46 protein-coding genes and 1 other RNA gene (1 of these 47 running past the window's edge) are annotated in these 57,671 nt (G+C 71.7%); 35 read left to right on the top strand and 12 right to left on the bottom strand.

The features are described from left to right. Together E1289_RS06660 and E1289_RS06655 are read right to left on the bottom strand one after the other, a co-directional pair. A protein-coding gene (locus E1289_RS06660) for a DUF4129 domain-containing protein (protein WP_243712656.1) crosses the window boundary here: on the bottom strand, positions 1-83 show its 5' end (the start). Its footprint begins 646 nt before the window's first position; the window shows 83 of its 729 coding nt (coding positions 1-83); the start codon lies at positions 81-83; its stop codon lies off the left edge, out of view. Further along, entirely contained in the window at positions 80-1,165 is a 1,086-nt protein-coding gene (locus tag E1289_RS06655; RefSeq protein ID WP_131976369.1) for a glycerophosphoryl diester phosphodiesterase membrane domain-containing protein, read from the bottom strand. Before E1289_RS06655 ends, E1289_RS06660 begins: the two co-directional genes overlap by 4 nt. Positions 1,166-1,645: 480 nt before the next feature. Here E1289_RS06655 and mtrA point away from each other — a divergent pair, with 480 nt between their 5' ends. From mtrA to E1289_RS06620, 7 genes are all read left to right on the top strand, one after another. After that, the gene (gene mtrA / locus E1289_RS06650) at positions 1,646-2,323 is read left to right on the top strand and encodes an MtrAB system response regulator MtrA (protein WP_131954228.1); all 678 of its coding nucleotides are present in this window, start codon (positions 1,646-1,648) and stop codon (positions 2,321-2,323) included. A gap of 227 nt (positions 2,324-2,550) precedes the next feature. Further along, on the top strand, positions 2,551-4,188 hold the full coding sequence (mtrB, locus tag E1289_RS06645; RefSeq protein WP_243712655.1) for an MtrAB system histidine kinase MtrB: 1,638 nt from the start codon (positions 2,551-2,553) through the stop codon (positions 4,186-4,188). Further along, positions 4,185-5,966 (top strand): LpqB family beta-propeller domain-containing protein, encoded by a 1,782-nt coding sequence (locus E1289_RS06640; RefSeq protein WP_131976367.1) that lies wholly within the window; start codon positions 4,185-4,187, stop codon positions 5,964-5,966. The genes mtrB and E1289_RS06640 overlap by 4 nt, the downstream gene beginning before the upstream one ends. 152 nt (positions 5,967-6,118) lie before the next feature. Further along, positions 6,119-6,865: a phosphoribosyltransferase family protein gene (locus E1289_RS06635; protein WP_131976365.1), complete on the top strand. Its 747-nt coding sequence runs from the start codon at positions 6,119-6,121 to the stop codon at positions 6,863-6,865. Positions 6,866-7,674: 809 nt separating this feature from the next. Further along, the gene (gene raiA, locus E1289_RS06630) at positions 7,675-8,319 is read left to right on the top strand and encodes a ribosome-associated translation inhibitor RaiA (protein WP_131976363.1); all 645 of its coding nucleotides are present in this window, start codon (positions 7,675-7,677) and stop codon (positions 8,317-8,319) included. 447 nt (positions 8,320-8,766) lie between these two features. Next, a complete protein-coding gene (locus E1289_RS06625; RefSeq protein WP_207928827.1) occupies positions 8,767-9,471 on the top strand; it encodes a response regulator transcription factor in 705 nt (234 codons plus the stop codon). A 58-nt stretch (positions 9,472-9,529) separates the two neighbouring features. Further along, entirely contained in the window at positions 9,530-10,741 is a 1,212-nt protein-coding gene (locus E1289_RS06620; protein ID WP_243712654.1) for a crosslink repair DNA glycosylase YcaQ family protein, read from the top strand. A 339-nt stretch (positions 10,742-11,080) separates the two neighbouring features. Here E1289_RS06620 and E1289_RS06615 read toward each other — a convergent pair whose 3' ends face one another. Continuing rightward, complete coding sequence (locus E1289_RS06615; RefSeq protein ID WP_131976359.1) at positions 11,081-11,419, bottom strand: HGxxPAAW family protein; 339 nt, start codon at positions 11,417-11,419, stop codon at positions 11,081-11,083. 181 nt (positions 11,420-11,600) lie between these two features. Here E1289_RS06615 and secA point away from each other — a divergent pair, with 181 nt between their 5' ends. Continuing rightward, entirely contained in the window at positions 11,601-14,474 is a 2,874-nt protein-coding gene (secA, locus tag E1289_RS06610; RefSeq protein WP_131976357.1) for a preprotein translocase subunit SecA, read from the top strand. Between the two features lie 84 nt (positions 14,475-14,558). Here secA and E1289_RS38025 read toward each other — a convergent pair whose 3' ends face one another. The 3 genes from E1289_RS38025 to E1289_RS06595 all read right to left on the bottom strand — a co-directional run bounded on the left by E1289_RS38025 (position 14,559) and on the right by E1289_RS06595 (position 17,471). Continuing rightward, positions 14,559-15,065: an Rv3235 family protein gene (locus E1289_RS38025; RefSeq protein WP_165970373.1), complete on the bottom strand. Its 507-nt coding sequence runs from the start codon at positions 15,063-15,065 to the stop codon at positions 14,559-14,561. A 263-nt stretch (positions 15,066-15,328) separates the two neighbouring features. After that, positions 15,329-16,705, bottom strand: coding sequence for a PTS transporter subunit EIIC (locus tag E1289_RS06600; RefSeq protein ID WP_131976355.1), 1,377 nt, complete (start codon positions 16,703-16,705; stop codon positions 15,329-15,331). Between the two features lie 25 nt (positions 16,706-16,730). Beyond that, a complete protein-coding gene (locus tag E1289_RS06595) occupies positions 16,731-17,471 on the bottom strand; it encodes a GntR family transcriptional regulator (RefSeq protein ID WP_131976353.1) in 741 nt (246 codons plus the stop codon). Positions 17,472-17,945: 474 nt separating this feature from the next. Between E1289_RS06595 and nagA the strand changes: the two genes are divergently transcribed. From nagA to ptsP, 7 genes are all read left to right on the top strand, one after another. Further along, entirely contained in the window at positions 17,946-19,106 is a 1,161-nt protein-coding gene (gene nagA, locus E1289_RS06590; RefSeq protein ID WP_131976351.1) for an N-acetylglucosamine-6-phosphate deacetylase, read from the top strand. Next, a complete protein-coding gene (locus E1289_RS06585; RefSeq protein ID WP_131976349.1) occupies positions 19,103-20,143 on the top strand; it encodes an SIS domain-containing protein in 1,041 nt (346 codons plus the stop codon). The genes nagA and E1289_RS06585 overlap by 4 nt, the downstream gene beginning before the upstream one ends. A gap of 50 nt (positions 20,144-20,193) precedes the next feature. After that, positions 20,194-20,427: a PTS glucose/sucrose transporter subunit IIB gene (locus tag E1289_RS06580; RefSeq protein ID WP_131976347.1), complete on the top strand. Its 234-nt coding sequence runs from the start codon at positions 20,194-20,196 to the stop codon at positions 20,425-20,427. 17 nt (positions 20,428-20,444) lie between these two features. Next, positions 20,445-20,894, top strand: coding sequence for a PTS glucose transporter subunit IIA (locus E1289_RS06575; protein WP_131976345.1), 450 nt, complete (start codon positions 20,445-20,447; stop codon positions 20,892-20,894). A gap of 39 nt (positions 20,895-20,933) precedes the next feature. After that, a complete protein-coding gene (locus tag E1289_RS06570; RefSeq protein ID WP_131976343.1) occupies positions 20,934-21,641 on the top strand; it encodes an HAD family phosphatase in 708 nt (235 codons plus the stop codon). A 79-nt stretch (positions 21,642-21,720) separates the two neighbouring features. Further along, positions 21,721-21,993 (top strand): HPr family phosphocarrier protein, encoded by a 273-nt coding sequence (locus tag E1289_RS06565; protein WP_131976341.1) that lies wholly within the window; start codon positions 21,721-21,723, stop codon positions 21,991-21,993. Position 21,994: 1 nt separating this feature from the next. Further along, positions 21,995-23,698 (top strand): phosphoenolpyruvate--protein phosphotransferase, encoded by a 1,704-nt coding sequence (gene ptsP / locus E1289_RS06560; protein WP_207928824.1) that lies wholly within the window; start codon positions 21,995-21,997, stop codon positions 23,696-23,698. A gap of 11 nt (positions 23,699-23,709) precedes the next feature. Here the strand turns inward: ptsP and E1289_RS06555 are convergent, their stop codons facing one another. Both E1289_RS06555 and E1289_RS06550 read right to left on the bottom strand, forming a co-directional pair. Further along, on the bottom strand, positions 23,710-25,356 hold the full coding sequence (locus tag E1289_RS06555; RefSeq protein ID WP_243712653.1) for a glycoside hydrolase family 3 protein: 1,647 nt from the start codon (positions 25,354-25,356) through the stop codon (positions 23,710-23,712). 329 nt (positions 25,357-25,685) lie between these two features. Beyond that, a complete protein-coding gene (locus E1289_RS06550; protein ID WP_243712652.1) occupies positions 25,686-27,044 on the bottom strand; it encodes a BadF/BadG/BcrA/BcrD ATPase family protein in 1,359 nt (452 codons plus the stop codon). Positions 27,045-27,162: 118 nt separating this feature from the next. Between E1289_RS06550 and E1289_RS06545 the strand changes: the two genes are divergently transcribed. The 7 genes from E1289_RS06545 (at position 27,163) to E1289_RS06515 (ending at position 35,203) form a co-directional block, all read left to right on the top strand. Next, entirely contained in the window at positions 27,163-28,104 is a 942-nt protein-coding gene (locus tag E1289_RS06545; protein ID WP_207928826.1) for a MurR/RpiR family transcriptional regulator, read from the top strand. Next, positions 28,101-28,997, top strand: coding sequence for an N-acetylmuramic acid 6-phosphate etherase (locus tag E1289_RS06540; RefSeq protein WP_131976339.1), 897 nt, complete (start codon positions 28,101-28,103; stop codon positions 28,995-28,997). The genes E1289_RS06545 and E1289_RS06540 overlap by 4 nt, the downstream gene beginning before the upstream one ends. A 236-nt stretch (positions 28,998-29,233) precedes the next feature. Further along, positions 29,234-29,887 (top strand): HAD family phosphatase, encoded by a 654-nt coding sequence (locus tag E1289_RS06535; RefSeq protein WP_243712651.1) that lies wholly within the window; start codon positions 29,234-29,236, stop codon positions 29,885-29,887. Between the two features lie 25 nt (positions 29,888-29,912). Next, positions 29,913-30,422 (top strand): hypothetical protein, encoded by a 510-nt coding sequence (locus E1289_RS06530; RefSeq protein WP_131976337.1) that lies wholly within the window; start codon positions 29,913-29,915, stop codon positions 30,420-30,422. Positions 30,423-30,527: 105 nt separating this feature from the next. Then, positions 30,528-32,159: an L-glutamate gamma-semialdehyde dehydrogenase gene (gene pruA, locus E1289_RS06525; RefSeq protein WP_131976335.1), complete on the top strand. Its 1,632-nt coding sequence runs from the start codon at positions 30,528-30,530 to the stop codon at positions 32,157-32,159. Between the two features lie 144 nt (positions 32,160-32,303). Beyond that, positions 32,304-33,014 (top strand): haloacid dehalogenase-like hydrolase, encoded by a 711-nt coding sequence (locus E1289_RS06520; protein ID WP_131976333.1) that lies wholly within the window; start codon positions 32,304-32,306, stop codon positions 33,012-33,014. Between the two features lie 233 nt (positions 33,015-33,247). After that, positions 33,248-35,203 carry an acetoacetate--CoA ligase gene (locus E1289_RS06515; protein WP_131976331.1) on the top strand — a complete coding sequence of 652 codons (1,956 nt, stop codon included), beginning with the start codon at positions 33,248-33,250 and terminating at the stop codon, positions 35,201-35,203. 41 nt (positions 35,204-35,244) lie between these two features. Here the strand turns inward: E1289_RS06515 and E1289_RS06510 are convergent, their stop codons facing one another. Next, a complete protein-coding gene (locus E1289_RS06510) occupies positions 35,245-35,841 on the bottom strand; it encodes a hypothetical protein (RefSeq protein ID WP_131976329.1) in 597 nt (198 codons plus the stop codon). Between the two features lie 230 nt (positions 35,842-36,071). On the opposite strand from E1289_RS06510, the gene E1289_RS06505 reads away from it, so the two are divergent. The 3 genes from E1289_RS06505 to E1289_RS06495 all read left to right on the top strand — a co-directional run bounded on the left by E1289_RS06505 (position 36,072) and on the right by E1289_RS06495 (position 43,928). Continuing rightward, entirely contained in the window at positions 36,072-37,718 is a 1,647-nt protein-coding gene (locus E1289_RS06505; RefSeq protein ID WP_131976327.1) for a serine/threonine-protein kinase, read from the top strand. A gap of 189 nt (positions 37,719-37,907) precedes the next feature. Then, positions 37,908-42,734 (top strand): NAD-glutamate dehydrogenase, encoded by a 4,827-nt coding sequence (locus tag E1289_RS06500; protein WP_131976325.1) that lies wholly within the window; start codon positions 37,908-37,910, stop codon positions 42,732-42,734. A 639-nt stretch (positions 42,735-43,373) separates the two neighbouring features. Then, on the top strand, positions 43,374-43,928 hold the full coding sequence (locus E1289_RS06495) for a hypothetical protein (RefSeq protein WP_131976323.1): 555 nt from the start codon (positions 43,374-43,376) through the stop codon (positions 43,926-43,928). A gap of 113 nt (positions 43,929-44,041) precedes the next feature. Here the strand turns inward: E1289_RS06495 and E1289_RS06490 are convergent, their stop codons facing one another. After that, positions 44,042-45,022 (bottom strand): hypothetical protein, encoded by a 981-nt coding sequence (locus tag E1289_RS06490; protein WP_131976321.1) that lies wholly within the window; start codon positions 45,020-45,022, stop codon positions 44,042-44,044. 103 nt (positions 45,023-45,125) lie between these two features. Beyond that, positions 45,126-46,241 (bottom strand): peptide chain release factor 2, encoded by a 1,116-nt coding sequence (prfB, locus tag E1289_RS06485; RefSeq protein ID WP_131976319.1) that lies wholly within the window; start codon positions 46,239-46,241, stop codon positions 45,126-45,128. 184 nt (positions 46,242-46,425) lie between these two features. On the opposite strand from prfB, the gene E1289_RS06480 reads away from it, so the two are divergent. Continuing rightward, positions 46,426-47,562 carry a hypothetical protein gene (locus E1289_RS06480; protein WP_131976317.1) on the top strand — a complete coding sequence of 379 codons (1,137 nt, stop codon included), beginning with the start codon at positions 46,426-46,428 and terminating at the stop codon, positions 47,560-47,562. Positions 47,563-47,590: 28 nt separating this feature from the next. On the opposite strand, the gene E1289_RS06475 is transcribed toward E1289_RS06480, so the two are convergent. Beyond that, positions 47,591-47,776 carry an RING finger family 4 domain-containing protein gene (locus E1289_RS06475; protein ID WP_131976315.1) on the bottom strand — a complete coding sequence of 62 codons (186 nt, stop codon included), beginning with the start codon at positions 47,774-47,776 and terminating at the stop codon, positions 47,591-47,593. Between the two features lie 414 nt (positions 47,777-48,190). Here E1289_RS06475 and ftsE point away from each other — a divergent pair, with 414 nt between their 5' ends. The 9 genes from ftsE to E1289_RS06425 all read left to right on the top strand — a co-directional run bounded on the left by ftsE (position 48,191) and on the right by E1289_RS06425 (position 57,530). After that, positions 48,191-48,880 (top strand): cell division ATP-binding protein FtsE, encoded by a 690-nt coding sequence (gene ftsE / locus E1289_RS06470; protein WP_131954587.1) that lies wholly within the window; start codon positions 48,191-48,193, stop codon positions 48,878-48,880. A gap of 201 nt (positions 48,881-49,081) precedes the next feature. Further along, complete coding sequence (gene ftsX, locus E1289_RS06465; protein WP_131976313.1) at positions 49,082-49,987, top strand: permease-like cell division protein FtsX; 906 nt, start codon at positions 49,082-49,084, stop codon at positions 49,985-49,987. A 63-nt stretch (positions 49,988-50,050) separates the two neighbouring features. Beyond that, a complete protein-coding gene (locus E1289_RS06460) occupies positions 50,051-51,277 on the top strand; it encodes a S41 family peptidase (RefSeq protein ID WP_131976311.1) in 1,227 nt (408 codons plus the stop codon). Between the two features lie 72 nt (positions 51,278-51,349). Further along, on the top strand, positions 51,350-51,841 hold the full coding sequence (gene smpB, locus E1289_RS06455) for an SsrA-binding protein SmpB (RefSeq protein ID WP_131976309.1): 492 nt from the start codon (positions 51,350-51,352) through the stop codon (positions 51,839-51,841). Between the two features lie 9 nt (positions 51,842-51,850). Next, on the top strand, positions 51,851-53,773 hold the full coding sequence (locus tag E1289_RS06450) for a penicillin-binding transpeptidase domain-containing protein (protein WP_131976307.1): 1,923 nt from the start codon (positions 51,851-51,853) through the stop codon (positions 53,771-53,773). 320 nt (positions 53,774-54,093) lie between these two features. Beyond that, positions 54,094-54,466: a transfer-messenger RNA gene (ssrA, locus tag E1289_RS06445) on the top strand. 166 nt (positions 54,467-54,632) lie between these two features. Beyond that, positions 54,633-55,232 carry a hypothetical protein gene (locus E1289_RS06440; RefSeq protein WP_131976305.1) on the top strand — a complete coding sequence of 200 codons (600 nt, stop codon included), beginning with the start codon at positions 54,633-54,635 and terminating at the stop codon, positions 55,230-55,232. Between the two features lie 392 nt (positions 55,233-55,624). Next, positions 55,625-56,071 carry a MarR family winged helix-turn-helix transcriptional regulator gene (locus E1289_RS06430; RefSeq protein ID WP_131976303.1) on the top strand — a complete coding sequence of 149 codons (447 nt, stop codon included), beginning with the start codon at positions 55,625-55,627 and terminating at the stop codon, positions 56,069-56,071. A 112-nt stretch (positions 56,072-56,183) separates the two neighbouring features. Then, complete coding sequence (locus E1289_RS06425; protein ID WP_165970372.1) at positions 56,184-57,530, top strand: Dyp-type peroxidase; 1,347 nt, start codon at positions 56,184-56,186, stop codon at positions 57,528-57,530. The last annotated feature ends 141 nt before the right edge of the window (positions 57,531-57,671 follow it).

Raw genomic sequence — 57,671 nt, 5'->3', positions numbered from 1 at the left:
CGGGCCTCTTCACGGCCGACCGGGTCGAGCGCCGCGAGCCCGGACGGCGACGTGAGAGCGGACGCCGTGGACGTGGTGGTCACGGATGCGCCCCCGTTTCCGGACGGCGTGCCGGCCCGGGGCCCGTCCGCCACAGTTCGATGAACCCCTCCTCCGGGTCGGCGCCGTTGCCGGCGGCCGCGGAGTGCGCGCGGGGTGTCGCCGACCTCGCGGCCGCGTACCCCTTGCTGCGCAGTTCCAGGTCGAAGCCCTCGCGGCGCATCCGCCGGTCCATGTAGAGCAACGCGATCACGCCGGCGTCGAAGGGCAGCACCACCGACCAGCTCACGATCCGCCCGAGCGTGTCGACGGCGAGCGCGGCCATCGTCGAGTCGGCGCCGGAGGAGTCACCGAAGAAGACCACCTGCACGAACAGGAACGGGATTCGCAGCGCGAAGAAGCCCATGAACACGGTGATGAGCAGTGCCGCCAGGAGAGTCCCGCACGTTCGCCACCATCGGCCCTTGGACAACGTCACCGCCCGGCGAAGCGCGCCGCCGACGGTCTGCCTCTCCAGAACGACCGCTGGGACGGCCAAGACGAACAGGAGGTAGAGCCACACCATGAGGCCGATGCCGACGGGGAAACCCACAACGGCGGCGGCCGCGCTGAGCCCCGGGTTCGCGTCAACGGCGAGAAGCAGGAGGAAGGGCATGATCGGCAGGATCAGTGCGCCCAGGGAGATTCCCATGACGGCCGCCGCGGTGACGACCAGCCTGCCGAGTCTCGGACGGGCGTCCCGCCACGCCTGCCTGGGCGCGATGGACATGCCCACAAGCTCGCGGCCCAGGATCGGTGCCAGCAGCCCCGACAGCAGGAGGATTCCGTAGGCCGACAGGATGAGGCCCAGAACCGTGAGGGTGAGCTGCGCTCCCAGCGACTCAAGCAGGACTTCGGGGGTGATCTCGTCCCGGGCCTCGTCGCCGATGAAGAAGTACGCGGCGACGGAGCTCGTGACCTGGATGACCGTGCTGATCACGACCGCGAGCCCGAGTGACGTGCGCGGCCGCCGCCGGATCCCGGCGACCGCCCCGTCCAGCATCTCCGAGATGGACAGCGGGCGGAACGGGACGGCCTGCGCGTCCAGCGCGTCGGCGTCGTCGTCCCGGCCGTCCGGTCCCGGCATCTCGGCTCCTGCGATCTCTGGCGAGTCCCGTGATCTCCCCCGAGGCCGCGCCTCGGCGGGGGTCTGCCCGGCGCGTCCGCCCCGCGACCCCGTTCCGGGCCCCGCCACGACCGCCGGTCAGGTCATCCTGTCACGGGCGAGGTGCCGTGATTGCCGTTCCCAGCCCGAAGCGTGTCGGTCTGCGGTATTACCGGGATGACCGGGCGCCGTATTCCGCCTGGACCTCGGCCCCTTGCGCGCGTTTCGGCGGTCGCCCCTACAATCCCCTGCCGCCCCCTCGAAACCCGGGAGAGCCATGGACGACACAAACGCGGGTAACCTGGCACGCCAAGGCATAACTCTCCCTGGCGAGGTGGGGCGGGAGCACAGCGCCTGCGAGTACCTTCCATCCGGTGTCCGGCGAGGTCCGGCACCCGCCGTACCCGGCGACGATGCGGAGCACTCACTCCACCGAACCCCGACTTTGCGACGATGAGGGCCATGAGAGGACGTGTACTGGTCGTCGACGACGACCTCGCGCTCGCCGAGATGCTCGGCATCGTGCTGAGAGGCGAGGGCTTCGAGCCCTCGTTCGTGCACGACGGCGACAAGGCGCTCGAAGCGTTCCGGGAGACCCGGCCGGACCTCGTGCTGCTCGACCTGATGCTTCCGGGCGCGGACGGCATCGACGTCTGCCGCCAGATCCGCGCCGAGTCCGGCGTGCCGATCGTCATGCTGACCGCCAAGAGCGACACCGTGGACGTCGTCCTCGGCCTGGAGTCGGGCGCCGACGACTACATCGTCAAGCCCTTCAAGCCCAAGGAGCTGGTGGCGCGCGTACGCGCCCGCCTGCGGCGCACCGACGAGCCCGCCCCCGAGACCCTGCAGATCGGCGACATCACCATCGACGTGGCCGGCCACTCGGTCAAGCGCGGCGACCGGCACATCCCGCTGACGCCGCTGGAGTTCGACCTCCTGGTGGCGCTGGCCCGCAAGCCCCGGCAGGTGTTCACCCGCGAGGTGCTGCTGGAGCAGGTGTGGGGCTACCGGCACGCCGCCGACACCCGCCTGGTGAACGTCCACGTGCAGCGGCTCCGTGCCAAGATCGAGCGTGACCCGGAGCGGCCCGAGATCGTCGTCACCGTGCGCGGCGTCGGTTACAAGGCCGGTCCCGCCTGAGGGGGCCGGGTGCCGCATGACCTCCTCTTTTCCTTGACATCGCGTACGATGTCCGCACGTATCGTGACAGCGCGTGGCGCGGGAGATCACTTCCCATGACGCCGTGACACAGCACCCGTCTCACCCGTCTCCACCGACCCGCCGTATCCCCGTGGCACGCCGATGACCGTCAAGCAATCCCGCGGAAACCCGCGCTTCCCAGGGCCGCGCCGCTTCCCGGACCTCCCATGAGAGCCGACATGAAGCGGGCCAAGCGGTTCGTCCGGCGCGGGCTGATCGCGGCCCAGCGCGTCCTGCGGGGAGCCGTCCGCAGCGGCTACACGCGCTGGCGCCGGTCGATCCAGGTACGTGTCGTCACGTCCACCCTGTTCATTTCGGCGATCGTGGTCGCCATCCTGGGCGCGTTCCTGATGCAGCAGATCTCGTCGGCGCTCATGGACGCGAAGGTCAAGGCGGCCCGCCTCCAGTTGGACGACGGCTTGGCGCAGGTCCAGCGCGACCTGGGCAACTCGCCCGGGGACGACAGCAGGCTCAACACGACCATCGACCGGCTGAAGTCCCGCAGTGGCCCGTCCGGGCTGTACGAGGTCTACATCCGCGACACCACGGAGCAGTACTTCGACGGGTACACGACCAACGAGCTGCGCCAGGAGAGCGTTCCGCCGCGACTTCGTGAGAAGCTGCAGAGCGCTCCCCAGGGAACTCCTGCCTACACCTACGGCGAGCTGTCCTACGTGGGTGACCGTCCGTCCGAAAGTGGCCTCATCGTGGGAGGCAGGACGGGCCAGTTCGAGCTGTACTACCTGTTCTCCCTTGAGGAGGAACAGCGCACCCTGACCAACGTGGGGCGGTCCCTGGCCGGTGTGGGCATCGTGCTTCTGCTGCTCTTGGCCGCGATCGCCTCCCTGGTGACGCGCCAGGTCGTCATACCGGTGCGGCTGGCCGCGCAGGGGGCGCAGCGGCTCGCCGCCGGACGGCTGGAAGAGCGCATGAGGGTTCGCGGTGAGGACGACCTGGCGCGCCTCGGCCGCTCCTTCAACGAGATGGCCGCGAACCTGCAGGAGAAGATCGGCGAGCTGGAAGACCTGTCCCAGGTGCAGCGCCAGTTCGTCTCCGACGTGTCCCACGAGCTGCGCACGCCCCTGACCACCATCAGGATCGCCGCCGACATGCTCTACGAGAACCGCGACACCTTCGGTGACCCTTCTGTGGGGAGGTCCGCGGAACTGCTGCAGAGCCAGCTGGAGCGGTTCGAGGCACTCCTGGCCGACCTGCTGGAGATCAGCCGCCACGACGCGGGCGCGGCGACACTGGACGCGGAGTCCCTCGACATGCGCGACCTCGTCCTGCGCGTCGTGGGGGACATCCAGGGACTGGCCGAACGCAAGGGCAGCAAGCTCGTGCTGCAGCTGCCCGGAGAGCCGTGCATGGCCGAGGTCGACCGCCGCCGTGTCGAGCGCATCCTGCGCAACCTCCTCGTCAACGCCGTCGAGCACGGGGACGGCGAGGACATCATCGTGTCCGTGGCCGCCGACCGCGACGCCGTGGCCGTCGCCGTGCGCGACCACGGGGTCGGGCTCAAACCGGGGGAGGGCCAGATGGTCTTCGACCGCTTCTGGCGCGCCGACCCCGCCCGCGCCCGCACCACCGGAGGCACCGGCCTCGGCCTGTCGATCTCCCGCGAGGACGCGCAACTCCACGGCGGATGGCTGCAGGCGTGGGGAGAGCCCGGCGTGGGCTCCCAGTTCCGCCTCTCGCTGCCTCGCGTGGCCGGGGCCGAGCTGAGGGGCTCGCCGCTCCCGCTCGTCCCTCCTGGGGCCGGTGACGCCCGTCCGCTGTTCGCGGAACTGGAGGTGCAGGAGTGACGATCCGGATCACGCGCCTCCTCGCCGCCGCCGTCCTCCTCGTGGGCGGCGCCGGATGCGCGAACGTCCCGAGCGGCGGGCAGGTCGTGACGGGCGAGTCCGCCGAACGCGCCGAACGGGTCGACGACCCCTACGTCCGGCTCATTCCGGTCAGACCGCGCCCCGAGTGGGGGCCGGCCCAGATCGTCTCCGGGTTCCTCGCCGCGTCGGCGAGCTTCGACGACAACCACAAGGTCGCCAGGCTCTACCTCGGCAGGCAGAACTCCTGGGACCCGGGACTGCGGCCCTCCGTGACCGTCCTGGCGAGCCGTGTCACCGACCCCCAGATCGTCAAGGCGACCGACGACCAGGCCACGGTCAGGATCACCGGGGAGGAAGTCGGGACCATCAGTTCCGACGGCCAGTACACCGCGTCCCCGAAGACGCTCGACGCCACGTTCCAGCTCGCCAAGACCCAGGAGGGCGTCTGGCGCATCACCGGCCTCCCCGGCGGGGAGAAGGCGGGACTCCTGCTCACCCAGGACGACGTCGAACGCGCCATGCGCACCGTCAACCTGTTCTTCTACGCGCCGGACCGGCACACGCTCGTCCCCAACGGCATCTTCCTGCCGGTCGTGAACCGCCAGACCTTGCCGACCCAGCTCGTCCACGCGCTGCTGACCGGCCCGACCTCCTGGCTCAAGGGCGCCGTCCAGACCGCCTTCCCGGAAGGGACCCGGCTGAGGCGCCCCATCCGGGTCGAGAACGAGGTCGCCACGGTCGACCTCACCAAGGAGGCCCGCGCGGGCAACCTCGACCGGATGTCGGCACAGCTCAGCTGGACGATGCGACAGCTCTCGGAGATCAAGCGCTGGCAGTTGCGGATCGACGGCGAACCCGTCACCCCCAGCGACATGGACTCCACCCAGCCCGTGCACGCCTGGGAGGTCAACTCACCCGACGGGCGCGTCCCGCGCGACGAAGCCCATCAGAACGCCTATGTCGTCGGCCCGTCCGGCTTCCTCGGCACCATGGAGGAGGACCAGGCCCAGCCCGTCGTGACCGGTCCCGCCGGAAGCCTCTCCCGGCCCGCAGTCGCCCCCGACTACCAGGAGCTCGCCGGACTGAGCGCCGCGGCCGACCAGGTCCTCGTCGCCGCCCCCGTCACCGGTACGCCCGCCACCCGCGTACTGCTGAACGCCAAGGAGGGAGCCCGCTTCACCGCACCGTCCTGGAGCCGTGACGGCACCCTGTGGGTCGTGGAGAGCAAGAAGGACGAATCCTGGCTTTGGGTGCGCCGACGCGGGGAGGCGCCCGTACACGCCGCCCACTGGGGCTTGGGTGGACGTCAGGTTCTGGAGTTCCGCGTCGCCCGCGATGGCGTCCGCGCAGCGGTCATCGCCCGCGTCGACGGCCGCCCCCAGGTGCAGATCGGCCGCATCGCCCACGCCCCTGACGGCTCGCTGGACGTCGGCTCGTTCCTGCCCGTGAGTTCGGAGCTGCAGGACGCCGTCGACATCGCCTGGCGCGACTACAACACGCTCGCCGTCCTCGGACGTGCCCAGCGTGACTCGCAGACCCTCCCGTTCCTGATGCCGATCAGCGGCAGCGCGATCACGTCCCTCGGTGTCGGTTCCCTGGGCGAGCCCCGGACGATCGCGGCGGCCCCCGGCGCCCCGATCCTCATCGGCACCCGCTCGTCCGGCAAGGACCAGGTGTGCCGCCAGCGTTCGCCCAGCAACTCCTACAGCCCGTGGATCTGTCCTACACCGGCCAAGGACCCCAGCTACCCCCGCTGACGCGACACGCTCGACCGCCCGGGAAACCGTGCTGATACGTCCCGGCCCTGTGGCGCCCGCCCGGTTCGGGGGCGGGCCTGGTCCATGCGCCGGGTTATCCACAGGTCGCGGATTTCGGGACGGGTGCCGACCCGCGGCCGCATCGTCGAGGCATGAACCTCATCGCGGACCTGCTCGACCTGATCCTCCCGGAGCACTGCGCCGGATGCGGTGCGGCTCCCGTCCTCCTCTGCGACGCGTGCGCACTGCCCCTCCAGGGCCCCGCGAGACCCGCCAGGACGGCCTTTGAGGGCCTGCCGCCCCCGTGGACCGTGACCGCCTACGAGGGCCCGCTACGGGCGATCCTGGCCGCCTACAAGGAACATGGGCGCACGGCTCTGGCCGTCCCGCTCGGCGCGGCCCTGGCCACAGCCGTCCAAGCCGCCCTGACTCCCCACCACCTCTCCTCACCGAACACACCGGGAGCGCATCTGGGGCATGACCCGCCGTCCCTGGTGTGGGTGCCGTCGAGGCGCGGGGCCACCCGCCGACGCGGCCACGACACCCTGCGGGGATTGGCGGACGTCGCGGCGCAGCGATTGCGGACGGCGGGCGTACCCGTGACCCCGGTGGACGCCCTGAGGCAACGCGTCCGGGTGGCCGACCAGGCCGCGCTCACCGCGGCGGAACGCACCGCCAACCTGGAAGGCGCACTCGACGTCACCCCACACGCCGAGCTCGCCGGCCGCACGGTGGTCCTGGTCGACGACGTAGTCACCACCGGCGCCTCCCTCACCGAAGCGGCCCGAGCCCTCCGCGAGGCAGGAGCCGACCTGCTGGGCACCGCCACCATCGCGGCAACGCCCCGCCGACGCGGGAGCTCGAAACGTGGCGGTGCGCGGGCCGGGTGGTTCTGGTGATGATCGGGCCTGATGGGGGCCGGAGTGGCATGTTGACCGATTCTTAACGGGGTGGGTGACTTTCTTCACGTTCGGGAGGAAGGGGGGCAGGTAGTTACGGTTGGTAGTTGGTCGGGGCAGGGTTTTGTGGGGAGGTATCGGGTTATTTGCGGCACATCACCCCAGAGGGAGGGGTGATTCGGCAAACTCACCGCGGGGTCAGTCCGACCTGACCTGCGGGGGTCCCGGGGGCGTATCTGCCGCGCACACGGGGGTTCACGGCATGTGACGGGGCCTCGGGTAAGCGCGCGGGTACTCGCCGGGGCAGGTTCCGATGACGGTCAGTGAGTTTTTCCTCGGGCCACCCCCCTGACATTCGTGGCGTAAGGGGTTAGCGTTCCTGACATGGCACCCGCCCGGGTCCGTGGTTGCGTCGGACCGCAGTGCTCGTCAGGAGCACGACCGGTGGTCCGGCTAGCCGATGCCAGGCGCAGGCGAAACGGCCCACGTAAGGCGACTTCTCGTCGACCGATCACGGTGCGCCTTAGAGGTAAGTCCTGCCCCGTCGGGGGATCCGACATCCCCCGAGCAGGGAGAAGGGCAGTAGTGGCGAGAGCGCCGCGAGCCCCTCAGCAGGCGGATGTGGGGACGAAGACCAGGTCGGCCGGGCGGGTGCGACCCACCGTCTTGTGGGGCCGGCCCGGGGCGAAGGGCACTTTCCCTCCCGCATGTGCCGAAGGCCGGCACATGGTGCGTATCACGAGGGTGGGACGTGTTCCGCCAGGGATCCCGGGCAGGTCGACTCGTATCCGGGAGAAGGGGGGGCCCGCGTGAACATCACCGTTAGGGGCCGGCACACCGAGGTCAATGACAGGTTCCGCCGGCATGTCGACAACAAACTGGCCAAGATCGAGCGGCTCAACCAGAAGGTGATCCGCGCGGACGTGGAGGTGTCCGAGGAACATAACCCGCGGCTCGCCGACCAGCGCGAGAGAGTCGAGCTCACGATCCGCTCCCGCGGCCCGGTGATCCGGGCCGAGGCCGCCGCGGACGACCGGTACGGAGCCCTGGACCTGGCTCTGGGCAAGCTGGAGTCCAAGCTGCGCCGCGACGCCGAGCGACGCAAGGGCCACGGCGGCAAGGGCCGCGCCAAGCTCGCGACCATGGAGACGCTCCCCGAAACGCTCCCCGAACCGCAGCCGACCGCGCCCGAACCCGCCGACGAAGAGGCGGAACCGGTGCGGGTCTCGCAGGACGAGAACCTCGTCCCCATCCCCATGGACGGCGACGGCCCCCTCGTCGTCCGAGAGAAGTTCCACAAGGCCGAGCAGATGGGCATCGAGCAGGCCCTCTTCGAGATGGAACTCGTCGGCCACGACTTTTTCCTGTATCGCGACAAGGCCAATGGGCTCCCCTCGGTCGTATACCGGAGGAGAGGCTGGGACTACGGAGTCATCAGGCTCGTCGAAGAGTGATGCGGCACTCGCGTCACGTCACCGTCCGAACCATGTAATGATCTGCGAAGGCGTACCAGCCGATCCGCGGGCGCGGTGGCCGCGGGGGGTTCCGGTACGGCGCGAGCGCCGCTCGCCCGGTCCGGGACTCTCGGGTCACCGCCCCGCGGCGGCACGCCCCGCGGGGGCCCGGACCCGCGGCGGCCGCCCGGGAACCTCCCGGGGCGCACAGCAGTTCCACCCGGGAACACCCGGCCCGAAATCCCGTGGGTCCGCACCCGGAGCCCCTGGGTTCCCGGGGACGTCCCCGTCGGAGAGCAACCCTCCGGTACATCCAGACTGCTGAACAGTGAAGGGGGGAAGCGGCGTCTCCTCCACGCCGCGACTCTGGTGAGCGAGAATCCCGAGGCTCGCGACGCCGCGGCGGTACCCCGGCAGGCCGGGGGCCGGCAACGCGGCGCCGGCTCCATCCCCGCCGCCCGGGAGGCGGCACCGCCGCCCGGAACGGCCGACCCGATCCGCGTGCTCATCGTCGACGACCATGCGCTGTTCCGCAGAGGTCTGGAGATGGTCCTCCAGGGCGAGGACGACATCGAGGTCATCGGCGAGGGCGGCGACGGGCACGAGGCCGTCGAGATGGCCGGCGACCTGCTGCCGGACGTCGTCCTGATGGACATCAGGATGCCGCGCCGCAGCGGCATCGAGGCGTGCACCGCCATCAAGGACGCCGCGCCCAGCGCGAAGATCGTCATGCTGACCATCAGCGACGAGGAGGAGGACCTCTTCGAGGCGATCAAGGCCGGGGCCAGCGGCTACCTGCTGAAGGAGATCTCCATCGACGAGGTCCCGCAGGCGGTCCGCGCCGTGCACGGCGGGCAGTCGCTGATCAGCCCGTCGATGGCGTCCAAGCTCATCACCGAGTTCGCCGCGCTGGCCAAGCGCAGCGAGGAGCGCACCCAGCAGGTCCCCGCGCCCCGCCTCACCGAGCGCGAGATGGAGGTGCTGCGGCTCGTCGCCCGCGGCCTCGGCAACCGGGAGATCGCCCGGGAGCTGTTCATCTCCGAGAACACGGTCAAGAACCACGTCCGCAACATCCTGGAGAAGCTCCAGCTCCACTCCCGGATGGAGGCCGTCGTCTACGCCGTCCGGGAGAAACTTCTGGAGATCACCTGAGCGGTCCGATGCGACCGGCAATCGGCTTTTGTCGGTGTCGTGCCGTAATATCACCGGCGTGGTCGAGGTAGAGCTCAGCGCGGACGAGGCACGGCGGCTCCAACTGCGCGCCCAGGGGTTCCTGGGCGCGCGGCGGAAGGGCGGCGTACCGGCGATGCTGGAACGGCTGGGCGCCGTCCAGCTCGACACGATCTCGGTCCTGGCCAGGTCCCACGAACTGGTCTCCTACGCGCGCCTCGGCCCGGTGCGCCGCAGTGCGATCGAGGCCGCCTACTGGGGCCGCCGGAACGGCACCTCAGGGGCGTTCGAGTACTGGGCCCACGCCGCGTCCGTGCTTCCCATGGACGACTGGCCCCTGTTCGGGTTCCGGCGCCGCGCCTATCTGCGCCGCGGCTGGCGCTGGCACAAGGTCCCCGAGGGCGTCTGCGACGAGATCCGGGCGCGCCTGAAGGCGGACGGTCCGCTCACGACCAGGGAACTGGGGGGCGCCAAGGCCAGTGCCGACTGGTGGGACTGGAGCGACCACAAGATCGGCATCGAGTGGCTGCTGGACATCGGCGAGGTGGTCTGCGTCCAGCGCGTCGGCTGGCGCCGCGTCTACGACCTCGCGGAGCGGGCCGTCCCGTCCCGGCTCCTCGCGCAGGACCCCGACGACGACACCTGCCTGACGGCGCTCGTCGCGCGCGCCGGCCGGGCCCTCGGCGTGGCGACCCGCGCGGACCTCGCCGACTACTACCGCGTCAAGCAGGACCAGGTCGACCGCGTGATCGACGAGACCGGCCTGGTCCCCGTGTCGGTCGCCGGATGGTCCCAGCGGGCCTGGGCCGACCCGGGGGCGCTGGCCGACCCGCCGCGCGGCAGGCACGTCACCACCCTGCTCTCGCCGTTCGACTCCCTCGTGTGGGACAGGGCCCGCACCTCCCGCGTGTTCGGCTTCGACCATCGCCTGGAGGCGTACGTCCCCAAGGCCAAGCGGGTCCACGGCTACTTCGCGATGCCGCTCCTGTCCGGCGGCCGCCTCCTCGGACGCGTCGACCCCGCTAGAGAAGGCCGCACCCTCATCGCCCGCCAGGTCTCTCTAGAACCCTGGGCCACGCGGACCCGATCCCGCACAGAAGCCTCGGCGACCGCCCTGGCCAAAGCCCTTTGGCAAGCCGCCACCTGGGTCGATTGCGACAACATCCACATAGACCGCACCGACCTCCCCCAGCCCCTACTCAAGGCCGCCCTGAAAGACACCACCCCGACCGAGCACGGGGCACCCACCTGAGTACGCCCCCGCGCCACCGACGAGCACACCACCGTCCCGCTATAGCGCGCCCATCAAGAAACAAGCACCCCGCTTAGACGGCGGCGTGGCGGGTGGCGATCCGGTCGGACGCGGCGGTGAGGTGCCACGACGCGGGCGGCGACGGCGTGAACGAAGCCTGCAAGCGTCTTAGGTGGCCGAGACGCTCAGCCCCGCACGCGAGCGCGTGACCTGACCGGCGGGGCGCAGCCGGAGGCGAGCCCCGCCGGGAAGATCGCGAAGCGATGGCGCGCTCGCCCAGGCCGGGTCACGGAGCGAGCGCCAGCGAGCGCAGTGGGCCTGAGCTGCAATGAACACGCGTCAGCCGTGGGGGGATGTCTGGGGGTCGGTCGCCACGGGGCTTTCCAGGGACTCGCCTTCGGGGCCGCCGCGGCGCTTCGCGGTGCGGGTACCGAAGACGGAGTAGTCGACGATCTCGGGAAGCACCCGGGGGGCGTCCACGACCACGTCGGAGAACAGGTGGACCATCCAGCTGACGACGAAACCGGCGACGATGATGCCGGCGCCGACCCAGAACATGATCCACGTCGGGCCCAGGCAGAGCGCGACGCCGCCGACGACGAATCCGATGAAAATGATGGTGACCGCCACCCAGGAAGCGGGGCGGCCGGCGTGTGACCCGTGGGACTCTCCGGACATTGCGTCTCCCTCCATGCTGTGAGTCATCCTCTCCGCGGCCCGGAACGTCAAACGAGACGCGCAGTGGATTGCGCTGCGGAGTGACCTAGACCATTCTGGGTCTCGCCTACGATGGGCATCGTACGTGTGGTGTGCGTGCCGCCTGGAGCGGTGAACCACGATCTGCAAGGAGCCTTCGAGAGTGCCGCCAGTCATCGACAAGATCCTTCGTGCGGGCGAGGGAAAAACCCTGCGCAAGCTCAAGAAGCTCGCGGATCAGGTCAACTCGATCGAGGAGGACTTCCTCGAGATGAGCGACGCCGAGTTGCGCGAGCTGACCGACAAGTACCGGGAGCGCCTCGCCGACGGCGAGACCCTGGACGAGTTGCTGCCCGAGGCGTTCGCGACCGCACGCGAAGCCGCCAAGCGTGTGCTCGGGCAGCGGCACTTCGACGTCCAGGTGATGGGTGGAGCCGCCCTGCATCTGGGCAACATCGCCGAGATGAAGACCGGTGAGGGCAAGACCCTGACCGCTGTGCTCCCGGCCTACCTGAACGCCCTTTCCGGTGACGGCGTCCACATCGTCACCGTGAACGACTACCTGGCCAAGCGCGACGCAGAGTGGATGGGCCGCGTCCACCAGTTCCTGGGTCTCGAGGTCGGTGTCGTCCTCGCGCAGATGACGCCCGAGGAGCGCCGCGCGGCGTACAACGCCGACATCACCTACGGGACGAACAACGAGTTCGGCTTCGACTACCTGCGCGACAACATGGCGTGGAGCCTGGAGGAGTGCGTCCAGCGCGGCCACAACTTCGCCATCGTGGACGAGGTCGACTCGATCCTGATCGACGAGGCCCGCACCCCCCTGATCATCTCCGGCCCGGCCGAGCAGAACTCCAAGTGGTACGCGGAGTTCGCCAAGATCGCGCCCCGGCTGAAGCGCGCCGAACTGGTCAGCAGTGCCGGGCAGGTCGACGAGTACGGCCCCGGCGACTACGAGGTCAACGAGAAGAAGCGCACGGTCGGCATCACCGAGTCCGGTGTCGAGAAGGTCGAGGACTGGCTCGGCATCGACAACCTCTACGACTCGGTGAACACGCCGCTGGTCAGCTTCCTGAACAACGCGCTGAAGGCCAAGGAGCTGTACAAGCGCGACAAGGACTACGTCGTCATGAACGGCGAGGTCCTGATCGTGGACGAGTTCACCGGGCGCATCCTGCATGGCCGCCGCTACAACGAGGGCATGCACCAGGCCATCGAGGCCAAGGAAGGCGTGGCGATCAAGGACGAGAACCAGACCCTCGCCACGATCACCCTGCAGAACTACTTCCGCCTCTACAACAAGCTGTCCGGCATGACCGGAACCGCCGAGACCGAGGCGGCGGAGTTCAACAAGACCTACAAGATCGGCGTCGTGCCGATCCCGACGAACAAGCCGATGATCCGCGATGACGTGGCGGACGTCGTCTACAAGACCGAGCAGGCCAAGTTCGAGGCCGTCGTCGACGACATCGCCGAGCGGCACGAGAAGGGCCAGCCGGTCCTGGTCGGCACCACGTCGGTGGAGAAGTCCGAGAAGCTGAGCAAGATGCTCAAGCGGCGCGGCATCCCGCACCAGGTGCTGAACGCCAAGCACCACGAGCAGGAGTCGACGATCGTCGCGGAGGCGGGCCGCAAGGGCAGCGTCACCGTCGCGACGAACATGGCGGGCCGCGGCACCGACATCATGCTCGGCGGCAACCCTGACTTCCGCGCCGACCTGGAGCTGCACCAGCGCGGGCTGTCCCCGCTGGAGTCGCCCGACGAGTACGAGTCGGCGTGGCCCGAGGCGCTGGAGAAGGCGCAGGAGGCCGTGAAGGGCGAGCACGAGGAGGTCGTCGACGCGGGCGGCCTGTACGTCCTCGCCACCGAGCGGCACGAGTCGCGGCGCATCGACAACCAGCTGCGCGGACGGTCCGGCCGGCAGGGCGACCCGGGCGAGTCCCGGTTCTACCTCTCGCTGGAGGACGACCTGATGCGGCTGTTCAACTCGGCCCGCGTCGAGTCGATCATGACCCGGCTGAACATCCCGGACGACGTGCCGATCGAGTCCAAGATCGTCAGCAATGCGATCAAGTCGGCGCAGAGCCAGGTCGAGCAGCAGAACTTCGAGATGCGCAAGAACGTCTTGAAGTACGACGAGGTGCTGAACCGGCAGCGCAAGGTCATCTACGCCGAGCGCCGCAAGGTGCTGGAGGGCGAGGACCTGCACGAGCAGGTCCGCCGGATGATCGACGAGGTCGTGGCGGGCTACGTCGCGGGCGCCACCGCGGAGGGCTTCGCCGAGGAGTGGGACCTCGACAAGCTGTGGAAGGCGTTCAAGGCGCTCTACCCGATCTCCATCACGGTCGAGGACCTGGAGAAGGAGGCGGGCGGCGACATCTCCGCGCTGGACGCCGAGACGCTCGCGGCGAAGATCCGCGACGACGCGCAGGCGGCCTACGACAAGCGCGAGGAGCAGCTCGGCGCGGAGGTCGTGCGCGAGCTCGAACGCCGCGTCGTCCTCTCGGTCCTGGACCGCAAGTGGCGCGAGCACCTCTACGAGATGGACTACCTCCAGGAGGGCATCGGCCTGCGGGCCATGGCGCAGCGCGACCCGCTGGTGGAGTACCAGCGCGAGGGCTACGACATGTTCAACGCGATGCTCGACGGCATCAAGGAGGAGTCGGTCGGCTACCTCTTCAACCTTGAGGTCGAGGTCGAGGACCAGCCGGAGACCCCCGCCGTCGGCGCGAAGCCCGTGTCGGTCGCCAAGTCCGCTCCCGCCACCGGCGCGGAGGAGGACACCGCCCCCTCCGACGACGTGGAGGAGGCCGACGAGGCCCCCGCCATCAAGGCGAAGGGGCTGGAGAAGCCGTCGCGTCCGAAGAAGCTGGACTACTCGGCCCCGACCATCGACGGTGACGGCGGCGTCGAGCACCACACCGAGGAGACCAAGGACGAGTACGCGGGCGTGAACCGCAACGACCCGTGCCCCTGCGGCTCGGGCAAGAAGTACAAGCGGTGCCACGGCGACCCCCGCAACAAGAACAAGTAGGAACACACCGCGGAAGCGGCCTCCCGGGATCGGGAGGCCGCTTCCGCATGTCCGGGCCCGTCCACCGGCTCGACAAGCCGCAGGTCAACGGACCGGGGGGCCTTGGGGGCCGGGGGCCGTTGTTTCGAGGGCCGTGCAGCGCCAGCGGCCGCGGGCGTGGTCGAGGCGGAGGGCCAGGGCGTGCACGCGGCCGGCGATGACCACGACGGCGGTCGTCTCGGCGACCGCGGGGGCGGGGCGCTGCAGCCTGGTCGACAGCACCTTCGGCGGGACGATCCGTGCCCCGCGCCGGGTCGCGGAGCGGAGCCGGGCCATCTCCCGGCACACCGGCTGGACGGCCACCAGGGACAGCTGGGCGGCCGGGCGCGTCCCCGCGAGGATCTCCACCACGAGCCGCACGGCCGCGTCCGCGACGGCGCGGACCTCGGCGTCGACCCCGTCCGCCGGGCGCACGAGCCGCAGTCCCGGGGGCCGGGCCGGGGGCGGTGCGGAGGGGCGGAGCGCCAGCGCGCCGCGGGTCGCCGCGCCGGACGGGGCGCCGCGGTACCGGATGAACCGGACGGCGGAGGGCGTGGCTGGACGTGGACGCATGCGATACCTCCTGGCTCGGTGTGCAGACAGGAGTCGCGCGGCCCGCGATAAATACGTCCTGGCCACATGCGGCCCGCCGGGTAACGCGCGGGACGGCCGCCGCGTCCGGACATGGGAAGCGGCGGGACGCCCGGGGCGTCCCGCCGCCTGGGAGCGGGTCCCGGACCGTGCGGGGAGTCCGGGACCCGTGGGAGCCGGGCCGGTGGGCTGACCGGCCCGGGTGGGGGCGCCGCGGGGATGAGGGGACCGCGGCGCCCCGGGGATCAGCCGTCGGCGGCGGATTCCTTCGGTTCGCCGCCCGGCTCCTTGCGCTCCTTCTTGGCGGATCCGGCACCGGCCATCTCCGGGTCGGCGGCGGGGTCGACGGCCGACGACTCCTCGCCCTCGGGTTCCCGGCCGGGCGTCGCGAAGTTGAACTTCTCGATCATGAACTTGAAGACGAAGTAGTACAGGAAGAAGTACACGACGCCCAGGCCGAGGATCAGCCACAGCCCCTCGGTGTTGTCCTTGCGGGCGTTCAGCAGCAGGTCGATGAGGCCCGCGGAGAAGCCGAAGCCGAGCTGGGCGCCGGCGGCCTCCAGGATCGCCATCGAGATGCCGGTGAGCACGACGTGCACCCCGTACAGGATGGGCGCGACGAACATGAACGCGAACTCGATCGGCTCGGTGACGCCGGTGACGAACGCGGTGAGCCCGGCGGAGACCATGAGGCCGCCGACCGCGGGACGCCGGTGCGGGGGAGCGGCGCGCCAGATCGCGAGGGCCGCGCCGGGCAGGCCGAACATCAGCACGGGGAAGAACCCGGCGAGGAAGCCGCCCGCGTCGGGGTCGCCGGCCAGGTAGCGGTTGATCTCGCCGGTGACGGTGCCGTCCGGGCCCTCGTAGGTGCCGAACACGAACCAGATGAGCGAGTTCGGGATGTGGTGCAGGCCGAACGGCAGCAGCAGCCGGTTGATGACGCCGTAGATGCCGGCGCCGGCGGCGCCCGCCCCGGTGATCCACTCACCGAAGTCGGTGAGCCAGCTGCCGAGGATGGGCCAGATGAAGCCGATCAGGATGCCGATCACGAGGCCGGCGAGGGCGGTGACGATGGGCACGAAGCGGCGGCCGCCGAAGAACGCCAGCCAGGTCGGCAGCTTGATCCGGTAGTAGCGCTGGTACAGCAGGGCGGCGGTGACGCCCATGAGGATGCCGCCGAGCACCTGCGTGGGGTTCGTCGCCCCCCAGTTGATGACCTGCGCCTCGGCCCCGTCCGTCACGGTGGTGATCGTGACGTTGCCCTTGAGCTCCTCGGTGTGCGAGAACATGATCTTGGACACGCGGTCGAAGACCAGGTACCCGACGACCGCGGCGAGGGCGGTGGAGCCGTCGGACTTCTTGGCGAAACCGATCGCCACGCCGACCGCGAAGAGCAGCGGCAGGGCGGCGAACAGCGCGTTGCCGGCCTCGCCGACGATCTCGGCGACGCGAGTCCAGCCGAGGCCGTCGTCGCCGAGCATGTCGGCCTGGCCGAAGCGCAGCAGGAGTGCGGCGGCGGGCAGCACGGCGATCGGCAGCATGAGACTGCGGCCGATCCGCTGCAGCACCGCGAGGGCGCTGGACCCTCGGCGTGGTGCGGAATCCACTGTCGTCGATGTCATCGCGACATTCCTCCTCAGGGGTTTTTCAGGAGTGCGGCGGGGGGTTTCCGAGGGCCGTGTGGATCTGGTAGCGGTCCGCCCTGTAGGTCGACACGCCCAGCTCGGCGCACACACCTCCGGTGTACGAGCGGCGTTGCAGGAGCAGCACGGCACTGCCCTTGGGGATCTGCAGGTGCCTGGCGTCGGCGGCGTCGGCCAGGCTGGCGTCGATGGTCTGGTCCCCGGCGTCGAAGACCAGCCCGTACACCGCCTCCAGCACGCCGTAGAGCGAGCGGTCGGCGAGGCGGCGGTCGAGGAGGTCGGGGGCGAGCGAGGCCAGGATGTGGGAGCGCTCCACGGCCATGGGCTCGCCGTCGGCGGTGCGCAGGCGTTCGATGACGTGGATCCCGGTGCCGGGTTCGACCTCGAAGATCCGGGCGAGGCGCGCGTCCGCCGGGACCGTCCGCCGGTCCAGGTCGATCGCGCCGGGATGCAGGCCGCGGGCGAGCATGTCCTCGGTGAACGAGACGAGCCGGAGCGGCATCTCGATCTTGGGGCGGGCCACGAAGGTGCCCTTGCCCGGGACGCGGTAGAGGCGGCCTTCGGAGACGAGCTGGTCGACCCCCTGCCGGACGGTCATGCGGGACAGCTCGTACCTGGCGCACAGCTCGCGCTCCGACGGGATCGGGGCGTCGACGGGCAGTTCCGCGGTCTCGATCAGGTCGAGCAGGATCGCGCGGAGCTGGAAGTACTTCGGCACGGGACTGTGCGGATCGATGGTCGTCACGAGGGTCCTCGACGGCCGCGGGCCGGATCGATGGGATTCGCAGGATTTTGACGGGTATGGGGTTGTTTGAAGCTTCGGAGGGTGTTCGGGGGTTTGTACTGGTCTAGGCCGGACTAGACCACAGGATCGAAACTCATGTCAATGCACGAATTCGTAACGACCGGATCACGCCATGTCGACCGTCCGATCGCAGGAACTCCCAGGTCAGAACCGCATCCCGGACGTCCCGTCCGTTTTCCGGCAGGGTGGCGGGGCCCGGTGGCCCGCCGTCACATCGGAGGCGGCCCCCCGGAAGCGCGCGGCACCTGGCGGCGTGGAACGCTCCCCGGCCCGCTGCCGGAATCGTGGCCTCCGACATCTTGCGGCTCCCGCTGATCCGTGGAGTATGGTGCGTACTGGTCTAGTCCGGACTAGACCAGTGGAACCGGACGGAATGACCAGCGATTCGTCGTGTCGCGGAGAGTGCGCGGAGCCATGGCATCACTACTGATCACGGCCACCAACATGATCATTACCCCCGAGGGGGCCCCTACCCGCGTGCTCTCCCCGGGATTCGTCCGCGTGGCGGACGGCGTGATCGCCGAAGCCGGAGCGGGCCCCCCGCCCGGCACCCCCGACGTCGAGCTGACCGAGGGCCTGCTGGCGCCCGGCCTGGTCGACCTTCAGGTGAACGGCTACTTCGGGTACGACATGGTGGACGCCGACGAGGCCGGCTGGCACACCGTCGTCTCCCGCCTTCCCGAGACCGGCGTGACCGCGTTCCTGCCGACCTTCATCACCGCCCCCGTCGAGACGCAGGCCGCGGCGCTCCGCCGCACCCGTGACCTCCTGCCCGGCCTGCCCGCCGGGACGCGCGTCCTCGGCGTCCACATCGAGGGCCCGTTCCTGTCGGAGAAGCGCAAGGGCGCGCACAACCCGCTCCACCTGACCGACCCGGCGCCCGAGGCGATCGCGGCGCTGCTGGAGACGGGGCTGGTCAAGCTGCTCACGCTCGCGCCCGAGCGGAACGGCGCGATGGCGGCGATCCGCACCCTGACCGAGGCGGGGGTCCTGGTCAGCGTCGGGCACAGCGACGCGACCGCCGCGCAGGTCCGCGCCGCGGCCGACGCGGGCGCCCGCAAGGTCACCCACATCTTCAACGCGCAGACCGGCGTCCACCACCGCGACCCCGGTGTGGCCGTGCAGGCGCTCATCGACGACCGGCTGAGCCCCGGCCTGATCCTCGACCTGCACCATGTCGCGCCGGAGGCCGCCGCGCTGGTGTTCCGCGCCGCGCCGGGACGGGTCGTGCTCGTCACCGACGCGGCCGCGTCCGCCGGGATGCCGCCCGGCACCTACGATCTCGGCGGCGAGCCCATCACGATGCCCGAGCAGGGCCCGCCGCTGCGCGCCGACGGCACGATCGCCGGCTCCGGCCTCCGGCTGGACGAGGCGGTCGGCAACGCGGTCGGCGTCGGCGTCGGCATCGCCGCGGCGGTCGACGCCGCGACCCGCGTCCCGGCCGACCTGATCGGCCGGCCCGACCTCGGCCGGATCGCGCCGGGCGCCGCGGCCGACCTCGTCTGGCTGGGCCCGGACCACCGGGCGCTCGCCACCTGGGTCGGCGGGGAGAAAGTCTTCGGAGGGGGATCATGACCAGTCAGATGCGCGCCGAGATCGGCGAGCAGCCGGACGCGCTGGCCCGGACGATCGACGCGCTGCTGCCCCGCCTCCCCGAGCTCGCGGCGCTGGCCGGCGAGACGCGGCAGGTGCTGTTCATCGCCCGCGGCTCGTCCGACAACGCGGCGGTGTACGGGCGCTACCTGGTCGAGTCGCACACCGGGCGGCTGGCCACGCTCGCCGCGCCGTCGATCGCGACCACCTACCGGCGCCGGCTGGACCTGGCCGGTGTGCTGGCCGTGGCGATCAGCCAGTCCGGGAAGACCGCGGAGATCGTCGAGACGCTCGACTGGGCCGCGACCTGCGGCGCCCGGACCGTCGCCGTCACCAACGGCGCCGGCTCCCCGCTCGCCGAGGCCGCCGAGGTCGCGCTGATCACGCGGGCGGGGGACGAGATCGCCGTCCCCGCGACCAAGACCTACACCACCCAGCTCGCCGCGCTGTCGGTGCTCGGGCTGGGGCTCGGCGCGGCCGTGCCCGCGGACGACCTGCGCCGCGTCCCGGACGAGGTCGCCCGGCTGATCGAGCGCACCGAGAAGTCCCCCGCGCTGCCGGAGATCGTCGAGGCGCTGGCGGCGGTCCCCGGGGCCGTGGTGTCCGGGCGCGGCATCGCGTTCGGCACCGCGCTGGAACTCGCGCTGAAGATGAAGGAGGCGTGCTACCTGCACGCCATGGGCCTGTCGTACGCCGACCTGCTGCACGGCCCGATCGCCGTCGTGGACGGGCGGACCCCCGCGCTGCTGGTGGCCGCCGACTCCGGCCCCACGCTCGCCGGCACGGTCGCGCTGGCCGAACGGGTCGAGGGCGCGGGCGGCCGCGCGTACGGCGTCGGCGGCGGCCCCCGGCTGGCGGAGGCGTGCTCGGCCGCGCTGCCCGGCCCGGCGCTGCCCGAATGGACCGCGCCGCTCGGCCTCATCGTCCCCGGCCAGATCATGGTGGAGCACCTGGCGCGCCGGCTCGGCCTCGATCCCGACGTTCCCCGTGGCCTGCACAAGGTCACCCAGACAGACTGAGCCTCGACATCCCTCGCGGCCCCCGGGCCCACCCCGACTAGGAGAAGAACATGGACAAGGCCGAGGCCATCGTCGCCGCCCTGGGCGGCGCCGGCAACATCGTCGAGATCGAGCCGTGCGCCACCCGGCTGCGCACCGAGGTCACCGACGCGGGCAAGGTCGACGAGGCGGCGCTGAAGAGGGCGGGCGCGCACGGCGTCATGCGCAGCGGCACCGTCGTGCAGGTCGTCGTCGGCCCCGAGGCCGACACCATCGCCACCGACATCGAGGACATCCTCGACTGACCCAGGGAGTCCCTCCCATGACCCGAGTCATGTCACCGGTCACCGGCCGGGTCGTCGGCCTGTCCGGCGTCCCGGACCCGGTGTTCGCCCAGGCCATGGTCGGCCCGGGCACCGCCGTCGACCCCGAGCGGGGGCCCGGCCACGCCATCGCCCCCGTCACCGGGAAGATCGTCAAGCTGCACCCGCACGCCTACGTGGTCGTGGACGACGAAGGCCACGGCGTCCTCGTCCACCTCGGCATCGACACCGTCAAGCTGAAGGGCGAGGGCTTCGAGCTCCTCGTCGCCGAGGGGGACGAGGTCACCGCCGGGCAGCCCGTCGTCGGCTGGAACCCGGCCGCGATCGAGGCGGGCGGCCGCTCGCCGATCTGCGCGGTCGTGGCGCTGGACGCCGGCGCCGACGCCCTGTCGGACGTCGTGGAGTCGGGCGAGGTGTCCAAAGGCGGCGAACTGTTCACATGGAGCTGATGCGATGAGATCGACGGCTGGAACCGGGGAGCCGGCCGCATGGCGGTGATCGGACTGGGCGCGGCGGTGTTCGATCTCGACGGCACCCTCATCCACACCGAGCCGCGCAACCGCGCGATGTGGTCGCGGCTGTTCGACGCGCACGGCGTCCCGTACGACGACGCGCTCATCGCGTCGTTCGCGGGGCGCCGTGGGCTGGAGGTGCTCGGCGACCTGGCGCACCTGTTCCCGGGCCGGCCGGTCGAGGAGCTGTTCGAGCAGGTCGTGGCCTATGGCGCACTGCCGGGGATGCCGGCGATCGCGCCGGTCGGCGGCGCGGTCGACCTCGTCCGTTCGCTGGCGGACGCGGGCGTGCCGCTGGCGGTGGTGACGTCCGCGGAGCGCCGGTACGCCGAGGGCCTGCTGGACGGCCTGGGCATCCGCGACCTGCTGGACATCGTGGTGACCGCCGGGGACGTCGGCACCGGCAAGCCGCACCCGGAGGGCTACCTCGCCGCGGCGCGCGATCTGGACGTCCCGCCGGAGGAGGCGGTCGGGTTCGAGGACGCCCCGGCCGGGGTCGCGGCCGTCAAGTCCGCCGGCATGACGTGCGTGGGCGTCAGCACCACGCAGCCGGCGGGGGCGCTGGCCGGGGCCGACCACGTGGTCGCGGACCTCCAGGAAGTGGACGTCGTGCCGGGCCCCGCGCTGCGGCTACGCCGCCTGGCCCGCCGCGCGGACCGGACGCGCGAGAACCGAGACGCGTGAGACGCGTGAGAACTGAACACCGGCAAGAGCTGGAACACGTCAAGAGCCGGAACCCGGCCAGAGCGATGAGGAGTGTGCGGTGAGCGTGCGCAACGTCAAGATCGAGTCGCGGGTGGGGCTGCATGCGCGGCCCGCCGCGCTGTTCGTGCAGACCGCGGCCCAGGCCGCGATGGACGTGACCGTGGCCAGGCGCGGCGGTGACCCGGTGAACGCCAAGAGCATCCTCGCCGTGCTGGGGCTGGACGCCCGGCACGGGGAGGAGGTCACGCTGACCGCGGAGGGCGAGGGCGCGGAGGAGTTGCTCGACAGCCTGGAGAAACTGCTGTCCACCCCGGAGCCCGAGGGAGCCTGAGGTGCCGGACAGCGAGCCCGGGAGGCCGGAGGTGCTGCAGGGCGCGGGCGTCAGCCCCGGCGTCGGAGCCGGGCCGGTCCGCGCCATCGCGGGGGCCGTGCCGGAGCCGCCGGCCGGGTCCCGGCACGGCGGGGACGCCGCCGCCGAGCGCGACACCGCCCTCGCGGCGCTGGAGGCCGTCGCCGCCGACCTGGAGGAGCGCGGCGGCCGTGCCGCGGAGGCCGGCAACACCGCCGGGCGGGACGTGCTGAACGCGCAGGCCATGATGGCCCGCGACCCCGGCCTCGCCGACGGCGTGCGCGCCGGGATCGACGCGGGGGCCGCGGCGGCCCGCGCCGTGTTCGAGGCGTTCGGCGTCTACCGGGAGATGCTGGCCGGCGCCGGGGAGTACCTGGCGGCCCGGGTCAGCGACCTGGACGACATCCGCGACCGCGCGGTCGCGCGGCTGCTCGGCCTGCCGGTGCCGGGCGTTCCGGAGTCGGCCGAGCCGTTCGTCCTGGTCGCCCGGGACCTCGCGCCGGCCGACACCGCCGTCCTCGATCCGGCGCAGGTCGTCGCGTTCGTGACGGAGGAGGGCGGCCCCACCAGCCACACCGCGATCCTGGCCCGGACGATGGGCGTGCCCGCCGTCGTGGCGCTGCCCGGCGCGACGTCCCTCGCCGACGGGACCCGCGTCCTGGTCGACGGCTCGGCGGGGACGGTCCGTCCCGAACCGACCGACGCCGAGGTCGCCGCGGCACGTGCCGCCGCCGCGGCCCGCGCTTCCGCGCTGGAGGAGTCCACCGGACCGGGCGTCACCAAAGACGGGCACAAGGTGCCGCTGCTGGCGAACATCGGCGGCCCGAAGGACGTCGAGGCGGCGCTGGCGCACGGTGCGGAGGGCGTCGGCCTGTACCGCACCGAGTTCCTCTTCCTCGACCGCTCGGCGCCCCCGTCGGACGAGGAGCAGGAGGAGGCGTACCGGAAGGTCCTGGAGTCGTTCCCCGGCGGCCGCGTGGTCGTCCGGACACTCGACGCGGGCGCCGACAAGCCCCTCGGGTTCCTCCCGGCCCCCGGGGAGGAGCCGAACCCCGCGCTGGGCGAGCGCGGCCTGCGGATGATGCGCCGGCACCCCGACGTCCTGGCGGCGCAGCTCGCCGCCCTGGCGCGCGCCGCCGCCGGGCTGACCGCCCGGCTCCAGGTCATGGCCCCGATGGTGACCGACGCCGCCGAGGCCGCCTGGTTCGCCGCGGCGTGCCGCGAGGCCGGCATCCGGCATCCCGGCGTCATGATCGAGGTGCCCGCCGCCGCGCTGCGCGCCCGCGACCTCGCGCCGGAGGTGGAGTTCTTCAGCATCGGCACCAACGACCTCGCGCAGTACGCCTGCGCGGCGGACCGGCAGGTCGGCGGCCTCGCGCGGCTCCAGGACCCGTGGCAGCCCGCGGTGCTCGACCTCGTCGCCCCCGCGGCGGCCGCGGGCGTCCCGTGCGGGGTGTGCGGCGAGGCGGCGGCCGATCCGGCGCTCGCGTGCGTCCTGGTCGGCCTCGGCGTGACGTCGCTGTCGATGAGCGCGCCGACCCTCCCGCTCGTGCGCGCCGCGCTCGCCCGCCACACGCTGGACGAGTGCCGCCAGGCCGCCGCGGCCGCCCGCACCGCCCGGACCCCCGGGCAGGCCCGCGAAGCGGCCGGGAGACACCTGCCCGGCCTGGCCGAGCTGGGGATCTAGCCGGTCACCGGCTAGTCGTAGCCGAGGCCGTGCCCGACCGGCTTCCCGGCCGCGGGCGCCGGGAGCCGGCCCGCCGGGCTCGCCGCGCCGCTCAGCACCTTGGCGAGCGCGCTGACCGAGACGGCCTTGGCCGAGTACGTGGCGAGCGCCGCCGCGGCACCGCCGGCGGAGTCGAGGTCGTAGGGGCGGCCGAGGGCGGCGGCGACGACCGGCTTCGGCCCCAGCGCGCGGATGCGGGCGGCCGTGGCCTGCCCGGCGTTCTCGGTGGTCAGGACGGTGACGTCCGCCGCACCGGGCGCCGCCGTCGCGACGCCGTGGCGGCGCAGCGCGGCGCGGAGCGCCGCGCTCTTCGGGCCGGTGACCGCGACCTTCCTGCCCTTGAGGGGCAGCACGCCGTTCCCGTTGCGGACGAGGGTCACCGAGCGCTCCGCGACCTGGCGGGCGGTGGCCCGGTGCGCGGCCGTGCCGATCGCGCCGGCGGCCTTGGCCGGGTCGGCGGCCGTCCCCTGGAACAGGCCGCGCCGCTGCTTGAGCCGGAGGATGCGGGTGACCGACTCGTCCAGCCGCCGTTCGCTGATCTTCCCGGCGCGGACGGCCGCGAGGACCGCCCGGTAGGCGCGCGGCAGGCTCGGCGGCATCAGCAGCTGGTCGGCGCCCGCGTTGATCGCCCGGACCGGGACCTGCGCGTCGCCGTACTTCTGCCGCACCCCCGCCATCTCCAGCGAGTCCGTGGTGATCACGCCCTGGTAGCCGAGCCTGTCGCGCAGCAGCCCGGTGAGGACCGTCTTGGAGAGCGTGGCCGGGTCGCCCGACCGGTCGAGCTTGGGCATCACGATGTGCGCCGTCATGATCATGTCGACGCCCGTGTCGACCGCCGCCCGGAACGGCGGCGCGTCCAGCCGCTCCCACTGCTCGCGGGTGTGCGTGATCACGGGCAGGCCGGTGTGGCTGTCGGTGGCGGTGTCGCCGTGCCCCGGGAAGTGCTTGGCGGTGGCCGCGATCCCGGCGGACTGGTAGCCGCCGACCGCGCCGGCGACCATCTTCGCCACCAGGGCCGGGTCGGCGCCGAACGACCGCGGCCCGATCACCGGGTTGCGCGGGTTCACGTTGACGTCGGCGTCCGGGGCGTAGTCGAGGTTGATCCCCACGGCGCGCAGCTCCCGGCCGGTGACCTGGGCGGCGGCGTGCGCCTGCGCGGGGTCGCCGGTCGCGCCGAGCGCCATGTTGCCGGGGAACCGGGTGACGAACGGGGTGCGCGAGACGATGCCCTGCTCCTCGTCCACGCCGAGCAGCAGCGGGATCTTCGACGCCTTCTGCAGCGCGTTCGACTGCGCGGCCGTCCGCGCCGGGGTGGAGATGTTGCCGGGGAAGTAGATCAGCCCGCCGACGCGGTACTTCCGGATCTTCTCGACGGCGTCGGCGCGGCTGGAGAACGTGGGGACGAACAGCTGGCCGACCTTGTCGGCCACGCTCATCTTCGCGACGTGGCCGGGGATCCAGGCGTCCGGCGCCGGCGTCGGCTTCGCGGGTGCGGAGGACGCGCCGGACGGGGCGGACGACGCCCGTCCGCCCTTGCCGCTCTCGCCTCCGCCGCAGCCCGCGACCATCATCATGGCCAGCGCCGCCGCCGCGAACGCGCGTGGAGGTGATGCACGCACCCGACCAGGCCCCCCGGCATGGCTCGCTTCCTCGGTCGCATCGGTCGTCGCGACGTTATGCGCTCCCCGCGCCGCTGTCGAACCGATCAGCGGACGGCTCCCGCCGCAGCGGTGGTCCCACCGGTCACGCGGCCATCGCGGACGCTCCCGGTGCCCCGCCGCCACCCTGGTAACACCCCCGATCACGATGGACCCCGGATCGCAGCGGATCGCGGATCTGGCGGGGTCCATCGCGATGGCCCCGGACGGCTTCGGTGCCGTCTGCCTTGCGGGGCCGGCCGGGCCGGATCGAGTGGCCTGGCCGGGACCGGCGGGCCGGGGAGGGCGGCTCAGCCGGGCAGTGCGTGGCCGAGGCGGCGCAGTGCCATCCCGGCCGCGCCGACGGCTCCGTCGCCGGCGCAGCGCGGTGCCGCCCGGAAGCGGTCGCGCAGCCCGGTGCGGACGGCGTCGGCGACGGGTCCCTCGCGCAGCACCGAGCCGTGCATCACGACCGGTGCGGCGGGGTCGGACAGGGCCGGGCGCACCGCGTCCACGTCGCGGAGCAGCCACTGCGCGGCCTCTTCGGTGATGCGCCGGGCCACCGGATCACCGGCGGCCGCGGCGGCGGCGACGACCGGGCCGAGCCGGCCCAGGGCCGCGGGAGGACGGCCGTACACCTCCTTGATGATCGCCTGCGCGAGCCGTGGATTGAGCGGGGTGCGGGTCATCTCGGAGTGCGCCGCCGGGGCGGGGACCATCGCGTGTCCCGGCGGCCCCAGATGGGCGGGCGACCCGCGTCCCGGCGGGCCGTGCGCGCCGGGCGGACCGTGCGGGCCGGAGGAGCGGTCGGCGGACTGGGAGCAGGGCCCGTTCCCGGGCGGTGGACCAGGGGCGTCGGGGTCCAGCACGGCGGTGCCCGTGCCGCTGGAGTGGAGGCGACCGCCCATGGTGCCCGGACCGCAGTCGGGTCCGAGCGCACCGCCCCCGCCGGGGGAGCCGCCCCCCGAGGAGAGCGTGGCGGCCTGGGAGAGGACGGAGGCGCCCGGGGAGGACGAACCGGCCCCGGCCAGGGTCAGCGCCCTGGGATGGCGGGGTCGTCGCCTGTCCGAGTCGATCTCCGCGACCACGGTGGCGCCGAGCAGGGCCCGGGGAACCGAATCGGTGAGCAGCGTCGGGGAGCCGCGGCCGTCGTAGGCGGCGAGCGCGGCCCGGACGGCCTCCTTCCCCAGCCATACCGCCGAACCCTCGTCCCCGACGAGCCAGCCGTAGCCGTCGGCGCGCTGCACGATCGTCCCGTCGCTGATGACCGCCGCGCCGGCGCCCGTGCCGGAGAACACAACGATGCCCTTGGGTTCGTTGGTCCCCGCGGCGAACGCCACCGCGATATCGGTCACCACCGCGGGTGAGCCGCGCAGGCCGACCGCCTGCCATGCCTGCCGCGCCGCCGTCACGGCGGCGGGCCGGCCGGCCGAGCCCGCACCGGCGATCCCGAAGACGCCGGTGAGGATGTGGGTTCGGTCCAGGTCCCCGATGGCCTCCCGCAGGGCGGTGGTCAACGCGCCTGCGGTGTCGCCTCCGGAGTTGGGGTTGGCCCCGGGGCCGGTGCCGGAACCGGCCAGGGCGCCCCCCAGCGTCAGTACGACGCAGCGGGTCTTCGTGCCACCCGCGTCGATACCGACCACGTAAGGACCGGCCAAATGGGTCAACACATGGCGACCGTAGCCTTTTCTACCGTTGACGTGACATCCTGCACGTAAGAAAATTTCCATCATGAGGAAACCCATCGGCTCCGAACGGAGCCCCGAGCAGCGCCCCGAGCGGGGGACCATGGGGGAGCCCGGCGCGCCACAGGACGAGGCGGCCGCCCGGCAGGGCGACCGGGACGCCACGCCGCTGAGCACCGTGGTCCGGGTCCGGTCGCTGCTGCCCTCCCTGCCCCCCGCCGAACGGCGCGTCGCGCAGCGCGTCATCGACGACCCCGAAGGGGTCGCCAACTCCACCATCACCGAGCTCGCCCAGGCCTGCGGCACGTCGGAGACCACGGTCATCAGGTTCTGCCGGGCGATCGGATTCCACGGCTACCCGGAGCTGCGGCTGACCCTCGCCACCGAGGCGGGCCGGGCGCAGAGCGCCACCGGCGGCCGGGTCATCGGCAGCGACATCAGTCCCGACGACTCCCTTGAGCAGATCGTCGAGAAGGTGACCTTCGCCGACGCCCGTGCCGTCGAGGAGACCGCCGCCCAGCTCGACATCAAGATGCTCGAACAGGTCGTGGACGCGGTCGTCGCCGCGGAGCGGGTCGACGTCTACGGCGTCGGCGCCAGCGCGTTCGTCGCGGCCGACTTCCAGCAGAAGCTCCACCGCATCGGACGCGTCTGCTCCGCCTGGGCGGACGCCCACATCATGCTGACCAGCGCCGCGGTGCTGGGCAGCGGCGACGTGGCGATCGGGATCTCCCACACGGGCGCGACGGTGGAGACCATCGACGCCCTGGAGGTCGCCCGGAGCAGGGGCGCCAAGACCGTGGCGCTCACCAACTTCCCCAAGTCCCCCATCGCGGACGCGGCGGATCTGATCCTCACGACGGCGGCACGGGAGACGACCTTCCGCTCCGGCGCGACCGCGAGCCGGCTGGCGCAGCTCACGGTGGTCGACTGCCTGTTCGTCGGAGTCGCGCAGCGTACCTACGGGCCGACCCGCAAGGCCCTGGAAGCCACCTTCGAGGCGGTCCGCGGACGGACCGTGCGACCCGACCGGAGGCGTCGGTGATCGATTGCGAGCTCCCCACGGAGGGACGCAACCCCCGGACCCTCGACGTCGACACGCTGCCGACACTGGAGGTGCTGCACCTGATCAACACCGAGGACGCGACCGTGCCGATGGTCGTGGCGTCCGTCCTGCCGGAGGTCGCCCGGCTGGTCGACCTGTCGGTCGACTCGCTGCGGGCGGGCGGGCGCGTCCACTACTTCGGCGCCGGCACGTCGGGCCGGCTCGCGGTGATCGACGCCGCCGAGCTGCCGCCGACGTTCGGCATCTGGGGCCGCGTCGTGGCGCACCACGCGGGCGGGCCGGGCGCCCTGTCGCAGGCGATCTCCGACGTCGAGGACGACGCCGAGCTCGGCCGCCGGGACGCGCACGACGTGCAGCCGGGCGACGTCGCCATCGGCATCGCGGCGAGCGGGCGCACGCCCTACGTGGTGGGGGCACTGCGCGCCGCCGCCGCGGTGGGCGCCCGCACCGCGCTGATCAGCTGCAATCCGCACACGCCGTACGGGGACGAGGTGGAGGTGCACATCGGCCTCGCCACCGGACCGGAGGTGATCAGCGGCTCCACCCGGATGAAGGCCGGCACCGCGACCAAGCTGGTGCTCAACTCCTTCTCCACCACGCTGATGATCAGGATGGGGCGCACCTACTCCAACCTGATGATCAGCGTGAACGCGCTCAACTCCAAGCTGCGCGCCCGGCTGGTGCGCATCCTCACCGAGGCGACGGGGATGGACTCCCGCACCTGCGAGAACGCGCTGGCGGAGGCGGGGGGGAACACCCGCGTCGCACTGGTCTCGCTGCTCGGCGAGGTGCCCGCGGCACGCGCGACCGTGGTGCTGGAGGAGACCGAGGGCGGCGTCCGGGAGGCGCTGCAGCGGCTGAGATCCGCCTGACCGGGCGGATCCGCGTCAGCGAACGGACCGGTGCGCGGCGGCGCGAGCGCCGCCGGACCGGACGGGACGGCCCGGCGGGGGAGACGCCGGCCGATGGGGGGTCCGTGGTCACGCGATCGCCGCCGGCGCCGATCGTGTGATCACGGACGTGAACCGGGTGCGCTTGGTACGGGCCGGCGGGCCGCCCCGGTAGAACAAGATTCGGGAATTGGCCGGGAATCGCCTACGATCGGGCCGTGTCCGACGAAGCATCCCCCGCCGTCAAGGCCGTGATCACCGACTGGGGCGGCGTCCTGACCTCCCCGCTCGCCGACGCGATCGACGTCTGGCTCGCCGCCGACCGCATCGACGTCCAGCACTACAAGCGCGTCATGCGGGCCTGGGTGAAGCAGGCGTACGACGGCGCCGGCACCAACCCCATCCACGGGCTGGAGGACGGCTCGCTGGCCGTCGACGAGTTCGAGCGGCTCCTCGCCGCCGAACTGCTCACCGTGGACGGCGGGCCCGTGGCGGCCGCCGGGCTGATCGCCCGCATGTTCGGCTCGTTCAGCCCCGTCCAGCCGATGTACGACGCGCTGCGCGCCGCCCGCGCCTACGGGACCCGCACCGCGCTGCTGTCGAACTCCTGGGGCAACGAGTACCCCCACGACCTGTTCGCCGACCTCTTCGACGCCGTCGTCATCTCCAGCGAGGTCGGGATGCGCAAGCCCGACGAGCGGATCTTCCGGCACGCCCTGGAGCTGCTCGGCACGGACCCCGCCGAGTGCGTCTTCATCGACGACATCGAGCACAACATCCGCGCCGCCGAGCGGCTCGGCATCCGCGGCATCCACCACACCTCGCCCGACACCACCATCGCCGAACTGCGCGCCCTCGGCCTGCTGGCCTGACCGTCTGGCAGACTGGCTGACCGTCATGCGCGTCTACCTGCCGTCCACGCTCACGCTCCTCGCCGGCGTCCACGCCGCGAAGGAGATCGGCCCCGCGCCGCTCACCGCCCACGCCGTCACGCCCGCGCTGCGCGAGTGGTACGCGGGCGGCGACCTGGAGGAACTGGAGTACGCGGCGATGTCCGCCGCCGCCCGCGCCTCCCTGCGGCTGCTCGCCGCCGACCCGTCCGTCCCGCGCCGCCGCGTGGTGCTCGCCGCGGAGGTGCCCGACGACCTGGTCGGCTGGGCCCGCGGCGACGCCGGAGTGGGCGGCGGCGACCGGGCGCTGGTCGAGGTGTCCGCCGCCGTCCCCTGGAGGTGGATCGCCTCCGGGCACGTGGACGACGCGGACGCCGCCGCCGACATCGCCGCCGCCGCACAGGCCGTCCCGGCCGCCGACGCGGGCGACGACGACGCCGTCTTCACCGTGGACGGCGCCGACGGCCACGAACTCCTCTGGTATGCCACCCAGGAACTCCCGCACCTCCTCGACTGACCCCACCGGAACGCGGCAAATCGTGCGAGGCGGTATTTCGCGGCGCGTGGGCGGGTAGGTCCCCGGCAGGTCGACAACGCCGTCGGATTCGCAGGGAGCCGCGAGATGGACGCCGTCAGCACGGTGCCGGAACCGAGGAACGAGCCGGTCAGGAGCCACGCCCCGGGCAGCCCCGAACGGGCCGCCCTGGAGGCCAGGATCAAGGAGCTCGGCGGCGAGCAGACCGAGCTCACCATGACGATCGGGGGCGAGCGGCGGATGGGCGCCGGCACGCCGATCGCCGTCGTCGAACCGCACAACCACCGGCACGTCCTCGGCCGGATGGGCAACGCCACCGAGCCCGACGTCGCCGAGGCGGTCTCCGCGGCACGGGAGGCGGCGCCCGGGTGGCGGGCGATGGCGTTCGAGGACCGCGCCGCGATCTTCCTGCGCGCCGCCGACCTGCTCGCCGGGCCGTGGCGCGCCACGATCAACGCCGCCACGGTCCTCGGCCAGTCGAAGTCCGTGCAGCAGGCCGAGATCGACGCCGCCTGCGAGCTGATCGACTTCCTGCGGTTCAACGTCCGCTACGCGGAGCAGATCCACGAGATCCAGCCGCTGTCGCCCCCGGGCGTGTGGAACCGGCTGGAGTACCGGCCGCTGGAGGGCTTCGTCCTCGCCATCACCCCGTTCAACTTCACCGCGATCGCCGGGAACCTGCCGACGGCGCCCGCGCTGATGGGCAACGTCGTGGTGTGGAAGCCGTCCCCGACCCAGCAGCTCGCCGCGCACCACACGATGCGGCTGCTGGAGGCCGCCGGGCTCCCGCCCGGCGTGATCAACATGGTCACCGGGGACGGGCGGGCCGTCTCCAACGTCGCGCTGCGCCACCCCGACCTCGCCGGGCTGCACTTCACCGGCTCGGTCGCGACGTTCCAGCACCTGTGGCGGACGATCGGGGAGAACATCTCCGGCTACCGGGGCTACCCGCGGATCGTCGGCGAGACCGGCGGCAAGGACTTCGTCGTCGCGCACCCGTCCGCCGACCCGGCGGTGCTGAAGACGGCCCTCGTCCGCGGCGCCTTCGAGTACCAGGGGCAGAAGTGCTCCGCCGCGTCCCGCGCCTACATACCCCGCCCCCTCTGGGACGCGATCCGCGACGACTTCGTCGCCGAGACCGAGTCGCTCACCATGGGCGACGTCGCCGAGGACCTGTCGCTGTTCATGGGCGCGGTCATCGACGAGCGCGCGTTCGCCAAGCACCGCGCGGCGATCGAGCGGGCGCGCGGCATCGCCGCCATGCGGATCCTCGCCGGCGGCGAGCTGGACGACTCGCGGGGCTACTTCGTCAAGCCGACGATCCTGGAGTCGTCCGACCCGGACGACGAGATCTTCACCAAGGAGTACTTCGGCCCGATCCTCGGCGTGCACGTCTACGACGAAGGCGACTACGACACCGTCCTGCACCGGATGGAGGGCGCGTCCGAGTACGGCCTGACCGGCGCGATCATCGCCGAGGACCGCGCCGCGATCGCCGCCGCCACCGACGCGCTCCGCTTCGCCGCCGGGAACTTCTACGTCAACGACAAGCCGACCGGGTCGATCGTCGGGCAGCAGCCGTTCGGCGGCGCCCGCCAGTCCGGCACCAACGACAAGGCCGGCTCGGTGTTCAACCTCACCCGCTGGACGAGCGTCCGCTCCATCAAGGAGACGTTCGTCCCGCCGACCGACCACCGCTACCCCCACATGGACACCTGACCGCGAGCACGCCCCGACCGCGCCCGGACGGTTGCGGAGAGTGCCCGGCAGGCCGGACGATAAGCTCGCCTCGCCGCCCCCGGCGGGGCGGGCCGGTGCCGGGGCGCCGCCCTCCTCGTCCAACCGACCGCGCATGGGAACGGGATGTCGACGCTGAACCGTCTGGTGCTGTGGAACATCGATCACACGCTGGTCGACGTCGGGCGGGTCACCCGGGACGCCTACGCCGAGGCGTTCCAGCGGACCATCGGGCGCCCCCTCGTCCGCCTTCCGCCCACCCCCGGCCGCACCGAGTCCGAGATCATCTTCGAGACCCTCGCGTTCAACGACGTCGTCACCACCGACGACCACCTCGCCGCGTTCTTCGCCGCCCTCACCGAGGCGTTCGCGAGCCGCCGCGCCGGCCTGCGCGAGCACGGCCGCGTCCTGGCCGGCGCCCGCGAGGCCGTCGAGGCGCTCGCCCACGTCCCCGGGGTCGTCCAGTCGGTCCTGACCGGCTCCCTGCAGCCGAACGCCGTGCTGAAGGTGTCCGAGCTGGGCCTCGCGGGACACCTCGACCTGGCCGCCGGCGGGTACGAGAACGGCGTCTACAGCAAGGCCGCCCTGCTGGAGCTCGCCCGCGCCCGCGCCGGCGAACGCCACGGCGCCCGCTACCCCGAGTCCGCCACCGTCTACATCGCCGACTCGCCCCGCGACGTCCAGGCCGCCCACATCGCGGGCTCCCCGATCATCGCCGTCGCCACCGGCAGCGCCACCGCGGCCGAACTCCGCGCCGCCGGCGCCGAACGCGTGCTGTCCACCCTCGCCGACACGAACGCCGTCGTCAGCGCGGTCGCCGAGCTCACCCGGATCTGACCCGCGGCCGATCCGTACCGGACCCGTCCCGCGCCCGGCCATGTGGGGGCGGGGGATGGCCGCGGACGCGCGTATGTGAGGATTCGGGATTGCCCGTGGCCAGGTCTGTGACCTGCGATGGGTCGTGGAGCCGATGGGAGATCGGCACGCGGATTCCGAAGTTGCGCGACCTGCCGCGCGGGGCCGATATTGAGGTTGGCCGCGCGCAGCCGGCGCGTCGGGGAGGGAGAGAGATGACCCGTGAGGTGGCTGAGGGTTCGGCGCTGTGGCGGCCCTCGGAGGAGGTCGTCGCGAACGCGCGGGTGACCCGCTTCGTCCACTGGCTGTGGGACCGGGGCATCCTCACGGAGACCTACGACGACCTGTGGCGCTGGTCCGTCACGGAGGTCGACGCGTTCTGGGACGCGATCTGGTCCTACTTCGAGGTCGTCGGCGAGCGCGGCGACGGCCCCGTCCGGACGGGCGGGCCCATGCCGGTGGACGGCCTGACCTGGTTCCCCGGCGCGACCGTCAACTACGCGGCGAACGCGCTGCGCCGCGCCGGGCAGGCCCCCGACGACACCGCGGTGATCTTCCGCTCCGAGGCGGGCGGGCACCGCGTGCTGTCCTACCGGGAGCTGGCCCTGCACGTGGCGGAGGTACGCGCGGGCCTGACCGAGCTGGGGGTGGGCAAGGGCGACCGGGTCGCCGCCTACCTCCCGAACATCCCCGAGGCGCTCGTCTGCTTCCTGGCCGCGGCGTCGCTGGGCGCGATCTGGTCCTCGTGCTCCCCGGACTTCGGATCCTCCTCGGTGATCGACCGGTTCGCCCAGATCGAACCGAAGGTCCTGATCGCGGTCGACGGTTACGCCTACAACGGCAAGCGGTTCGACCGGCGCGAGATCGTCGGCGAGATCGAGGCCGCGCTCCCCACCCTGGCCGCCACCGTCCTGATCCCCTACCTCGACCCGGCCGCGACCCCCGACGGCCTGCGCGCGGGCATGCCCTACGCGGACCTGGCCCGTCCCGGCGGCGGCGCCCTGGAGTTCGAGGACGTCCCGTTCGACCATCCCCTGTGGGTCGTCTACTCGTCCGGCACGACCGGGCTGCCGAAGCCGATCGTGCACGGGCACGGCGGCATCGTCCTCGAACACCTCAAGGCCCTGACGTTCCACCAGGACCTCGGCCCGGAGGACGTCTTCTTCTGGTACACCACCACCGGCTGGATGATGTGGAACTACCTCATCGGCGGCCTGCTGGTGGGCTCCACCATCGTCATGTATGACGGCGCCCCCCTCGACCTGTGGACGCTCGCCGCGGACAACGGCGTCACCTATCTGGGGGTGGGCGCTCCCTACATCACGGCCTCGGCCAAGGAGGGGCGCCGCCCCGGTGAGGAGCACGACCTGTCGGGCCTGCGCGGTATCGGCTCCACCGGCTCCCCGCTCCCGCCCGAGGGCTTCGCCTGGGTCTACGACGCGGTCGGCGAGGACCTCCTGCTCGGCTCGTTCTCCGGCGGCACCGACCTGTGCACCGGCTTCGTCGGCCCGTCGCCCCTCCTGCCGCTGCGCGCCGGCGTCATCCAGTGCCGCGGGCTGGGCGCCAAGGTGGAGGCGTTCGGTGACACCGGCCAACCGGTCGTGGACGAGGTCGGCGAGCTGGTCATCACCGAGCCCATGCCGTCCATGCCGGTGTTCTTCTGGAACGACGAGGGCGGCGAGCGCTACCGCGAGTCCTACTTCGACATGTACCCCGGCGTGTGGCGCCACGGCGACTGGGTCAAGATCCTTCCGGACGGCGGCTGCGTCATCTACGGCCGCTCCGACTCCACGCTCAACCGCGGCGGCATCCGCATGGGCACGTCCGACTTCTACCGCGTCGTCGAGGCGTTCGAGGAGATCGCCGACAGCCTCGTCATCGACACCGGCCGCCTCGGCCAGGAGGGCCGCCTCCTGCTCTACGTCCAGCTCGCCGAGGGCGCCGGCCTGGACGACGACCTGCTGGGCAGGCTGAAGCGGGAGATCCGCTCGGCCCTGTCGCCCCGCCACGTCCCGGACGAGATCCACGCCGTCCCCGGCATCCCCCGCACCCTGTCGGGCAAGAAGCTGGAGGTCCCCGTCCGCAAGATCCTCCAGGGCACCCCGGTCGACAAGGCCGCCAACCGCGACTCCATGGCCAACCCCGAGATCCTCCCCCACTTCACCCCGTAGGGGCTGCTCCGTCCAGGGCTTCCACCCGAGAGCGCCTGCATTCAGCGGGTGCGGGAACGGGCGTAGGCGAGGATGTCGCGGCGGCGGTAGAGGCGGCGGACGCGGCCGCCGCCGAGGGGCTCGACCTTCGCCGGTTCGGGCCAGCCGGCGGGGGGCCGCTTCGGGTAGACGGTGACGCTCGTCTGGGCCAGGCCGAGGATGCGGGCGGCGTCGGCGAGGGTGACGAGGTCGTCCGGGCCGTCCTCGGGCGGGCGCTCCTCGTAGGCGGTGTACCAGGCCGTCCAGGCGGCTTCGTCCCAGTACAGGGCCTTGCCCGCGCGGTGCGCGACGTCCGGGTGGCCGTTCGACGCGCGGTCCGCCCAGAGTTGCTTGAGGCGGTGGCGGCTCAGGTTGTGGCGGGCCGCCAGCTCGTCGCGGGTGACCAGGCCGGGCGGCACGCCACCGGACCGGTGCGCGGCGTACCAGCGGTCCCAGGCTTCGGCGTCCCAGGCGAGCTGGGAGCCGACCGTCCCGGCCGCCTCCGGGTGGCCGTTGGCCGCCCGCTCGCGGAACCACTTCTCCAGGGTGCTGCGTCCGAGCCCGTGCGCGTCCATGAGCTCCGCCCGGGTGTAGACGCGGCGGCCGTCGAGGATCGTCATGGTTTCAAGTTTCGCCTGTGTGACACGTTAGGCGGCTGTATCGCCGGGGCATGTGACAGGTTTATGGTTGGTCCCCCCGGGCCAATCGTGTACCAACGGAAGCGGTGGGTCAGATCGCGCCGTATTCACGCAGGACCGGGTGAACTTCCCATGGGCCTCGCGCGTCACACAGTCGAGGGTGATCCGGGTCCACGGGGGGCCCGTCGATCAAGAGAGGGACGGTTCCACGCATGGAGGTTGGGGCGCTGCGGTCTGGAGACCCGGATCGGCTCGGTCCGTACGCCCTGATCGGCCGGGTCGGCGAGGGCGGCCAGGGGACGGTCTACCTGGGCACGGACGAGGGCGGCCGGCAGGTCGCGATCAAGCTGCTGCACTCGGAGCTGACGTCCGACGACAAGGCGCGCGCCCGGTTCCTCCGGGAGCTGGAGGTCGCCAAGCAGGTCGCGCCCTTCTGCACCGCCCAGGTCATCGACGCGGACGCGACCGGCGACCGGCCCTACATCGTCAGTGAGTACGTCCGCGGCCCGTCGCTGAACCAGCAGGTGCTGGAGGGGGGTCCGCTCGGCGGCGCCGTGCTCGACCGGCTCGCCGTCGGCACCGCGACGGCGCTGTCCGCGATCCACCAGGCGAAGATCGTCCACCGTGACTTCAAGCCGCACAACGTGCTGCTCGGCCCGGACGGCCCGCGGGTCATCGACTTCGGGGTGGCGCGGGCCATCAGCGGCGGCACCACGCTCACCAGCCGTGTGATCGGCACCCCGTCCTACATGTCGCCCGAGCAGATCGCCGGCGACGAGGTCGGCACCCCGTCGGACGTGTTCTGCTGGGCGGCCACCCTGGTGTTCGCGGCGACGGGCGAGCCGCCCTTCGGCCAGGACTCCATCCCCGCCGTCATCAACCGGATCCTGCACGAGGAACCCGAGCTCGGCGGCCTGCACGGGCCGCTGCGCGAGCTGGTGCTCGACTGCCTGGAGAAGGACCCCGCGGACCGGCCGGGCGCGCGGCAGGTGCTGATGCGGCTGCTCGGCCACGAGGAGAGCTCGCGGACCGCCGTCGACGCGGCCCCCGCACGGGCGTCCGGCGGCACCGACGAGACCGCGATGCTCGCCGCCGGTTCCGTCCGCGCCGCCGAGATCGGCGGCGAGGACGAGGTCTTCGAGCCCGACCCGGTGTTCGGCGACGACCCCGTCTTCGACGACGATTCGGCCTACGACGACGAGCCCGTCTTCCGGGACCCGGAGGCCCCGGCCGCGGCGGTCGCCTTCCACGGTGCCGGAGCGGACGACGACCCCGCCGCGACCGAGGCGAAGGGCCTGGAGCCCGGTCTTCTCCCGACGCCCGCCGAATGGTCGGCCGACGACACGCTGCCGCCCGCACTCGCCGGCGGCAAGGGCGGCGGGGGCGGGCGCGGGCTCCGGGAGACGCTCGCCGGCTCGACCCGCTCGGCCGTGCTCGCCGGCGCCGCCGCGCTGTTCGTGGCGATCGTGGTGATCTCGTCCGTCCTCGCGCTCAGCTCCGGCGACAGCGGCAAGGCGGGGCAGAAGGTCAGCGACCCGAGCGCCCCGCCCGCGCCGACCGACGTCGTGCCCAGCACGTCGGCGCCGTCCACCAGCGAGGAGCCCGTCCAGCAGCAGCCGGTCACCCCCTCCTACACCCCGTCGCCCGGCAGCGAGAGCCCGTCCGCGAGCCCGTCGCCGTCCGGCAGCCCCACCCCCAGCAACTCGGCGCCGACCACGCCGCCGCCCGGGTCGACACCGCCGCCCAGCACCGGGACACCGCCGACCGACCCCGAGGATCCGCCGACCGACCCCGAGGAGCCACCGGGCGGCGGCTCGGGAGACGACCCCGGCACCGGCGGCCAGGGCGGCACCGGCTGACGCCCCCGGGCGCCGCCCCGCCGGTCAGTTTCGGCCATCCCTCCCGGGTGACCGCGTACCGCCTGGCAGGGTGGGACAGGCCACGTTGACCTCGCGGCCGGGCAGGTCGGCTTTGCGGCGATTCCTGGTTACGCTGGCGCGTGAGCGTCGCCACAACGGGGTGGCGAACGGTCTCTAGGGGAGTTGTTGATGGGCGGCATGCTCGATTCGGCGAAGGACGACCTGCTCCGGCGGGCCGCGGAGACGTGCGCGCAGCGCCCGGGCCCGCGCGGCGGAGACGTGGAGGAGACCTTCGCCTTCCTCCGGCTCTACTACCGGCACGTTGCCCGCGAGGATCTGGCGACCAGGGACCCGGCCGACATCTGCGGTCCCGCGCTGGCGCACCGGACGCTCGGCGAGGAACGCCCCCAGGGGCGCGCCAAGGTCCGCGTCTTCACCCCGACGCTGGAGGAGTACGGCTGGGACCCGGGGCACACGGTCGTCCAGGTCGTCACCGACGACATGCCGTTCCTCGTCGACTCGGTGACGATGGAGCTGTCCCGGCACCAGCTCGCCACCCACCTCATCGTCCACCCGCTCCTCGGCGTGGACCGCGACGTCGCCGGCCACCTGAAGGCGTTCCGCGGCAAGCTAGACAGCGGCACCGACGTCGACGAGTCGTGGATCCACATCGAGCTCGACCGCACCAGCGACCGGGCCGTCCTGGACGGGCTGGAGCGGGACCTGCTGCGCGTCCTGCAGGACGTCCGGGTCGCCGTCGAGGACGAGCCGAAGATGCGGGCCAGGGCAGGGGAGATCGCCGCCGCCATCGAGCAGGACCCGCCGCCGCTGCCCGCCAAGGAGCTCGCCGAGGGCGTCGAGCTCCTCGACTGGCTCGCGGACGGCCACTTCACCTTCCTCGGCTACCGCGACTACACGCTCACCGACGACGGGACCGCGCTGCGGCCCGAGCCCGGCACCGGCCTCGGCATCCTGCGCGGCGACACGCGCGAGTCCGGCAGCTTCGCCGCGCTTCCGCCCGAGGTGCGGGAGAAGGCGACCGAGAAGCACCTGCTCGTGCTCACCAAGGCGAACTCGCGGTCCACCGTCCACCGCCCCCTGTACCTCGACTACATCGGGGTGAAGAAGTTCGGCGCGTCCGGCGAGGTCACCGGCGAGCGGCGGTTCCTCGGCCTGTTCACCCACGTCGCCTACAGCGCGTCGATCGCGCACGTCCCCGTGCTGAAGCGCAAGCTGGACGAGGTGCTGGAACTCGCCGGGTTCACCCCCGACAGCTACGACGGCCAGGACCTCATCGAGATCCTGGAGAGCTACCCGCGCGACGAGCTGTTCCAGATCTCCGTCGACGACCTGCTGCACATCGCGCTCGGCGTGCTCCGCCTGCGCGAGCGCCGCCAGCTGCGGCTGTTCCTGCGCAAGGACCTGTACGGCCGCTACATGTCCTGCATGGTGTACCTGCCGCGCGACCGGTACACCACCAAGGTGCGGCTGCGCATCCAGGAACTGCTGAAGGAGGCGTTCGAGGGCGTCAGCGTCGACTACAGCGCGAACGTCACCGAGTCGATGCTGGCGCGGCTGCACGTCGTCGTCCGCGGCGAGCGCGGCCGTCCGCTGCCCGACGTGGACGTCGCCGACCTGGAGGAGCGCCTGGCCGCCGCCACCCGGTCCTGGGCGGACGACCTCGCCGACGCGATCCTCGAACAGTGCGGCGAGGAACGTTCCGGAACCCTCGGCCGCCGGTACGGGGACGCCTTCCCCGAGGGGTACAAGGCCGACTTCCCGGCCCGCACCGCGGTGGCCGACCTGCGCCGCCTCGAAGCGCTCGGCGACGACACCGCCACCTCGATCAACCTGTACGAACCGTACAGCGCCGAGCCGGGCGAACGGCGCATGAAGATCTACCGGCTGGGCGAGCCGATCTCGCTGTCGCAGATGCTGCCGCTGCTGCACAACATGGGCGTCGAGCTGATCGACGAGCGGCCGTACGAGATCGTCACCGCCGAGGGGCGGCGGTTCTGGATCTACGACCTCGGCCTGCGGTACGCGCCGCCCGCCGACGTCCCCGAGGACGCCGTGAAGGGCCTCTTCCAGGAGGCGTTCACCCGGCTGTGGCGCGGCGAGATCGAGAACGACGGCTTCAACGCCCTCGTCCTGCACGTCGGGCTCCACTGGTGGCAGGCCATGATCCTGCGCGCCTACGCCCTGTACCTGCGGCAGACCGGCACCACGTTCTCGAAGCGCTACGTCGAGCAGGTGCTGCTGCGCAACGCGTCCCTCACCCGGCTGATCATGCGGCTCTGGGAGAGCCGCCTCGACCCCGCGATCGCGGGCGGCGAGGAGGAGCGCAGCGCCGGCATCACCGAGGAGATCCGGGGCAGGCTCGACGAGGTCGCCAGCCTCGACGAGGACCGCATCCTCCGCGCCTACCTGGCGCTCGTCCAGGCCACCCTGCGCACCAACTACTACCAGGGCAAGCCGTACCTGGCGCTGAAGTTCGACCCGCAGGCCATCCCGGACCTGCCGGAGCCCAGGCCCACCTACGAGATCTTCGTGTACTCGCCGGAGGTCGAGGGCGTGCACCTGCGGTTCGGGTCGGTGGCGCGCGGCGGGCTGCGCTGGTCCGACCGGCGCGAGGACTTCCGCACCGAGATCCTCGGCCTGGTCAAGGCGCAGGCCGTGAAGAACACCGTGATCGTCCCGGCCGGCGCGAAGGGCGGTTTCGTCGGCAAGCAGCTCCCCGACCCGTCCGTGGACCGGGAGGCGTGGCAGCGGGCCGGCATCGCCTGCTACAAGGACTTCATCTCCGGCCTGCTCGACCTGACCGACAACCTCGTGGACGGCAAGGTCGTCCCGCCCCCGAACGTCGTCCGTCACGACGGCGACGACACCTACCTGGTCGTCGCCGCCGACAAGGGGACCGCGACGTTCTCCGACCTCGCCAACGAGGTCGCCGCGGAGTACGGCTTCTGGCTCGGCGACGCGTTCGCGTCCGGCGGCTCCGTCGGCTACGACCACAAGGGAATGGGCATCACCGCCCGCGGCGCCTGGGAGTCGGTCAAGTACCACTTCCGCTCCCTCGGCACCGACGTCCAGCGGGAGGACTTCACCGCCGTCGGCATCGGCGACATGTCCGGGGACGTCTTCGGCAACGGGATGCTCCTCTCCGAGCACACCAGGCTCGTCGCGGCGTTCGACCACCGGCACGTCTTCGTCGACCCCGACCCGGACCCGGCGACGTCGTTCGCCGAGCGCCGCCGGCTGTTCGAGCTGCCGCGCAGCAGCTGGGCCGACTACGACACCTCGCTGATCTCCAAGGGCGGCGGCGTGTTCCCCCGCACCGCCAAGTCGATCGCGGTGACCCCGGAGATGACCGAGGCGCTCGGTCTCGACGACGGGGTGAAGACCCTCACCCCGCACGAGCTGATCAGGGCCGTCCTCACGGCGCCGGTCGACCTGCTGTGGAACGGCGGCATCGGCACCTACGTGAAGTCGTCCATGGAGAGCAACGCCGACGTCGGCGACAAGGGCAACGACCCCGTCCGGGTCGACGGCGCGGACCTGCGCTGCCGCGTGGTCGGCGAGGGCGGCAACCTCGGCGTGACGCAGCTCGGCCGCATCGAGTACGCCCGCGGCGGCGGCCGCGTCAACACCGACTTCATCGACAACTCCGCCGGTGTCGACACGTCCGACCACGAGGTCAACATCAAGATCCTGCTCGACCAGGTGGTGCGGGACGGCGAGCTGACCGGCAAGCAGCGTGACAACCTGCTGTACGAAATGACCGACGAGGTCGGGCGGCTCGTCCTGCGCGACAACTACGCGCAGAACGTGGTGCTCGCCGCGTCCCGCGCGCAGGCCCCGGCGATGCTGCACATCCACGCCCGGTACCTGCGCAAGCTCGAACGGGACGGCCGGCTCCAGCGGAGCCTGGAGTTCCTGCCGGACGACAAGGCGCTCGCCGAGCGGCGGCAGTCCGGCCTCGGGCTCACCGGTCCCGAGTTCGCCGTGCTGCTGGCCTACGCCAAGCTCACCCTCGACCACGACCTCGCCGAGTCCGACCTGGCCGACGACCCGTACCTGGAGTCCTGGCTGGTCGACTACTTCCCGACGCCGCTGCGCGCCCGGTTCCGGGCCTACATGGACCGGCACCCGCTGCGCCGCGAGATCATCACGACCGCCGTGGTGAACGACCTGGTCAACGCCAGCGGCTCCACGTTCGTGTTCCGGATGAACGAGGAGACCGGCGCGTCGTCGTCCGACATCGCCCGCGCCTACCTCGTCGCCCGCGACGTGTTCGACATGCCGCGGTTCCGGCAGTCGGTGGAGGCCCTGCAGCACCAGGTCACCGAGTCCACGCAGATCGCGATGCTGCTGGAGGCCCGCAAGCTCACCGAACGCGGCGCCCGCTGGCTGCTGCACAACCGGCGGCCCCCGTTCGACATCTACGAGACGATCGACTTCTTCGCCGGCGGCGCGGCCGCGCTGCACGCCCACGTGTCGAAGCTGCTGGTCGGACTGGACCTCGCCGCGTTCGAGCAGCGCCGCGACGGCTTCGCGGAACTGGGCGTGCCGGACGAACTGGCCGAGCAGTGCGCCTCGTTCGTGCCCGCCTTCTCCACCTTCGACCTGGTCGGCATCGCCCACGAGACGGGCCGTCCCGTCGAGGAGGCCGCCGAGGTCTACTTCGACCTCGCCGACCGGCTGCAGCTTTCCCGCCTGCGGGAACGGATCATCGCGCTGCCGCGCGACGACAAGTGGCGCTCGATGGCCCGCTCCGCGCTCCGCGACGACCTGTACACGGCGCACGCCGCGCTCACCCAGGACGTCCTGGTCACCAGCGCCCCCGGCCTGCACCCCGACGAGCGCATGCTCCACTGGGCGGAGAAGAACAAGCCCGCGCTCCAGCGCGCCCAGCAGACGCTCAGCGAGATATGGGAGAGCGACAGCTTCGACCTCGCGACCCTGTCGGTGGCCCTCGGCGCCATCCGCACCCTGGTGACCGCCAGCTCGCTGTAGTTTTTTTGCAGCGCCCTTGGCGTCAGGCGCTAGAGCGCCTTCCTTCGGCGGGCACTGCGTGCGATCGCTGCATCGCTCCGGCTCGCCTAGCGGCTCGCTGCGCGATCAGGTTTCTCGCAGGCTCGGAACCTGCCTTCGGACGCGATCGCGGACGTTGGGGTCGTCGCGTGGCCGGTGTGCTGGCTGATGTGGTCACGGCCGGCTTGCAATCGCTCGACCGGAAAAGGTCCCGGTGGGTGGGGTGGTGGCGTTTTACACTTGCCGGACTTGGCGGTCGGCCGGTTGGTGGGGTTCGTTGTGGGTTCTACGGCTCGGGTTGCCTGGTGGGTGGTTTTGACCGCCCTTGTAGCGGGGTGTTCGGGGAGTGGTGGCGGGGCTCGGGAGACGGGGGTTGTTGCGGGTCCCGCGATTGGTGCTGAGGAGTCGGCCTCGGTCCTGCGGGAGTGGGCTGAGCGGCATAATCGGGCGGTCACTTCCGGGGACGCGGAGCTTTGGCGGGATGCGGTGACGGGGGCGCTGGAAGCGCCCGTTGCCGCACGTGCTCGCATGTATGGGAAGTTGCCGAAGTCGGCGCGGATCTCGCTGGCGAATCCCGTTTTCTATGTGCCTCGCCAGAGTGAATACCCCAGGTGGTTCGGGGTGGCCGCCTTGGAACGGTCGGGTGGGGGTGAACGGCAGGTGCTCGGGGTTTTCGTCAAGGAGGACGCCAAGGGCGGCTGGCGTGCCGGGCACTGGCTGACGTTCAAAGGGCGGCCGCCGCAGATTGACCGTGACCGGGAGGGGTACGCGCTGGCCGCGTCCGAATCCGGGCTGCCCGAAGCGCATGCGGGTTATCTCGGCGGCGACGACGATGCCTTGGTTCCCGACAGCTACACGTCCAATGCCCGGGATCAGGAAGTGGGTGACTGGACGGTCGAGCGGGGGGCGGTCACGCCCGGTCCGGGAGACTCCTACGCGTTGCGCACCGAGGATGGCGGGGCGCTCGTCTGGTACGCGGTGAAGGAGGAGAGGACGCTGGCGGGAGGTAAGGCGTCCACCCTTCCGGAAGAGGTTCGCGACCACCTGGAGAAGAACGGCGACGAACCGGGTGAGACCGTGCGGACGACCTGGCAGTGGCTGGTCATCGGTTACGCGCCCGAGTCCGGGAAGGGGCGCATTCTGGGCGAGTCGGTCTCGCTCGTGGCCGCCCGCTGACCCGCGGCGTGCCAGGTGGCACCATCGGGTGCCGGGTGTTCCGCTGCAGCGGTCGGAGGAGCGGGACGGCCCGGCACCCGACGGAGATCAGGGGAGGAGCGTCGGCGGAAAGGTCATCTGACGTGCACGGCCTTGCGGTACATGCCGGTGACCGTGGCCTTGCCTTTCGGCGGGACGGTGGCCAGGTACTGCACGAGGACGGTGGTGTCGAGGCGCGTCCTGGCGGCTCTGGTCGGGGCCAGTCCGATGAGGTCGCCGCTCACGGTGAGCCGGCCCGGGCGGGACGAGGAGTACGCCTCGTTCTGCTTCAGGACGTACCAGACGAGAGCGCCGCGGTCCTTGGTGCGCAGCGCGTGGACCGTGTAGGGGGCGGCGGAGAACCTGGACGACAGGGTCACACCGCGTCCCGCCAGCGTTTTCTCGCCGTTTTTCAGCGCCTTGTAGGTCTCGGTGGTCTGCGGTCCCTCCGCGAGGACGGACGCGCCTGCGGCGGTGGGGCCTTCGCTGAGGAGGGCGGCGTGTGCGGCGGGCAGTTTCCTGGGGGCGACCGCGAGGCCCTTCGCGTTCGGCGTCACCGGTGTGGCGTAGCCGTCCGGGTCGAGTGCCACCTTGCTCAGCGACGCCTCACCGGGGTGGGGGTCGGCGGCGAGTAGCCACGGCGCGTCGGCCTTGGCCCGCGTGAACAGCATCGCGTGCCGCAGCGCCTGCTCGTCCTGGCCGGTGACGGCTCCGACGGCGAACCACTGCGGGTAGCCGTTCAGGCGGGGGATGTAGAACGTCGTGCCGGTGAACCGCAGCTTCGCCGGCGGCCGCTTGACGGCACGCCGGAGCCTGAGCGCCGCGACGTCCATGGTGAGCTGCGGATCGGTCTCGATGGCGTGCAGCGACCTGCGGTCGAGCCCCCGGCCGGCGCGGTCGGCCGCCTGGGTGAAGGACGCCAGCACCTGCTGGGCCTGGGCCTTGGTCAGCGGGGGCGTCCCCGCGGGCTTCGCCGGGTCGGCGGACGAGGCGGCGCCCGAGCAGCCCGCGCTCAGCGCCGCGGCGAGCAGGCCGGACGTGAGGAGCGCGGCTCCGGCGATGGTACGTGCGGGCATACTGCCCCCCGAGTGGCGACGGCGATTCCTGACCGCCCGTCATCCTCGCAGAGTGATCATGCCGTCACGCTGTGAACACGAAACCTCGTCGAAAGATCTTGCGTCAGGCCGATTCGGTCTCCCGCTGGCGCATCCAGCGGATCTCGGCCTCGATGAACTCGTCGATGTCGCCGTCCAGGACCGCGGAGGGGTTGCCGACCTCGACGCCGGTGCGCAGGTCCTTCACGATCTGGTACGGGTGCAGCACGTAGTTGCGGATCTGCGTGCCCCAGCTGCTGGTGCCCTCGCCGCGCAGCGCGGACATCTTCTCTTCCTCCTCCTGGCGCTTGCGCTCCAGGAGCTTGGCCTGCAGGACGTTCATCGCCGTGGCGCGGTTCTGGATCTGGCTGCGCTCGTTCTGGCAGGACACGACGATGCCGGTCGGGATGTGGGTGATCCGTACCGCCGAGTCGGTGGTGTTGACGCCCTGCCCGCCGGGCCCGGACGAGCGGTAGACGTCCACCCGCAGGTCGTTCTCGTCGATGTCGACATGGTCGCTCTGCTCCACGACCGGAACGACGTCCAGCCCCGCGAACGAGGTCTGCCTGCGGCCCTGGTTGTCGAACGGGGAGATCCGCACCAGCCGGTGCGTGCCGTGCTCGCCGCGCAGCGTCCCGTATGCGTAGGGGGCCTTGACCGTGAACGTCGTGGACTTGATCCCGGCCTCTTCGGCGTAGGACGTCTCGTAGACCTCCGTCGGGTAGCCGTGCCGCTCGGCCCACCGCAGGTACATCCGCTGGAGCTGCTCGGCCCAGTCGGCCGCGTCCACCCCGCCGGCCTGCGCGTTGATGGTGACCAGCGCCTCCCGGGCGTCGTACTCGCCGGACATGAGGGTGCGGACCTCGAGCTGCTCGACGGCCTTGCGCAGCGCCGCGAGTTCCTCGTCGGCCTCCGTGCGGGTGTCGGCGTCGTCCATCTCCCGGGCGAGCTCGTAGAGGGTGGCGGCGTCGTCGAGCCGCTGCCGCAGGCCCTCGACCCGGCCCAGCTCGCTTTCCAGGTACGACAGGCGGCGCGTCACCGTCTGGGCGCGCTCCTGGTCGTTCCACAGGTCAGGGTCGGCCGACTGTTCCCGCAGCTCGGCGATGTCCCGGCGCATGCCGTCGAGGTCCAGCACCTGCTCGATGCTGGACAGGGTCGAGCCGAGCTCCTTGAGCTGCTCTTCGGGTTCGATGCCTGCCACGCTCACGAGCTTAGCGCCGTCCGGGGACTGCTAACCGCCGCCCGGTCGACGCCCTTCCGTCCCCGGTGCGCCGCTTTCGCCGCGGAGGGGATCACGCGGCCAATATCATGTGGGTGGCAGAATCACGGGCCGAGGACGCCGGCCGGAGGGCGGCCGGAGGGGAACTCGGTCCGGGGGACGGTCTGTGCACAGGTTCACGCGGGTGATCGCGGCCGTGGTGCCGCTCGTCCTGGCGCTCGCCCTCGCGGGCTGCGCCGGGGACGAGTCGAAGGCGCGGCCCGCCGTGAGCGTGCCCGCGACCTCGCCGCCCGAGCCCGTCCCGCTGACCCCGGACGTCGCGGAGCGGGCGTTCCGCACCTATGTCACCGACGAGGACGTGGCCAGGGCGGCCGGCGACGAGCGGCTGGCGCTGACCTGGACGTCCGACGGGCAGTCCCAGCTCACCGCGGCCGAGTTCCGCGAGGCCGCCTACGACGGCGACCCGGTGCGGCGCTTCGTGTACGGCGACCCCGAGCTGTACGTGCCGAAGCTCAAGGACGACGCCTATCCGCAGTGGTTCGTGGCGTCGGTGAAGCGCTCCGTCCTCGGTGAGCGCAAGAGCGAGCGCACGGTGCTGATGGCGTTCGTCCTTCGCAAGCCGTCCGAGGACTGGAAGCTGACGTTCGCGACCGAGATGCACCGCAAGGCGAAGCTGCCGGACATCGCCGTCGACGACGACGGCTACGCGGAGGCGCTCAGCACGGACGACACGTCCCTCCTGATCCGTCCCCGCGACGTCATCGGCATCCACGCGACGGTCGCCGCGGAGGGCGAGGGCAGCGTCGCCGCCAAGGTGATGAAGTCGAGCGCCGTCACGACCGGCTTCTACAAGGACGCCAAGCGCGCCAAGAAGAAGGCCAAGGCGGACGACCTCACGCTGCAGGTCGTCTACACGGCCACGCCCTTCCCTTACTTCGGGCTCCGCACGGAGAGCGGCGGCGGCCTGATCGTCTACTCGCTGTTCCGCAACACCTCGCTCATCGCCGAGGACCCCGACACGCCCAAGCCGGAGATCCCGAAGGAGGCGGAGCACCTGCTCGACGGAACCGTCGAGGGGAACCAGGTCGACACCAGCGCGACCCTGCACTTCGCGGCGTACGACCCGCCGCGCGGGAAGCAGGGCGGCGACGCGAAGGACACCGGCCAGAAGGACGACGACAAGAAAGACGGCGACAAGAACGACGAGGGCAAGAAGGGCGAGGCCCGTCCGAAGGCGCACGTCATCGCCGACGAGGGAGCGATCTCCAAGGCCGCCACGCCACCGCTCAAGAAGCAGCCCTGAGAGCCGGACCGAAGAAGGCGCCCCGCGGTCAGCCGTAGGCGCGCTGCAGGACGAGGGCGACGAACAGCAGGGCGACGAGGCCGGCGAGAACCAGGGCGGGCGAGGTGAACGGTCCGTGGCGGTGCAGTTCCGAGCGGGCCTCCCGGCAGATGGGGCAGCGCCCCTCCACCACGGGGTTCGAGCACCGAGCGCAGATCAGATGTTCGCAGCTCATGCGGTGGGCCCCAATCTCAAGGAACGGGCACGCGGGTCCGTGCGGGGAAGCGTCGACCGGTCTGGTGTCTGTCGACCTATTAGGTATCTTTCGCCATCATCCAGCGTAGCCGGACTGTATGGTCGTTCCGGCAAGTCCGGGGGCTTGACGGTATGAAACGGCCGGACGTCGGGAGACGGTTCACATGGCACTGATCGGACGGCACGTGCTGATCGGGGCATGCGCCGGTTCCCGGCCCCCCTACCACGTCGAGTGGGACGAGACAGTTGACCGTCCCCTCTACACTGCTCGAAGGCTCCGCGTCCCACCTGGCCGCGAAGCCGGGCGGCGCAGACCGGAGGCCGCGGAGGATTCCGCGGCCCGCGGGCCGGGCCGCTCCCCAACCCCTAGAGACCGAACCGCCGTGATGCAGCCGTGATCCACTTCGACAACGTCACCAAGGTCTACCCGAGCCAGAACCGGCCCGCCTTGCAACACGTGAACGTCGCCATCGAAAAGGGCGAGTTCCTGTTCCTGGTCGGTCCCTCCGGCTCCGGGAAGTCGACCTTCCTGCGCCTCATCCTGAAGGAGGAGCGTCCTTCCCAGGGTCACGTGCACGTGGCGGGCAAGGACCTGAACAGGCTGAGCAACTGGAAGGTGCCGCACCTGCGCCGCAGGATCGGCTGTGTCTTCCAGGACTTCCGCCTGCTCCCCAACAAGAACGTCTTCGAGAACGTCGCGTTCGCCCTCGAGGTGATCGGCAAGCCGCGGCGCTTCATCGGCAAGGTCGTCCCCGAGGTCATCGACCTCGTCGGCCTGGAGGGCAAGGCCCACCGGATGCCGGACGAGCTGTCCGGCGGCGAGCAGCAGCGCGTCGCCATCGCGCGGGCGTTCGTCAACCGGCCGATGATCCTGCTGGCGGACGAGCCCACGGGCAACATCGACCCCGCCACCTCGATCGGCATCATGAAGGTGCTGGACCGGATCAACCGGACCGGCACCACCGTCGTCATGGCCACCCACGACGCCGCGATCGTCGATGCCTTCCGCAAGCGCGTCGTCGAGCTGGAGGACGGACGGGTCGTCCGCGACCAGTCGCGCGGCGTGTACGGACAGGCCTACTGACCGTGTTCGCCGGGGAGTGCGGGATCACGTCCGCCCGCCGTCCGGGCCGGGGCCCGGTACCCTCCACGGCACTTCCATCTGAACCATCGATTCCTGCCGGCTCGTACGACACCCCGAGGGCCACGCGGTAGGAACCGCCCGCATCGGGCCACATCGGGACGGCCCAGGCTTCGGCGGGACACAGATCAAGGACAGCGAGGCATGCGCGTACAGTTCGTTCTCCAGGAGATCTGGATCGGTCTCCGCCGGAACATGACGATGACGATCTCCCTCGTCATCACCGTCGCCATCGCCATGGCGCTCTTCGGCACCGGGCTGCTCCTGCGGCAGCAGGTCGACTCGTCCAAGAGCTACTGGTACGACAAGATCGAGGTCTCGATCTTCCTGTGCGCCAAGACGAGCTCGAACCCGAGCTGTAAGAAGCAGGACGTCACCGACCAGCAGCGGCAGGCGCTCAAGGGGCAGCTGGACCAGATGCCGCAGGTCTCCGAGGTCCAGTACGAGAACAAGCAGCAGGCCTACGACCGGTTCAAGGACCGCTTCGCGGGCTCGCCCGGCTTCGTGGAGAGCACCCGTGAGGGTGACATCCCCGACTCGTTCCGGGTCAAGCTGAGCAACCCCGAGGAGTACAAGGCGGTCGCGCAGGCGATGCTCGGCCAGCCGGGCGTCGACACCGTCATCAACGAGCAGGAGATCCTGAAGCGGTTCTTCCGGATCCTGAACGGCCTGCAGGTGGCGGCGCTGACGATCGCGCTCATCCAGGTGATCGCCGCGGTGATGCTGGTCGGCAACACCGTCCGGCTGTCGGCGTTCAACCGGCGCCGGGAGACGGGCATCATGCGGCTGGTCGGCGCGTCCAACACCTACATCCAGCTGCCGTTCATCCTCGAAGGCGCCATCGCCGGCCTCATCGGCGGCGGGTTCGCGTCCATCCTGCTGATCTTCAGCAAGAAGCTGCTGATCGACAGACTGGCCGGGGACGTCCAGCTCGTGAGCCAGCTCGGCTGGAGCACGGTGATAGCCGTCATCATCGTCTCCATCTGCTTCGGTGTGCTGCTGTGCGCGGTCGCGTCGTTCCTCACGCTGCGGAGATACCTGAAGATCTGACGCGATGACCGGATCCGGCGCAACCGCCGGATCCGGCGTCGCGCGCCGCTCTACACTTGCCGCATGCTCCGGATCGTGCCGCTCCCGGGGAAGCGGCCCCGGCCCCCCGACCAGCGAGGAGCGGGCCGCCTGCTGCGCGGCACCGCCGTCGCGGCCGCGATCGTCGCCGCGTACGGCGCGGGCGCCGTGACCGGCTCGGGCCCGCGGCAGCCCACCGCGGCGGCGGACGGATCGGTCCTCAACGAGGCGGCCGCGCAGATCGGCCGGCACGCCGCCGAACCCGTCGCACGCGGCGACCTCGACCGCGCCGCCATCAAGGGCATGCTCCGCGTCCTGGACGACAGGTGGGCGCGCTACTACTCCGCCAGCGAGTACGACGACGTCGAGGGACGCCTCAACGGCGACTACGGCGGCGTCGGGCTGTGGCTCGGCACCCGCGACGGCGGGGACGGCGCCGGCGGACGGGTGCTCGTGGCGAGCGTCCAGCCGGGCACCGCCGCCGCCCGCGCGGGCGTGCGGGCCGGCGACGTCGTCACCGCCGTCGGGGGCTCGTCCGTGGCCGGGTGGGGCGTCGAGCGCGTCGCGGAGGCGCTGCGGGGACGTCCCGAGGCCGCCGTCGAACTAACCGTGGAGCGCGGCCGTCGAACAAAGCGGTTCCATCTCGTCCGCACGCAGGTCTCCGAAGGGGACGTCACCGTGACCGATCTCCCAGAGGACGCCCGGCTCGTGCGGGTCGGCGCCTTCACGCGCGGTACGGGACGGCAGGTCCGCGCGGCCGTGTCCGGGGAGCCGCCGCACGGCCGTCCCGAAGGCGGCGTCGTGCTCGACCTGCGCGGCAACCCGGGCGGCCTCCTGGAGGAGGCGGTCGAGACGGCCTCGGCGTTCCTGCGGAGCGGCCCCGTGGTGACGTACCGGCCGCGCGGGCGGCCGGCCCGCGACCTCGCGGTCACCGCGCCCGGCGACGCGAAGACCCCGCTCGTCGTGCTCGTCGACGCCGGCACCGCCAGCGCCGCCGAGGTCGTCGCCGGCTCTCTCCGTGACCGCGACCGCGCGGTGATCATAGGATCGCGTACGTACGGGAAGGCGTCGGTGCAGGAGGCCGTCACGCTCGCCGACGGGTCGGTGATCGAGCTCACCGTCGGTCGCTACCGGACCCCTGGCGGCCGTAACCTCGACGGGGTGGGGATCGAACCCGACATCGCGGTCTCCGCGGACCGCCCGCCCCCGGTGGCCGAGCGGCGCGCCCGGGCGGTGCTGCGCGGCCTGCGCGCGGCCCTGCCGGACGACTGACCCGGCCGGCGACCGACCGCCGGACCGACGGAGACGCCGGACAACACCGAGACGCCGGACAAGGATGATGACGTGGCACGGGACACCGGGCGCAAGAAGGACACCGGGCGCAGGCTCATCGCCCAGAACAAGCGCGCCCGCTACGACTACCACATCGACGAGACGTGGGAGGCGGGCATGGTGCTGACGGGCACGGAGGTCAAGGCCCTGCGCGCCGGACGCGCCTCCCTCGCCGACGGCTACGCGCACGTGGTGGACGGGGAGGTCTGGCTGGACAACGTCCACATCCCCGAGTACACCCAGGGCACCTGGACCAACCACGCCCCCCGCCGGCGCCGCAAGCTGCTGCTGCACAAGCGCGAGATCCAGAAGGTCATCGCGAAGTCGTCCGAGCCAGGGTGGACGCTGATCCCGCTTTCGCTGTATTTCAAGGACGGCAAGGCCAAGGTCGAGATCGGCCTGGCCCGTGGTAAGAAGAGCTACGACAAACGCCAGGCCATCGCCAAGCGGGAAGCCGAGCGGGAGATGCAGAAGGCGGCGGCGGCCCGGTTCAGGAGACGGTGAAGGGTGTCGATGACGAACCGAGGCCGGAGGCGGTTCCCCGGCGGAATCCGGAGGACACGGCGCCGGGCGGTCGCCCTGACGGTGAGCGGTGCGCTGGTCGCGGGCATGACGACGGGATGCTGGGCCGAGCGGTCGGCGATGCCGGCCGTCCGCGACTTCCTGATCGCCTGGCAGGTCGGCAACTTCGAGGCGGCGGCCGGCAACACCGTCGGCGTGGACCGCCAGGAGGTCGCGGACGCGCTGAGCCGCGTCGGCCGCCAGCTCGACGCCGCGTCGCTGCGGCTGTCCCTCGGCACCGGTGTCAGCGACAGCGATGTCGCCCAAATCGTCCAGAACGGCGACGAGGCCGACGCGCGCTTCACCGTCAAGATCGACCTCGGTGAGAACGGCCAGCCGTGGGAGTATCCCGGGCTGATGCGCCTCAAGCGCGTCGGCGGCAAGTGGAAGGTCGTCTGGAGCCCGTCGATCATCCACACGAGCCTCAAGCCGGGGCAGCGGCTCGCCGTCGTGACCGAGGGCCCCAAGCGCGCCGCCATCACCGACACGCACGGCCGCTCGCTCGTGCGCAAGGTCGGGGCCTACGACGTCGGAGTGTTCCCCGGGCAGCTCGCCGACCCGAAGAAGACCCTCGACCTGCTCGCCGAGCAGGCCAAATTCGACGGCGGCCGCCGGCTGGACGCCGAACGCCTCCTCGGCCGCGTCCGCTCCGCCCCGCCGCAGGACTTCCTGCCGCTGCTGACCCTGCAGGTCCCCGCGCACAACGCGCTCGTCCAGCGGCTGACCGCCGTCCCCGGGCTGAAGTTCAACGGCGTCCAGGCGCCGATCGCCCCCGCCTACGCGCCCGAACTCGTCGGCACCCTCGGCCCCGCCACCGCCGACCGCCTCCAGCAGGTGGGCGCCCCCTACCAGCCGGGCGACACCATCGGCGTCAGCGGCATCCAGCTCCTGCAGCAGCGCCGGCTCGCCGGCACGCCCACCGTCCGCGTCGTCGCGCAGGACGAGTCGGGGGAGAACACCAAGGAACTGCGCTCCTGGGACGGCCAGCCGCCGCAGGAGGTGCAGACCACCCTCGACCCGTCCTACCAGCGCAAGGCGGACAAGGCGCTCACGGGCCTGCCCTACCCCGCGTCCATGGTGGTGGTGCGGCCCAGCACCGGCGAGGTGCTCGCCGTGTCCAACCACGGGACGGGCGGCACGAACCTCGCGTTCGAGGGCGAGTACCCGCCCGGGCTGACGTTCGGGATCGTGTCCGCCGAGGCCCTGTTCTCCGGGGCGGGCATGAGCCAGTCGAGTGAGACGACCTGCCCCGGCAGCGTCACCGTCGGCGGCAAGACGTTCACCAACCAGCCCCGCGGCGACAGCACCTTCGCCAACCACTTCGCCGCGTCCTGCAAGACGACCCTCGCGCAGCTCCACACCAAGCTGGACGCCCGGACCCTCGTCAACGCGGCCGCCCAGCTCGGCATCGGCCAGGAATGGGGCCTGAGCGTCCCGGCCTTCACCGGCTCGGTGCCCGCCCCCGCCGACGACGGCGAGAAGGCCGCCGCGATGATCGGTGAGGGCAACGTCCAGGTGAGCCCCCTCACCATGGCCCTCGTCGCCGCCGCCGCCCAGAACGGCACCTGGAAGCCCCCGTACGTCCTCAAGGACATCCCCAAGACCATCCAGGCGCCCCCGCCGCAGAACCTCAAGTCCGAGTCCATCGTGAGCCTCAAGAAGGTCCTCGGCCGCACCGCGTCCCACGGCAACGCCCGCGGCGCCCGCGTCTCCGGCGACCTCGTCGGCGTCGCCGCCCTCGCCGAGTACCGGGACGGCAGCCGGAACAAGTCGGTCTCCTGGTTCGTCGGCAGCGTCGGCGACCGCGCCTTCGCCATCGCCGTCGAGGGCAGGGTCAACACCTCCAAGCTCGCCGCCGACTTCCTCCGCGGCTGAGGTCCCCGTTACGGCTTTGTTATCTCTTTACGTCGGGGAGGCAACCATCCCGCCGCCTCCGCGCGTCTTCACGGGTGACTGAGATCCCGCTCGGGGGGTTGCGGGCTCAGTCGCCGTGATGAGACCGGAGCCTCGTCTCGGGGGAGGCTCCGCCGTCCGGACCGGCCCGACCCTGCCGGTCGACCCCGGTGGGCGTGAGGACACTCGCGCCCACCGGGGTTCACGGCTGCCCGCGGGGGAATGACGTTGCCGTCCCGCACGTTATGCTTGTAGCGTCGTCGTGCGGACGTCCCGGGACTGCCGCGTTGACAACTGAACATGGGGGTGACCGGCTTCGACTTCGGTCGTTCGAGCCAGGGGAAGCGGGTCGAGGGTTGCTGTCGTGACCTCGTAAATCCTGTGACAGCAAACCAATAACTGCCAACAAGAAGCAGTCCGAGTTCGCCCTCGCCGCCTGAGGCGAGGAGCGACTCTGTCAGCCCGGTAGCGTCTCCGAACCGGGGTCTGGCATCGTAAGGAGACTCAACCTGCAAGCCCGGTCGCGGGGCCTGTAGGGACAGTAAACAGCGACTGAGCCCGTCGGCGACACGCCTGCGTGAGCGCCGGGGCTGAGAAAGCGTCAAGCAGGCTGCACCCGGAGAAGCCCTGACTCATCACCGAAGGACGCGGGTTCGATTCCCGCCACCTCCACCCCAAGAACAGGCCCGCTCGAAACACACGTTTCGGGCGGGCCTGTTTTGTGATCGTCGAAGCCGTCCGTCCGCCGCCAGGTCGTGGCCGGCGTCCTGACCCGGGACACGGGCGGGACCTGGTGGTACAAACGAGATGCAGTCATCTACCGTGCCACCCGGAGGGCGCGATGCCGGGCTCGCATGACCTGGTTCTCCCGCCGGTTGATGCCGTCTATGTCCTTCGCAAGGGCCGTGACCCGCTCGTATGGGTGATCGCGCTGGTGTGCGCGCCGTTCGTGATCGGTCCCGCCGCTGCCTTGCTGTACTCCGTTCTGGCTGGTGGGCCGGGCGTGCTCGGCTGGTCGCTGGCGACATTGTTCATGGCTGCGGTCTGCGGCGGGGTGCTGGGCTACCTGGTGCATGACGACCGTCGGGACCGCCGCAATGTCGCCGGTGACGTCTTGGTGGCCATCGGGAGGGACGGTGTCTACCTGGGCAGGCGTCCTGCGCAACACATCGCCTGGCCGCAGATCGCCGAGGTGGTCGTCTTTCACCTTCCGGTGCTGACCGACAGGGGGCCGGCTCCCTTCCTGGTCGTCGTGGAGCGCGGAACACGCGGGAGCCGCGTCAGAGTCGGTCGGCGTCCCGCTGATCCCCGTCAGTGGGGGCCATCCACGGATCTGTACGACAGAGAGCCCGACCTGGAACAACTCACGGCCGCTGTGCGTCGCTACGGGCGCCATGTTCGCGTATGGGATCGCGGGCTCGTCTCTGGTGTCCACAGTTGATGAGCAGCACCCCCACGGCAAGTCCGGGCCCCAGCCCGCCGCCTGATCGGCGGCGTAGGTCTCCACGCGGGGAACAGGCGGCCGTCGCGGCCGAACAAGACCCGTGTGGGGACGTCGGGCCATGCCCTGAGCGGTGACGGTTCCTTCATTCGGGCCTCAGACTGGTCCCGCCCCCGGTGAGCACCTTGGCGGCCAACTTCGGCGGAACATCCTGGTGAAGGGGCTTGACCGGCGCGGTCTGTGCGCGACCTCGGGTTCCGCGTGGGCCGGTGGAGTCCTTCGGTTGGGCGGCTCGCGGGCGCACTCGGCCGCGGGGGCTCGGCGTCCTGGCGCACCGCAGCGGGTCCGTTGGAGGTGGGCCGTGGGGTGGTGGTATGGGGAACACTGGTGGGGTGACCACCGACAATGGCCGTTCCGGTCCGCCGGTCACCAGCACGTCCATCGTCGTGCTGTCACTGGCGCGCCGGATCGAGGCCGAACTCACCAACGTCCTCGCCCCGCTGGGGCTAACGGTCGCCAGGCTCGGGCTGCTCGGCCACATCGCCACCATGCCGGGGACGTCGTTCAGCGACCTGGCGCGGATGTCGGGGATCACTGTCCAGAGCGTGCACGGCGCGGTCAAGGCGCTCGCCGCCGCGGAACTCGTCCGCGACCATAACGCCCGTGCCGGGTCGGCTTCGACGATCGAGATCACGCCGAGCGGTGCCCGCCTACTGGCCGAGGCCCAGCGGGCGGTGGCCGACGTCGACGAGCGCATGTTCGGCGCGGACGCCGACCCCGTCCATCGTGAGCTCGGTGACGCGGTGCGCGCCGCTTTCGAGGGCCGGACCACCTCCTGACCTGGCACGGGACCACCGCTCTCCCCTTCGGACGACCCCACCTTCAGGATGCCTGAAGCCGCCTATAGGCTTCAGGTTACCTGAAGGTTTCCGATCCGTTTCGGGGGTGCTTGTGTCCAAGGAATCAGGCCATCGCTTCTCGCGGCGCGGTGCGATCGCCGCGTTCGCGGCGACCGCGGGTGCGGCGGCGACGGGTGGTGCGCTGGTGGCCGGTGGTCGTGACACCGCCCCGGCGCCGCGTCCAGCACAGGCCGGGGGGCGCATCGAGCCGTTCCACGGCGCGCACCAGGCCGGCATCACCACCGCACAGCAGCGGTACGCGCTCTTCGCGGCGTTCAACCTGGAGACCACCCACCCGGTGAAAGGCGAGCGCCTGTCCACCGAGCAGACCGTGGCCGCATTCCGGCGGCTCACCGAAGGGTGGACGGTGGCCGCCGAACGCCTCACGCGGGGGCTCCCGCCAGGTCCCATGCCGTTCGCCCGGCCGGAGGTGCCGGCCGATTCCGGCGTCGCCGATGATCTGGAACCGTCCAGGCTGACCGTCACCTTCGGCCTGGGACCGGACCTGTTCGAGCGAATCGGACGAGAAGGGGCGCGGCCCCGGCGGCTGGCGCCGCTTCCCGACTTCCGCGGCGACCGGCTGGAGAAGGTCTGGAGCGGCGGGGAGCTCTTCGTCCAGGTCTGCGGCGACGACCTCCAGACGGTCAGCCGGGCCTTCCGCACCCTGCGCAGCCGCGCTCCGGGCCTGGCCCGGCTGCAGTGGAGTCAGCAGGGCTTTCTGGGAGCGTTCGGCGACGCCACACCGCGCAACCTGTTCGGCCACCGGGACGGCACCACCAACCCGCGCTTCGGCACCGCCGAGTTCGACCGTGCCGTCTGGTCGGACGCCGATGAGCCGGCCTGGTTCTCCGGCGGCACCTACCTGGTCTTCCGCAAGATCCGCATGGACCTGCCGAAGTGGGACACCTCGACCGCGCGCACACAGGACCGGACGATCGGGCGGCGCCGGAGCGACGGGGCCCCGCTCAGCGGCGGGCACGAGTTCAGCGACCCCGACTTCGGCAAGAAGGGACCGGACGGCAAGCCTCTCATCCTCGCCGACTCCCACGTGGCGCTGGTGCACGACGTCCCGATGTTGCGCCGCGCGTACAACTACGACTACGGCTTCCAGGCCAACAGGCAACCGGTCGCCGACCACCACCACGGCAAGGACGCGGATCACGACCACGGTGACGACATGCCCGTGCATTCCGGCGGAGGCCACGACGCCTACGACAGCGGCCTCTTGTTCTGCGCTTACATGAGCGACCCCGGAGACTTCGTCCGCACCCAGCGCAAGCTGGCCGAGTCCGACCGGCTCAACGCCTTCATCGAGCACACCGGCAGCGCCGTCTTCGCCATTCCGCCGGGTATGCGGCCCGGCGAGAACCTGGCCGACGCCCTGCTCTCCGCCCGCTGACCTTCCTCCGTGCGCACGGTCGAGCGCGGCTTTGCCGTCGGTGGCCGGGTGAACAGCTCCAGGGCGGCTTCTCTTCGCAACTCTCCCCGGCATAGATTTCGTGCGTGGGCGTGACGTTGCGGGTGGGGGCGGAGGTCGCCC

Origin of the sequence: Actinomadura sp. 6K520, from assembly GCF_004349245.1 — a bacterium.
GTDB lineage: Bacteria > Actinomycetota > Actinomycetes > Streptosporangiales > Streptosporangiaceae > Spirillospora.
This window is presented reverse-complemented; position numbering and strand designations above follow the sequence as displayed.

What these genes read in the sequence shown, in the direction of transcription:
- E1289_RS06505 (WP_131976327.1), top strand. Translation starts at nt 36,072, where the DNA reads ATGGAGGTTGGGGCGCTGCGGTCTGGAGACCCGGATCGGCTCGGTCCG.
- E1289_RS06490 (WP_131976321.1), bottom strand. Translation starts at nt 45,022, where the DNA reads ATGCCCGCACGTACCATCGCCGGAGCCGCGCTCCTCACGTCCGGCCTG.
- ftsX (WP_131976313.1), top strand. Translation starts at nt 49,082, where the DNA reads ATGCGCGTACAGTTCGTTCTCCAGGAGATCTGGATCGGTCTCCGCCGG.
- E1289_RS06515 (WP_131976331.1), top strand. Translation starts at nt 33,248, where the DNA reads ATGACCCGTGAGGTGGCTGAGGGTTCGGCGCTGTGGCGGCCCTCGGAG.
- E1289_RS06600 (WP_131976355.1), bottom strand. Translation starts at nt 16,705, where the DNA reads ATGACATCGACGACAGTGGATTCCGCACCACGCCGAGGGTCCAGCGCC.
- E1289_RS06530 (WP_131976337.1), top strand. Translation starts at nt 29,913, where the DNA reads ATGCGCGTCTACCTGCCGTCCACGCTCACGCTCCTCGCCGGCGTCCAC.
- E1289_RS06520 (WP_131976333.1), top strand. Translation starts at nt 32,304, where the DNA reads ATGTCGACGCTGAACCGTCTGGTGCTGTGGAACATCGATCACACGCTG.
- pruA (WP_131976335.1), top strand. Translation starts at nt 30,528, where the DNA reads ATGGACGCCGTCAGCACGGTGCCGGAACCGAGGAACGAGCCGGTCAGG.
- E1289_RS06510 (WP_131976329.1), bottom strand. Translation starts at nt 35,841, where the DNA reads ATGACGATCCTCGACGGCCGCCGCGTCTACACCCGGGCGGAGCTCATG.
- E1289_RS06545 (WP_207928826.1), top strand. Translation starts at nt 27,163, where the DNA reads ATGGGGGAGCCCGGCGCGCCACAGGACGAGGCGGCCGCCCGGCAGGGC.
- E1289_RS06655 (WP_131976369.1), bottom strand. Translation starts at nt 1,165, where the DNA reads ATGCCGGGACCGGACGGCCGGGACGACGACGCCGACGCGCTGGACGCG.
- E1289_RS06475 (WP_131976315.1), bottom strand. Translation starts at nt 47,776, where the DNA reads ATGAGCTGCGAACATCTGATCTGCGCTCGGTGCTCGAACCCCGTGGTG.
- E1289_RS06615 (WP_131976359.1), bottom strand. Translation starts at nt 11,419, where the DNA reads ATGTCCGGAGAGTCCCACGGGTCACACGCCGGCCGCCCCGCTTCCTGG.
- E1289_RS06440 (WP_131976305.1), top strand. Translation starts at nt 54,633, where the DNA reads ATGCCGGGCTCGCATGACCTGGTTCTCCCGCCGGTTGATGCCGTCTAT.
- mtrA (WP_131954228.1), top strand. Translation starts at nt 1,646, where the DNA reads ATGAGAGGACGTGTACTGGTCGTCGACGACGACCTCGCGCTCGCCGAG.
- E1289_RS06585 (WP_131976349.1), top strand. Translation starts at nt 19,103, where the DNA reads ATGACCAGTCAGATGCGCGCCGAGATCGGCGAGCAGCCGGACGCGCTG.
- E1289_RS38025 (WP_165970373.1), bottom strand. Translation starts at nt 15,065, where the DNA reads ATGCGTCCACGTCCAGCCACGCCCTCCGCCGTCCGGTTCATCCGGTAC.
- E1289_RS06450 (WP_131976307.1), top strand. Translation starts at nt 51,851, where the DNA reads ATGACGAACCGAGGCCGGAGGCGGTTCCCCGGCGGAATCCGGAGGACA.
- E1289_RS06580 (WP_131976347.1), top strand. Translation starts at nt 20,194, where the DNA reads ATGGACAAGGCCGAGGCCATCGTCGCCGCCCTGGGCGGCGCCGGCAAC.
- nagA (WP_131976351.1), top strand. Translation starts at nt 17,946, where the DNA reads ATGGCATCACTACTGATCACGGCCACCAACATGATCATTACCCCCGAG.
- E1289_RS06635 (WP_131976365.1), top strand. Translation starts at nt 6,119, where the DNA reads ATGAACCTCATCGCGGACCTGCTCGACCTGATCCTCCCGGAGCACTGC.
- E1289_RS06500 (WP_131976325.1), top strand. Translation starts at nt 37,908, where the DNA reads ATGGGCGGCATGCTCGATTCGGCGAAGGACGACCTGCTCCGGCGGGCC.
- E1289_RS06575 (WP_131976345.1), top strand. Translation starts at nt 20,445, where the DNA reads ATGACCCGAGTCATGTCACCGGTCACCGGCCGGGTCGTCGGCCTGTCC.
- E1289_RS06570 (WP_131976343.1), top strand. Translation starts at nt 20,934, where the DNA reads ATGGCGGTGATCGGACTGGGCGCGGCGGTGTTCGATCTCGACGGCACC.
- mtrB (WP_243712655.1), top strand. Translation starts at nt 2,551, where the DNA reads ATGAGAGCCGACATGAAGCGGGCCAAGCGGTTCGTCCGGCGCGGGCTG.
- E1289_RS06460 (WP_131976311.1), top strand. Translation starts at nt 50,051, where the DNA reads ATGCTCCGGATCGTGCCGCTCCCGGGGAAGCGGCCCCGGCCCCCCGAC.